Below are 50,623 nucleotides of genomic sequence, written 5' to 3' on the forward strand. Positions count from 1 at the left end.
TACGATATTTACCTAATTTGCCACACTTATAAGTAGTAACCCACCTCCGCAGCCATTTATTGGTGTGGTCTACAGAGGATTATGTCTTTTTAGAGGGGAAAATCCCTAGAACCCCATATTGAACGAGCAAAGCGCGTTCGCCAGGCAGCGCAAAACCTTGGAAAATACGTCGCCATTTTGGGCGATCTTCAAGGCCCTAAAATTCGCGTAGCCCGCTTTTCAGAAGGTCCTGTTCAACTAGCGGTGGGTGCAACCTTTATTCTTGACGCAGAACTAGGTAGAGATGAAGGCAACGCCGAGCAAGTGGGCATTGATTATAAAGCCCTACCCGACGATGTATCTGCTGGCGATATTTTGCTTCTAGACGATGGACGCATTCAGCTTAAAGTGACCGGTGTTGAAGGGCGTAAAGTTATTACTGAAGTAACCGTTGGTGGCAAACTTTCCAACAACAAAGGAATTAACCGCCAAGGTGGTGGTCTGTCTGCTGATGCCTTAACTGAGAAAGACAAAGAAGACATTAAGACGGCGGCTAAAATTGGCGTTGACTACCTTGCGGTATCTTTCCCGCGCAGTGGCGCAGATCTGAACTACGCGCGAGAGCTTGCTGAAGCAGCAGGTTGCTATGCAAAAATTTGCGCCAAAGTTGAACGCGCTGAGACTGTAGCAAGTGATGAAGCGATGGACGACATCATCAGAGCGTCAGATGCGGTAATGGTTGCCCGTGGCGATCTTGGTGTTGAAATTGGTGATGCAGAGCTTGTGGGTGTGCAGAAAAAGCTGATTTCTCGCTCTCGCCAGTTAAACAAAGTGGTGATCACTGCAACGCAAATGATGGAGTCGATGATTGACAGCCCGATGCCTACTCGTGCAGAGGTCATGGACGTAGCCAATGCGGTACTAGACGGTACTGACGCGGTAATGTTATCGGCTGAAACTGCTGCAGGTAACTACCCTATTGAGACCGTTGCAGCTATGGCTCGAGTTTGTGAAGGTGCAGAAACCCACCCAAGTGTTAAGCTTTCAAAACACCGCATGGACGAACAATTCTCTTCAACAAGTGAATCTATTGCCCTATCAGCTGTTTATGCCGCTAACCACTTACCAAGCGTAAAAGCCATTGTCGGTTTAACAGAAAGCGGCAGCACGCCAACACTTATGTCTCGCATTACAACTTCATTGCCAATAATTGCCATGTCACGTCACGAGTCTACACTAAATACGATGGCGCTTTGTCGTGGTGTTAAGCCAGTTTTCTTCGACTCATCTAACAGTGAACCAGGCCGTTTGAAATACGACGTTATTGCATCGTTAAAAGAAAAAGGGCTAGTCAAAAGTGGTGACAGCATCATCTTAACTTACGGTGATGAAATGGAAAAAGTGGGTGCAACCAATACATTGAAAATTGTTGACGTAGAGTAAGCGCCAAGCTTGTTGAATACTCATAGCCTGTTCGGGATACCAACCAGCGACGGGTTGATTATTGCGGTCTTGGCGAGTAACTGCGGCATGTAAGCCGTAGAATGGATTGGCCAACTCAACCGGAAAGTCTGAACCTAGTGGCATTGGAATACCACTGTTCAATAATGTTTTCCATGCATAGGCACCTTCCATCCGAGCTTTACCCAAGCGATCTTCCGCCATATTCATGTCGCTGGTGGCATGAGTAGGTTGCATCGACGGCAATACTTTCAACTCGGCAAAGCGAGGCAAATCTTCAACCGCAATGATTTGCGCGTGTTCAATTCGGTTACGCAGGGCTTGGCCACCCAGTAGCTCAAAGGTACGCTCAAATTCATCAAGTACTAACTGATTGGCTTTATCCCCAATGGCATGAAAGTTCAACTGGAAACCCGCGCCTAACACTTGCTGTACTACTTTGGGAAAATCTTCAGGTTGCGTTAGTAATAACCCATGCTGATGAGGTGCATCTGAATATGGCTTGATTAACGCAGCACCTCGGCTACCCAATGCTCCGTCGCCATAAGCTTTTACGCTGCGCACATGTAAAAAGTCGTCTTGGCTGCGAATAATGCCAACATCTAGCATCTCTGGTAGCAGCGGATCTGTCGCACTTAGCATGGCATAAACACGCACGGGCAGTTCACCCTGAGCGGCTCGCGCCAAGTAAAAGTCGTAGACATGATGGCCAATACCCGCATCGTGCATGGCGGTTATGCCAACCGAATGCAAATGCTCGCCTGCAGCGTTGAGTTGTGCTGCATAGAGTGACGCTGAATCTTTTGGCATTATCGCTGACACTAAATCCATGGCATGGTCAATCAACACACCTGTTGCCTTGCCATCAGCATCGCGCAAAATTTGGCCTCCAGCGGGGTCAGGCGTACTGTCATTGATACCCGCCATCTGTAACGCTTTACTATTCACCCAAGCGGCATGGCCATCGACTCGCGTCAACCAGACGGGTTTATTTTTCAGTTTAGCATCGAGTACAGCGGCTGTTGGGAATGAGCGATCACTCCATAACTCCTGATTCCATCCGCGGCCTTTTATCCACTCTTGGTCAGCATGCATCATGGCATAGTCAGCTACCCATTGGGCTGCCTGTTGCATTGAGGAACTCTCGCGTAAATCGACTTCCATTAAGTTACCGCCCAAACCGAGCAAATGCCCGTGAGCATCAATCAACCCCGGCAGTAATACTTTATTGTTGCCGTCAATCACTGTTGCATCAGCTGGCATTTCGGTGGGATTAAGTTGCACTACTTTACCTTCATCAAACACTATTGTGTTGAAGGTTACCATTTCACCCTGCGGGTTTAGCGTATACCCAGTCACGTTGGTCACTACTGTAGACGCATAGCCGGCGAAGCTTGCAGACATTGAAACAGCGAGCGTGGTAGCTAATCCAGAAAGTAATCTCGTCAGTCTTTTTTGCATGATATTTTCTCGTCGTCGTTATTACTCATGTTTCTGAGTATCGGTGTTTGAATACACATACTACGCCATTTTCTTGGTCCAATTACACTACTTTTCCAAGTAGAGGAGCTGTCACACCCGCACTAAAGCCACCCAAGTTGTACTTGCTAATCGGCTACCGCTCTCGCAAAATAGCATCAATTTCGAATGACTCATTGAGCTAGGTATGTCGCTTCACTACAGTCACAGTGTTTCTGTGCACTTTGCCAATGCGGTGTTAGACGCAGCGCGCCAACTCGGTTTGAATTTGGAGCCGATTCTACAAAGTGCTCGACTTAACCAGCCTCTGCTCGACAATCCGCAAAGTCGTATAACCTCTCAACAATTTAGTCAACTTATGCGCTCGGTATGGGAGCAAAGTGACGATGAATTTTTAGGCTTAACCACGCAGCCCAGTAAGTATGGCGTGTTCCGTTTATTCGCCGATGGGGCGATTCAAGAGCAAAATTTACATCGGGTTTATAAACACCTGTGCCGTTTTTACAGTTTGGTTAACCAGTCAATTTCACTGTCATTGTATATAAGTAAAGGACAGGTTGAATTGCGCATGCGTCAAGTCCAACCTGAAATCGACCGTAACTTACTGTTTCGAGATTTCTTTTTGCTGCTTTGGCACCGTTTTCCGGGTTGGTTAATTGGTAAAAGTATTCCTCTGCAACAAGTTAAGATGCGTGGTGCAGAACCCGCTCATGCCGCCGAGTATCGTTTTATGTTTCCCTGCCCCATCACCTACGGCCATGACTACGATGCCTTCGTTTTTAGTGAAGAAGAACTAGTAAACCCTGTCACCCAGCGCGCGGAGAACCTGCGCGAACACTTCAAGCAAGCCCCACTCAACTGGTTTACACGTCAAGAATTCACACCAGTTTATACCCGCCGAGTGATGGATTATTTGGCCGAGTACCGCGAGCACGAAGCTAGCATGCAAGATATTGCTGATAGCGTGAATGTGTCTGAACGCACGCTACGTCGGAAATTGACCGAAGAAGGTACCAGCTTTCAAGAAATCAAAGATAAATTACGCAAAAATATGGCGATTTATTACCTCAGCCAACCCGATATTCCGATTTCCACCATTACGAATAAATTAGGTTTTTCTGAACCAGCAGCCTTCACGCGCGCCTTTAAACAATGGACTGGACAGACGCCTACCTTATATCGCGAGAACACACTTATCTAGCACCAAAACATCAGCCCAAACTAATATAAATGCAGATTGAGATAGTTTGATGAAGTGAGCAAACGAGTGTCCGAATATGTCAAGCAATAGACTTTTTTGGTAATTGAACAAATTAAGCGCAAATTGCAGACTAGTGCCTATACTATTTGGATAATCCAACAACGTTAATCACTAGGATAGGTTCTGAAATGAGTCAATATCAACCCCCTGTACTTGATGCTAAATTTGTACTTGACCAGTTAATCGGTTTCGATGGTTTGTGTGAAAAACTTCAATTAGAAGATATTAATATTGACCTAGCAGATGCGGTCTTAGAAGAAGCCGGTAAACTGAGCTCAGAAGTATTTGCTCCGTTGAACTGGGACACCGACCAAAATCCTGCGCAGTGGGCTGATAATGCCGTCACTGAATCTCCTGGATTAAAAGAAGCCTATCAACAGTTTGTGGATAACGGTTGGTCTACATTAACAGCACCAGAAGAGTTTGGTGGACAAAATCTTCCTCAGGTTTTAGGCACTGCAGTCAGCGAAATGTGGCAAGCATCAAATATGGCGTTTGCACTTTGCCCGTTATTGAGCATCGGCTCTGTAGAGGCATTACTTGCTCATGGTAGCGACGAACTAAAAGCCCTTTACCTACCCCGCTTAATCGCTGGTGAGTGGACTGGCACCATGAACCTGACCGAGCCAGGCGCTGGTTCAGATCTCGCGGCAGTATCAACAACTGCAACACCAGATGGCGATCACTATCGCATTAAAGGCCAGAAAATTTTCATCACTTGGGGCGATCACCAAATGACCCCCAATATTGTGCATTTGGTACTTGCACGCTTACCCGACGCACCTCCGGGCGTAAAAGGTATTTCACTGTTCATCGTACCTAAGTTCGTACTCGACGAAAACGGCGAACCAGGCGAACGCAACGATGTATACCCCATCTCAATTGAACACAAGCTCGGTATCCACGGCTCGCCAACGTGTACTATGGCATTTGGTGATAACGAGGGCGCGATTGGTTATTTAGTTGGCGAACCGCACAAAGGCTTGCCGTATATGTTCACCATGATGAATCACGCCCGCCAAGGCGTAGGTGTACAAGGTTTGGGTATTTCAGACCGCGCTTACCAACAAGCGGTGCAGTATGCACGTGAGCGAGTTCAAGGTAAAAACAGAGATGGTAGTAAAAAGCCTATCATCGAGTACCCTGACGTTCGCCGTATGCTATTAACCATGCGTTCTGGGGTTGAAGCGATGCGCGCTTTAGCGCTAGAAGCGTCTGCCGCGCTAGACTTTGCTCACGCCGACAATAACAGTAAAGAAAAATACGCGCGTCTTGAACTGTTTACACCTATTGTAAAGGGTTGGATGACGGAGTTTGCACAAGAGCTCACTTCGCTTAACATACAAGTTCATGGCGGTATGGGTTATGTTGAAGAAACAGGTGCAGCGCAGCATTTCCGCGATGCACGTATCTTACCTATTTATGAAGGCACAACGGCGATTCAGGCGCTCGACCTTATTGGTCGTAAAGTATTAATGGACGGTGGTGTAGCACTGGAAAGTCTATTAAACGACATGACGGCTACCGCCACTGAATTGAGCGCTTCTAGCAACGCCGACGCGCAAGCCTTTGGTGCAGCATTCGCCCAAGCCGTGGACAAAGCGCGTGCGGCAAAAGAATGGCTACTGACTAACGCACCGAGCGAAAAAGAGTTATCACAAGCAGTTTGTTTCGATATGCTAATGGCAATGGGCTATTTGTGTGGTGGTTGGATGCAAGGCCGTACCTTACTCGCCGTTATCGCCTTAACTGACGCGAACGACGACGTGTACGGTGAAGAGTTCCTTGCTAAGAAGCGTATTTCAGCGATGTACTACAGCCAGTGCTTGTTGCCACGTGCACTACATCATTTTGGTGTAATGGTACAAAACCCCCAAGCACTGTATGAATTTGCTGTTGATCAATTTTAATTAGAATTAGAAGGTTTACTATGAAAATCCTTGTTCCGGTAAAACGGGTTATCGATTACAACGTAAAAGTACGTATTAAACAGGACGGCTCAGACGTCGATTTGAGCAACACCAAAATGTCTATCAACCCGTTTTGTGAAATAGCGGTTGAAGAAGCACTACGCCTAAGAGAAGCGGGCACAGCAAGTGAAGTTATCGCTGTTTGTATTGGTCCCAAAATCGTTAAAGAGCAGATCCTAGCTGCCCTTGCGATGGGTGCTGACCGTGCCATTCGTATTGATGTAGAAGAGCAACCAGAGCCATTAGTTATTGCCCGTTTACTAGCGAAAGTAGCCGAGCAAGAAGACGCGGGCCTGATCATGATGGGTAAGCAAGCTATCGACAGCGACAACAACCAAGTGGGTCAAATGCTTGCAGGTATTATGGGTCGCCCACAAGGAACTTTTGCCTCAGTGGTTAAAATTGAAGGTGACGAAGCGCTAGTTACACGCGAAGTCGACGGTGGTCTACAAACTGTAGCTCTGAAGCTTCCCGCTATCGTGACGGCTGACCTACGTTTGAATGAACCGCGTTTTACCAAACTACCTGATATCATGAAAGCGAAACGCAAACCTATCGCAGAGACAACTGCCGCAGATTTAGGTGTTGAAGTTACGTCAACGCAACAACAACTTTCTGTTGCTGCTCCTGCTACACGTCAGGCAGGTATCAAAGTTGCGTCGGTAGACGAGCTAGTCGATAAACTGAAAAATGAAGCGAAGGTGATTTAATGAAAACCTTAGTAATTGCATCACACAATAACGCCACACTCAGCCCTGTTACCTTAGCAGCCGTGTCGGCAGCACTTAAAATTGGTGCCTCTTTTGATATTTTTGTGGCCGGTAAAGGGTGTGCAGCCGTTGCCGAAGAAGCGGCAAAAGTCGATGGCGTTAGCGCAGTACTGGTTGCTGACCACGATGCACTAGCGTATCAAGGTGCAGAAAACCTAGCAGCAACATTACAAGCTAATGCAGAAGGCTACAGCCACATTGTTGCACCGGCGACGAGTGTAATGAAAGATGCACTGCCACGCCTAGCCGCACTACTCGGCGTAGGTCAAATTTCAGATATTACCGGTGTTAATGGTGAAGCTGAATTCGTGCGCCCCATTTACGCGGGTAATGCCATTGCAACCGTTACTTCTAGCGATGCTGTGAAAGTTATCACTGTGCGTACATCTGCTTTTGATGCTGCGCCAACAGGAGCTGGCACTGGCGCTATCACTGCGGTAGATAATGCTGTTGACTGTGGCTTGTCGCGTGTAGTTAGCGAAGAAATTGCCCAAAGTGAACGCCCTGAACTCGCTTCTGCAAGTATTGTAGTTTCGGGTGGCCGCGGTGTAGGTAGTGAAGAGAATTTCGCACTTATCGAAAAACTAGCAGACCGTTTGAATGCAGCCCTCGGTGCATCGCGTGCAGCAGTTGACGCAGGCTTTATTGGTAACGACCACCAAGTTGGTCAAACCGGTAAAATTGTTGCACCTGACTTGTATGTAGCGGTAGGTATCTCTGGTGCCATTCAGCATTTAGCAGGTATGCAAGGCTCTAAAGTTATCGTAGCGATTAACAAAGATCCAGACGCACCAATTTACGAAGTGGCGGACTACGGTTTAGTCGGTGATTTACACGACCTAGTACCGGAATTAGAAGCCAAATTAGCTAGCGTACTTTAAATTAAGTGCCATAAAGAGGAACGTCATGGATACTCCAGAACGCGAATCCATCGAATTTGATGTTGTTATTGTTGGCGCTGGCCCTTCTGGCCTGTCGGCAGCTTGTCAGATTAAGAAGCAAGCTGCTGAACAAGGCAAAGAAGTCAACGTCTGTGTGCTTGAGAAGGGCGCTGAAGTAGGTGCTCACATTTTCTCTGGCGCAGTCATTGAAACCAAAGCATTGGACGAACTCTTCCCTACTTGGAAAGAAGACGGCTTTGCCCTAGGTCAGCCTGTAGCTAAAGACGAAGTGTATTTACTTCGCGACGAGTCTAGAGCCACTGAGTTACCTCATTGGGCGGTGCCACCTTCAATGCACAATGACAACAATTACATTGTGAGTGTGGCGAATTTATGTCGCTGGCTCGCAGAGCAAGCAGAAGAGCTTGGGGTAGAAATATTCCCTGGTTTCACTGCCGCTGATGTGATTTTCGACGACAATGGTAAAGTGTGTGGAGTAGCCACAGGCGACATGGGCGTAGGCGCAGATGGCGAACCAGGCCCAGGCTATACCCCTGGTATGGATATCCTTGCTAAGTACACTATTCTTGGTGAAGGCTGCCGTGGTCACATTGGTAAAGGCATTATCAAGAAGTTCGCGCTTGATTCTGACGCTGATCCTCAACATTACGGCATTGGCTTTAAAGAAATCTGGCAAGTGCCTGAGTCGCAACACAAACCGGGGTTGGTTGTGCATGGTTCAGGTTGGCCACTAAGTAAAGGCATGGGTGGCGGATTCTTCCTCTATCACGCCGAAAATCAGCAAGTATTCGTTGGGTTAATCATTGACTTGAATTATGCCAATCCGCATATCAGCCCGTTCGATGAGTTCCAACGCCTTAAGCATCATCCGATTATTGCTGAAACACTCAGCGGTGGCGAACGTATCACCTATGGTGCGCGTGCAATTACCAAAGGTGGGTTGAATGCACTACCCAAGCTGAGTTTCCCCGGTGGTATGTTGGTTGGCTGTGACGCTGGTACACTAAATTTTAGTAAAATCAAAGGCGTTCACACTGCGATGAAGTCAGGCATGATTGCCGCTGATGCGATCCTTGAAGCGCTCGGTACCGATGCTGAAGAAAAGGGTACAACCAATTTCCAACAACTATTCGAACAGAGCTGGGCGTATCAAGAGTTATATAACTCGCGTAACTTCGGTCCTGCCTTGCATAAGTTTGGCCCTATCGTTGGTGGCGGCTACAACTGGATGGAGCAGAAGATTTTTGGTGGTAAGCCACTGTTAAAACTACGCGATTCGAAAGAAGACTACGCGTGTATGGAACCGGCTAGTGCGCACATTAAAATCGACTACCCGAAACCAGACGGTAAACTTAGCTTCGATAAACTTTCTTCGGTTTATATTTCAAATACCTACCACGAAGAAGATCAGCCGTGTCATCTGAAATTAACCGATACGTCTATCCCTATTAAGCAGAACTTGCCTCGCTTCGATGAACCCGCGCAACGTTACTGCCCGGCAGGCGTTTATGAGGTGGTGGAAAGCGACGGTGAAATGCAGTTCCAAATTAATGGACAAAACTGCATTCACTGTAAAACCTGTGACATAAAAGACCCAGCACAGAACATTACATGGCGTCCACCCGAGGGTGGTGGTGGTCCAACGTACCCCAATACCTAAAAAAATTTATCTAAGTAATATAAAGCCAGCTAGAATAGTGTTTGACGATTGTAGAACACTCTTTTAACTGGCTTTTTCATTTTACGAAAGGTTTTCTTTCAGCCTCTTATCGTCATCTGGTTGTTTTGAACGTTCACTTTCGTTCTATCTTCCGAATTTACGCAAGGAGCTATCATCATGTTCACGTTATCTGAGCAATATCACGCAAATTTCGTGTTTGCACTGATTGCCGCCGCGGCGTTACTCATGGCGAGTAACCGTGTGCGTTACGACATGATTGCAATATGTGTGGTTTTGGCCCTAATACTGACCAACATACTGCCCGTTAACGCAGCATTGGCAGGCTTTGGCAATTCAGTTGTCATTCTCATTGCCGGCTTACTCGTGGTTGGCGAGATGCTAGACAGAACCGGTGTAGCGAGATTTGTCGGTAATTGGATCAGCCAAAATAGTAGTAGCTCAACGACCAAAATGCTGATTATGCTGATGTTAGCGAGCGCCATACTTAGCGCCGTAATGAGTTCGACCGCCGTTGTTGCTATCTTTATTCCTATTGTGCTGCGCATTGCTAAATATTCCAACAATAGCCCAAGTAAACTGCTCCTTCCCATGTCCTACGCGGCTTTGGTTAGTGGTATGTTGACCTTAATTGCTACTCCACCAAACTTAGTGGTAAGTGCGGGTTTAAAGAGTCAAGGTTTTGAACCACTCAGCTTTTTTTCTTTCACGTTACCTGGCTTAATTGTGCTAGCCGGTTTGGTGTTATACATGGTCAGCTACGGAGTTTAAGACAAATTAACGCTATTTACTATCCTCTGTGACAGCTGGCTTTAAGGCTTGTTTCATGCGATTTAGGTCCAAAAACAGGAAGCAATTACGAAGTAAGTGTAGTCAAGATAAGAAAATAGGCTGATCATTGGGACTGAAAAATTCTCTCGATATGTGCAACATGATGCCTCAACACATGAGTGTTCAAGCTATATTGGCGGTGGAGCCCTTAAGCGCCAAAGTTGAAATCTCTCTGAATAACGTAATCGTCAGTTGTTATTTGTTTTGACTCAATCAGTGGCGGCGCTCTGCAAGAATTAGCGGTAATTGGTGAATCTTGCTTATCCAAATGCCAGAGTATCTTTTGGATGACGGCAGGCTCTGTAATGCATGCGATGATTTTGACATTCGCCTTTGTGCAAGCTTCGCAAATGGTAATGTCAATGTTGAATACACGTTTTAACCTCTGTGCCCATGACATGCTGCGCGCCTGGTAGGGCTTATCTGAATCTTTCAGATGCTCTGCTAAACGAGGGCTGTTCTTGCCGCGTTGTGAAGCAGTTACTTCTGCTCGTACATTGGCATTTGGCGCAAACACGCCATAAAACCGCGTCAGATTCAGTCTAGGCGGTGGTACCAAGGCAGCTAGCTTACTAATGAAGTCAATCGGCGAGAAGAATACGTGAGTCGTACCATTGCTGTAGGGTGTCTTGAGTTCGTATCTGACATTACCTGTCGTTGTGAGGCTTAAGCGTTTTTCGCTTATTGCAGGTCTTGCGATGTAACGACACAATCTTTCTAGTTTTTCTGGTTGATCTGCATCTGCGAAGACCCCTGCATGTAGGCTAAATCCAGCTATCTTTGCGAGTTGTCCTAAGTGATCAGGATCTTTTGCTTGCATGGTTTGCAAAGTAAACACTTTTTTACCAGTATCTGCACCAACTGCGATCCGGTAGCTGACCGAAGCAGCTTGCAGTGGTAACAAGCTGTCTTCATCGTTAATTGGCAAGTCCAGATAGGTATTGTCAATGTCGCGTTGAATTAGCCCTGCTTTTTCGAGATATTGTGCGATGCGCTGGCTGATGGTGTTTACCAACGCCTCCATATTGGAATGACTCGGCGCTTTGACTCGCTTAAATGTCATTTTTCCATGCTCTTGTGTGATGACACCTTCAAGGAACAGCATATGGAAATGTATATTTAAGTTAAGCGCACTACCAAAACGCTGAATGTAGGTGACTGCCCCTGTCTTAGCCTGCTTCTTCAAGTAGCCTGAACGATGGATGATGTCTGTGGAAATTGCGCGGTGAACGATTTGCAGGACGTTGCTGAGTTCTTTGGGGTATCTGGCGAGTAATAACCTTAGGGGAATAGGTAAGCTTAACACCCATTGCCTAACAGGGTAACCCTGCAATACATCATCAACCAGTAGTTTCGCACTCTCAGCCATCCTTCGAGCTCCGCAACTCGGGCAGAAACCTCTTCGCTTGCAACTGAAAGCTACAAGCTTCTCATGTTTGCAGTCATCACAGACTATGCGCAGAAATCCATGCTCAAGTCGACCACACTTAAGAAACTCTTCAAACTCTTTGATCACATGGTATGGTAATGCCTTTCCCTGAGATTGCATCATCTCGGCGAAGGCAGGGTAATGTTTCTCAACAAGTTGATAGAGCAATGTTTGCTCTGGACGATGGCGTTGATAGGTGTATTGCTCTGCAGCTAACATCAGCATCCTTGCTAATGTAAAAGTCTGTAGTGTACCTTGTTGGGCTGGTAAGTAAACTGACCAGAGTGACAGAAATTGGCAGTGGTTCGTGGTTATCTGAACGACCGGTATACGATCAGATAGCTAGTCTACAACGGAGGCTCCTCTAACGTCTGCTATTCGCTCATAGCTGCCATTAGAACCTCAATGCCTCAACGACCGCTTTACGTACATTTGAGCCGCACAGTATGTGTTTTTTTGTTAAACAACACATACTAATTATGAACATAAAAAAACCTGCATAAAGCAGGTTTTTTCTCTTTAAGCTAATGACTAAAGCGTGCTTATTGATTTGCACCAGCAACCGCTTCTTTAGCCAATTGCGTAATACGTGCCCAATCACCCGCTTCAATGGCATCATCTGGTGCTAACCAAGAACCACCCACACACTTCACGTTATTCAGTGCAAGATAGTCATTGTAATTGTTAGGGCCAATGCCACCCGTTGGGCAGAATGTTACATCAGGGAATGGGCCACTAATTGACTTAATTGCTTTAACACCACCTGAAGCTTCCGCTGGGAAGAATTTCATATGGGTGTAACCTGCATCTTTCCCTTTCATTAGGTCGGAGGTAGACGAGATACCAGGAATAAGTGGAATTTCTGCGTCCATACCGGCTTTAAGCAAATCTGCGGTCATACCAGGGCTGATGGCAAATTTTGCGCCCGCTTCCACAACCGCCTTAAGTTGTTGTGCGTTCGTTACCGTACCTGCGCCAATAAGCGAATCGGGAACTTCTTCAGCAATACGTTTAATAACGTCAATAGCTGCAGGGGTGCGCAGAGTCACTTCTAATACTTTAATTCCACCTTCCATGAGCGCTTTAGCCAGAGGCACAGCCTTTTCCACATCATTGATCACCAATACTGGGACCACTGGACCGGCCGCAAAAATTTCCTCTGGTGAGTATTTCCATTTCGTTGTCATAATTTAGCTCGCTGTATTTTGATTTAGATAAGCAGCTGCGCCAAGAAGGCCATGGTCAGGTTCTGCTATCAAATAGGTGGGAATGTCTTTTACGTAGTGCTTCATTTGGCCTTTAGCTTCGAAACGGGCTCTGAAGTCACTATTTTTTATAAACTCAGGAAAACGATTAGCGATACCCCTTTTGCGCGCGCTTCTTCACGCATCGCTTCCACTTCTTCAGGCGTACAATAACAACGGTAAGCATTACCCGATTCTATTAACTGAGCAATAACTTCTTTATAGCGATCAAAACGTTTAGTTTGAAAAAACGGCCCTTGTGTCCACTCTAAATTTAACCAATTCATGCCATCCATAATCGCGTCAACAGACTCTTGCGTTGAACGCTCTAAATCTGTGTCTTCTATTCGTAGAATAAATTCACCATTATTTTTCTTTGCATATAACCAGCTATAAAGCGCTGTACGAGCACCGCCTACATGTAGATACCCTGTTGGGCTTGGCGCAAATCGCGTTGTTAGACTCATAAAGTAATCACCGTACACTATTAAATTAGCGTTTTATTTCGCTAATATTTTAGTTGAATAAAAAATTGGCGCTATTCTATCAGGCAACGTTTGATAAAACACTATTTACCCCTGAAGATTCCGCTAAAAAGTTCACTAAATAAACAGGGTGTTGAAAATTAGAGCAATCAATTAAAATATGCTGAAAAAACATGAAAAAAAGCACTTGTTTTTGTTGACAGTTTTAATCATCCACCTATAATACGCCACCACAGAGACGGACGATTAGCTCAGTTGGGAGAGCACCGCCCTTACAAGGCGGGGGTCACTGGTTAAAGCCCAGTATCGTCCACCACTTTGTTTTAAGTGTTAGGTAGACAAAAGACTTGCGTAGCTAAAGAAAATAAGGGAAAACACCTTCTGCTCTTTACAAGCCCGCACCAAGTCACTGGATAAAGCCCAGTATCGTCCACCACTTCTGCTTTTAGCAAAATGTCTCTGAAAATGATTGGACGATTAGCTCAGTTGGGAGAGCACCGCCCTTACAAGGCGGGGGTCACTGGTTCAAGCCCAGTATCGTCCACCACTTACTTTTATTTTTATCTATTTTATCCATAGTTATTTGCTGTACGCAGTTAAAAGCGGTGCGAGCACCTTCTACTCTTTACAACCCGCACCAAGTCACTTGTTCAAGCTCAGTATCGTCCACCACTTTATTGTTTTCGCGTAATATTTAATAAAAACTAAAGACAAACTGTTCAATTCAGCTAACTGTCATTCCCGAATGTTTTTATCGGGAATCTCCCGAAAAGTACGTTAAAAGCATCATTACGTTCAGGAGATACGGCAACAAGTGCGGTATGACAATACCTATATTTTCTTGAATACGACAAGCTGAACTAGAGTAAACTCTTATTAGAAGGTAAAAAGCTATTGCTCGAAAGTTATAGCTTATTCTTATGTACTAATTAAAAACTATTTATACCTTTAGCGATTTGAATACCTAATAAACTGAATCAACTGCTGTACTTGCTGATTATTAGGTACTAATTGATTAAGCTGATAAGCGTAATGTAACGCTTCATCAAACGATTTAAGCGAAATTAAAACACTCACTAACCCGTAAAGATAATCTGGATTGTTAGGCACTATTTGATGTGCTAAACCATAATCAGCTTTAGCTGCTTGAAGTTGCTGGTTTTCTTGTAATAAAACGGCCCTAGTATATAAATATCTAGGATTTCTAGCCTCATTAGCTACCGCTTTATCAAACAATGGTAAAGCTGCTTGTTTATTCTTTTGGCGCACTTTAGAAAGCGCTAACTGAAAATATAAATCTGCGGCTTTATTATTAACTTCTAGCCCTTGTTTTAGTATTTTTTCTACTTTGAATTCATCGCCTTGTTGTCGATAAACTTCAGCTAAATAAACATAAGCAGGCATAAAAATATCTTCTACTTTTATCGCAGTTAATAAAGCTTCTTCAGCTTGTTTAAAGTCTCTTTTCAAAGCATACACTTGTCCAATATTTACGTGGGCGGTCGCTCTATCAGCTTGATACAATTGTCCTTCAATGTATTCTGCAACCGCTTTTTCTAACTGTTGCCGTTTTTCTCCAACAAATGTCGGATCAGCCAGGTTTTCCACCAACTGGCGCCCTGCCGCCATTCTGACAGGCTTTTCTTGATGTGTAAGTAAAGGGATAAGCTTTAGTGAGCGATTGATTAAACTTAATTGCCCTGATGCTCTAATCGCAGCGAGTACCAACATAATATCGCTACTATTAAGCTGCTTACTAATAAAGCCAATAAGTTCTCTATTATTTCTAGCACCAAATATACGTGAAACAGCCGAAGCCCTAATAAGTTCAGGGTTTGTCGGGACATTGGCAATAGCCATTAATGCAGGTATAGCGGTAAAGTCGCCGCTATCAGCTAAAGCAAAGGCATGAGCGTAGCCTTTTTCTTTCTGATATGTTGAATTAGGAAACCACTTTGTTAACTGTTTGGCATGTTGGTCATTGGCTATATCACTATGACAAGACTGGCAAGCATTTGGCACACCAAGCGTGACACTTAAATCAGGACGCGGAACTTTAAACGAATGGTCACGACGATCATCAACTTCCATATAAGTGGTTTCAGGCATATGGCAATTAACACATTGTGAACCAGCTGAATTAGCAAGGTGTTGGTGATGTGATCTAATATCGTACTGCTCTGCACTATGACATTGGGTACAGGTGGCGTTACCTTCATGTTTAAGCTTTAAAGTATGCGGATCATGGCAATTAGTACAAGTAACACCATTTTGATACATTTTACTTTGCTTGAACGAACCATATACATATACTTCATCAAAAATTTGCCCGTCAGGGTAATATAAAGGCGTATTTACTAATGACGATTGATATTGCTGATGATATGGCACTGATTCAGTGTGATCTGACAGTTGTGATCTTCGGCTATGACACTGAGCACATACTTCCACTTGCTGTGTTTTTTTCACTCGCGTTGTTGGAAATAGCTTACCTAAGTCATTAGTAGCAAATGCGGGTACTTTTGTTGAAATATCTTGGCTAAAGCCAAATTTATTTTTATTACTGTCAGGATTTTTTATTTTACTATCAGGATTTTTTACCCACGTTAAATGTTGCTCACTTCCCTGATGACAAGCGGAACAACTAACATTAATGATGTCATAACTCGACTGATATGAAAGTGTTTCTAAATCAAAGCCTTTCTTAAAGTTTGTACTGTGGCAATCGGCGCAGTTTTGATTCCAGTTTTGCCCCATTTGCGTCCAATGAAATTCATCTTCAGCATTAAGTTCAGGATAAAGGTTAAACCACCTTTGTCCACCTTCAGCTTTTGAGCGACTGTCCCAAGCGTAAGGAATAAATTGATACTTTCCTGCTCCATCACTAAACATATATTGTTGTAGCGGGTAATAACCAAAAGTATAAAGTAACTCTTTAGTTACTGGGCTTCCATCTACTCCAGGCATAGTTATTAAATACTTGTCGTCTTGAATCAGTAGCTTTATTTCTTCATCGTTTAGCTTAACCTTGCCTAAAGTAAAATCTCCCAAATTAGAGTCCGATGATACTTCAGCCATAGAGTGAAAATGGTGTGAGCTTTTCCAAGCTAGTGTTTGAGTTTGATGACAAGAAGCACAGCTTAAGTCTTTGTTAGCTTCACTTTTAAAACTAACAAATAATGAAAAGACAAAGAAACACCAAATTAAAACCATTGATGTTTTAAACCGAATTAGCAAAGTTATCCCTTAAAATTAATAAATTAAAACAAAACTTAAAGAAGCTTTTTAGCTATTACGCAAGATAAAATAAATTTATTGCCCAGTGCTCTTAAACACCCGATACACAAATAATGTGATTAACTACATGGTTGTAATGCTAACCATATACAAAGCAAAGCTTATCAATCTATAAATTATTAATTCTACACAACTTAGCCTAAGCTTGTTGGAATAACTTTACACCTTGCTCATTAAGAGTCACTTTTAAGCGACCCGCTTTAACCAATATTTGCAAACTAGCTAATGCTTCACCAAATGCAAATAAGTCATTACCTGAGTCAACTTCACAGTTAAATAACACTTGATAAGTTTCATTAACTTGTTTGGGTTCTTTACAATGCAGATAAAGCTGTTCAAGCTTTTCTTTATGCCCATAAACTATTTTATTTAATCGGCTAACACCACCATAAAAAGCTAAACCATGTGCTGGCAAAATCAAGGTTTCATCTGTAATCACTGTTGATATGTGCTGTGCTGAATCAAAATATAATTGCATAGGGTTAGCATCAGGCGCGTCAGGCCAAATACTGATATTTGGCGTGATACTCGGTAATATTTGATCACCAGCAATAAGAATATCTAATTCCTGACAATAAAAACATGCATGCTCAGACGCATGGCCATAGCCCATCACTATTCGCCATTGATGATTACCTAAAGTAACTATTTGCTCATCTTGTAATACCTGACAAGGTGAGTCTACAGGGTAAATAATACTGCGAAAGGTATCAATATTCCTAAAATAAGCCTTTACTTGTTTTTGTCCTTCACCGTATCCAGTATAAAACTCATTGAGCTGATCTCTTGGTACACTTGGCTCACAAGAAAATAACATTTGATAATATTTGTAATCAGGCATTGAAATACTAAAACTAGGCTTGTGCTCTAGCTCTTCAAGTAGCCAGCCCACTAAGCCAATATGATCAGGGTGACCATGAGTACAAATAATGCGAGTGATTGGTTTACCTTTTAACTGGTTATTTATTACCGCAAGCCACTGCTCTTTGGCTTTTGATGTATTCGGGCCAGTATCAATTACCACCCAACCATCAGCTTCTTCTATTAGCCAAATATTTATATGATCAAGTGCAAATGGCATACTAATGCGCAGCCAATATAAGTTATTACCTACATGCAACAGGTGTTGAGGTTCAGGGGCTTTTTCTTTGAAATTCTTTAACATTTTATACTTACCAAAAATAGACGAGCGAAAAAAAGGCGATAGTAAGGTAACAATGTCACCTTACTTTCGCCTTAACTTGCGAGCAGTTATTCGAGTTTAATTTAGAAGTTAAAACCTACTTCAAAGTTAATACGACGTTTACTTTGATGAACACCATTAGAATATGCACCTGCAATTAATGGGATCTTAGTTAGGTAAACTTCATAGTCTTCATCTAACAAGTTGTTTACAGTAAATGCAGCATGCCAATTACTGTCTGCTGGTGTTAGTGTGACGCGATAGTCAACTAAAGCGTAGCCATCCTGAGTAAGGTTTACTTCATTACTTGAGTCGACCGTATGTTTAGACTTATAGCTAACACTTAACATATTAACTAATTCATAATCACCAAACACTTCTGCAATATGCTCCGCAGCTACAACCGCAGTAAACTCAGGTACCCAAGCAAGGCTATCACCTGACCAGTCACACTTACCATCTGCGCCCTGCTCACCTCTATAAACTTCAGTTAAGCTACACGCTGCACCTTGGAATTCATCGTAGTAAAAATCTAAGTATTCCGCATTTGCAGTAATTTTTAGATCATCTGTTGCTTGCCAGATAAACTCTACGTCAACACCTTTTTGAATTGATTTACCTGCATTACCTACGTTAAATCCAATAGAACCATTAAAAATCGACGTTTGTAGGTTGTCGTAAACACCATAAAAGGCTGCAACATTCAAGCGAACTGTTTCCCAGTCTGACTTAAAGCCTACTTCCCACGCTGATACACTTTCATCTTCAAATTCAGTATCTTCTGGCGTACCCGCTGAAGGTCCAGGTGATGTGCCAAGAGGGCTCGCTGTAACTGGGCCTTCATAAAGCGTATCAAAACCACCCGCTTTAGCACCATCGGCGTAATTTACATAACCCATAAAGTCATCAGAGAAATGATAACTAGCACTTGCTTGTAACATTAAGTGATCTTCTTCGCGTACCATATCTTGAAATTCATGCGGAGCACCCACAGACTTTAAAACCCCCCAATAACTAAACAATGCAGGCGTTAAACCAGCAAATGGGTGACCTTCAGGGTATGGCGCTTCATCGTACGTAGAACCATCAATATCAAGTAATCTTAAACCTTGTGTTGCAGTTTTAGTAATATCGGTATAACGAACACCAAGCGTTAAACTCAATTTATCTGTTGGATTGTAGTCAAATTGCGTAAATATCGCTTGCTGTTCAGTATTCTGCCTTAAATAGTTTGAACGAGAAAATGAACCAAACTCTAATGGGCTACCAATTAAATTACTTACATGCGGCATATAAAAATCAACATCAAAACCTGTATTAAAATCTGCATCTTGATAATAAAGGCCTGCCATAATGTTTAATTGGTCGTTTATTTCAGTATCTAAACGCAATTCTTGAGAAAACTGACTGTAATCTTCAGGTGTATTTGATGACATAAAGTTTGCCGGTGTCATATCAATATCAAGCGTATGATAATAATCATAATTACTGTCAGCAGTAATTGACGTTAGTGTCATATCATCATTGATACTCCACACAACTTCCAACATGGTTTCATCACTGTCGTTATAGTTACCTGACGGGCCATTGTTAAAAATACTATCGTCATTACCCGTATTTAAATCACCTGTGCCAATACCAAACGGAGCTAATGGCGAATTAGGGTTTGGTGTAAAATCAGGGTTTACATGCGCATAAATAGCTAACGTTTCACCATGTTTTTCAAAATCTGCTTGTTCATGACGAAGGTAAATACTCCATTCATCACTCGGCTCCCATACCGCACTGACACGAAATGCAGAGTCTTCATAAGAATTTTCTACTTCACCTGTATAACGGTTATATGCAGCGCCACCACTTTGGTCACGCCATTTACCCGCAACGCGAACAGCAAATTCGTCTGTTACTGGTATATTTACACCGCCTAAAATTTGTGACTCTTCATATTCTGTTTCATATTTAACGGTAAAGTTACCATTTAGTTCATCACCAATTTCAGGTCGTTTAGTTGCCATGCTTAATGCACCACCAACTGAACTGTTACCGTAAAGTGACACTTGTGGGCCCTTTAACACTTCCACACGCTCCATATCGAAGAAACCTGAACGCTGTTGATTCATACGACCACGGTATACACCGTCTACATATGTTCCTACAGACTGTTCAAATGACTGGTTATCACCTGATGAAACACCACGAAGTGATAAACGTGAATGGTTAGCTAGTTGTGGCTGTTCAAGACCTGGAACAAACTTAGTAAGGTCGTTAACACTGTGTACGCCCATGCCTTCCATATGTTCGCCTGTTACCGCGTTAACACTTGAAGGTACTGTTTGAACTGACTCTACTCTTTTACGAGCTGTTACTTGGATGACTTCTAAGCCAGATTTCTCTTTGGCTTTTTCAGCCTGCTCACCAGCAGCTTCTTCTGCGTACAAGCTGCCTGAAAATAAGAATGAAACCCCGATAGCCGCCGCTAAGCGACTTTTTACAAAAACATTGTTGGTTCTCATAACTTTCCCCGATTGTTAATTTCACTTAAATTTATTGTTATCTTTTATCAATAGTAGAGTCCTTTATGCGAAATTCAGGTCATATTCTGCTATTTAATTGTCTTAAATATAGCTAACGTTTTAAAATTTGATAGAAAAGTAACTAAGTTTTGTAGGCTCATATCCAAAACGACATTCAAGCTAGACCGTTATACATTTGGGGCTTTGATAAGTTTCTTTAGAATCGTTCAATGCTTTATCAAGTAGGTAAAAAGACGTCAAATTAAGCAAAAATAAATTTATAATAAACCAAGTTCTCGTGCTTTTGAGGTAGCTTGATTTCTTCTTTTAACCCCTAATTTTGAAAATAAATTGCTTAAATGCCACTTAACTGTACTTTCTGACAAGCTTAGTAACGCACTAATTTTGCTATTAGTATGGCCTTTATTAATGAGGTGCAATAACTCTTCTTCTCGCTTGGTAAGTGGTTCAATTAGCCTATTATTTACTTCTTCGTATTGCGCCGCGTTAGCTTCAATACCAAAAGCGGCTAATAAAGATGCTATATAAAGTGCTAGTTTAGAGTTATAGTCATCTAAGGTTTGGTATAACTCTTTTAATAGCTCGCTAATCACTTCGCCTTCATCAACAAACGTCCGAACAAACCCTTCATTTTGGCCTTGAGCTACTAATTTAGTTAGCAGCCTTAATGCTTGTCTATGTTCATTGCTCTGCTTTAACGCAACTACTTTTAAAACTTCTAATTTTAATATGCGATAATGGCGATTAGGTTGCGACTGCTCGATTGCATCAGCTATTTGCTTTAACGCTTTCTTGTATTGCTGGTTTGCTAACAAAAGTCGAATGCTGGTAATAGTATCAGCCTCATTGTCTGCAGCGATTGAGCACTGCGCTTTTTTAACCACTAAATTTTCGCTACTAATACGTTCAGCAATGTCGTTTGCTAATATGACCTCACCATTATTAAGGTGGATCCTCACCAGCTCCCACCGCGCAATAGCCGAAAGTCGAGGTAAATGATCGGAATAACCTATCTGTTCAAGTGTCTCAATTACTTTAATAGCATCATTAGTATTATTTTTTGCCAAATGAATTCGCGCCAAGCATAAATAACTTACTGCTAACCATTCTGGTAACGCAAACTGCCTAATTAACGAGAGGTTTCTTGTAAGAATAGTTTCGCAGTCATCTAACTTATTCGTTTCATATAGTAAACTTGTATACGCTGGAAGTACGCCATAAGCATTTGCTGACTCAATAAAGTCTTGCTGATAAAAATCTCTAAGCCCTTGCTCAGCTACTGCGAGTGCTCTTTTAAGTTTTCCTTGCAATAATAGAGCAAAAGCTTGAACGGCATGAGCATAAGTTACGGTAAAAAAAACATTATCTGATGATTTGTTTTTACCCATAAATTGCGTTAACGCCAACGCATTCATACCATCAATTCTTGCATCTTCAAATTTTGCTTGGCTTAAATGGATGTACGCTTGAATATTATAAAAACCAATTCTAACCAATGAATGGTTACTAGGTTGATTATCAGCCAACAATGCTTGTACTACGTTTAGCGTCTCATCATTATTGTCAGACATTATGCTAAACGATATTTTTAAAGACGTAAAAATACGCTGCTGCTCTTTAGTTAACTTATTAGCCTTTTGCCACTCACTAATTTGAGAAATATCCTTCTCAACCAATAATGTGCGTTTATAAAATAAATCAGCCCATGTTTTTGCTAAATACAAATTAATATGTTGATTTAATAACTCAGAAGAAATGCTATTTGTCCAATCAGCTAATGTATTAAACTGCGCTTTTCTTAACATAGGTAGAGCAAAGTCATCCATCATTTGAGCGGCAAGTTCATTGGCATTACCAGCTATAGCATGCTCTATTGCTAATCTTGGCCTGTTATTTTCTTTAAACCACTTTGCCGCTTTAACGTGCAATGGCTCTACCTGTTCTGCATAATCTCGTTTTAATAGTTTAATTAAAAAGCTTGCAAACAATTGGTGATAACTTAACCAAGATTGTTGTTGATTGGTTGACTCAATCAATATCGACTCTTCAAGATCTTCATTTAGCATTGTCGCTGCTCTTCCAGCGGAAAAAGTGTCAGCTAATAAATGCTGGCAAAGTGGCAAATTAAACTCTGACAGAATTGATGTCTTTACTAAAAACTCTTGTTGTTCAGCAGATTTGTGGTTAAAAATGTTTTCAATTAAATAATCATCAAACAGCTCACTGGTAACTTTTCCGTCTACCGTCAGTTGACTAAGTTGCTCTGGTTGTTTGATCAAAAAAGTAGACAGCTTTAATGCTGCAGGCCAGCCATCGGTTAATTCATATAATTTGCATATTTGTTCTTCATTTAGTTGAATATCACCAAAACGAGAAAAATATACTTTAGTTTGCTCAAAGCTAAATTTTAGCTCCGATGTTGAAACCTCTATTAAGTTATCTGCTATTTTCAATTTTGACAAAGCAAGCTTTGGCGCAGTGCGAGAAGCAATAATAATTTGCTGATGACTTTTTAAATGATTAAGGGCGTCACTTAAAATACTTAACGTTGACGGTTCTGTTATTACGTCAAAATTATCAAGAAAAAGATAAAAAGGCTGTTCATTATCAGCAATAGCCGACAACAATACATTTAAGTCGTCAGTATTATGTGGGTTTTCTTTTGTAGCTACTTTACTCGAGCCCGATACTGATGCATTACTAGCTTCACTAACCACTTGCAATAAACGTGATATATCATTGTCAGCTTTTTCTAAATTAATCCAAATTGTGCGGGCTTTTTTTGCTTGTAACCAAGCAAGGTATTGTAAAAGTAAGGTTGTTTTACCATAACCAGCAAGCCCTTGCACTATCGCTACATTACGTAACGGTTTTGCAGTTAAATGCTGAACTAATTCTGTCTGCTCTATTAAATGTTTGGTAATTACTTTAGGAGTAAATTTAGCTGCAGAAATTTGCACAAAGCGCCCTATTATTCATAATTAGTAATGTAGATGCGTCAAAGTAATACGCATATGCTAGCCCTACATTATTGATATTATTATACATTGTAGTTCTTTTTTTAATGAACAGAAACATAGTATAAAGTAATTTTCTAACGAGTATTTTATGTTTACTAGATATAGCCCGCACAGACCATTTTTTTGCTTGTTAAAACCAGCATGCCCTAATCAAAACATCTATAGTTAAAAACTAGGATAGTTTTAATCGGCTATTAATACGCTTTTTAGCTTGATAGAAATATTATAAATGTAGTTTAAATAAAATTCATAAAAACAAGCATATTCAAACTATTGAATAAACTTTTGCTCTATTAACGGACAGGGCAAGATCATACTCTGACTTGCGTTAACTAGCGCATCTGTGATCAAATCTAGCTTTTTAGGCTAGCACAGATGTCATTTATTACCCATTTTGAGTCACTTGAAGATAAACGCTCTCATATCAATAAGAAGCATGACCTACTTGATGTGATTTTTCTCACCGTGGTGGCCATTCTTTCTGGTGCTGAAGGATGGAAAGACATTAAGCAATTTGGGGACAGCAAACTGGATTGGTTGCGTAAGTTCAGGGCCTTTAAAGAGGGTGTACCCGTCGACGATACTATTGCCCGTATTATCAGCTCGCTAGAGCCCAACGCCTTGCTAACGTGCTTCATTAGCTGGGTGAATGAAATCCGTGAAGACCAAGGGCAGCCCGTGATTGCGTTTGATGGTAAAACGCTTCGCCATTCATTCGATGGTGATAGGAAAACCGCCCTTCACAGCGTGTCGGCCTACGCGGTGGAACAAGGTTTAGTCCTCGCACAATGTAAATCGAAGGGTAAGAAAAATGAAGTGTCGACGGTACTGGAATTGATTGAATTACTGGAGTTAAAAGGCAGTATTGTCACTGCCGATGCCATGCATTGTCTGAAGAAGGTCGCTAAAGCCATTAATGCAAAAGGCGGCGACTATGTTCTGCAAGTCAAGAATAACCAAGGTAAACTTGCAACGGAAATAGCGGCTTACTTCCACAAGACACGGCGTGATACTCCACAAGATATCAAGACAAACAGTTTAACCTTAACCAATGATGGTCATGGACGCATCGAGGAGCGTACCTACGTTCAGCTCCCCATTACGCCTTGGTTGACGCAAAGCCAAGGCTGGACGAATATTAAGTCGGTCATTGAAGTCACCCGAAAACGCTACCTTAAAGATAAGGAAACGAGTGAGACCGCTTATTACATCAGTTCCTTGGAGGTTAACTTACCTCAAATTGCAAAAGCCATTCGCAGCCATTGGTCGATAGAAAATGCATCACATTGGGTACTGGATATGACGTATCGAGAGGACGACTCCCGAATCAGACGCGGCGATGCGCCCGAAAATATGGCAACCTTCCGCCGCTTTGCAATGAATTTAGCACGCTTGAGTCCTATTAAAGACAGTATGAAAGGTAAGCTGAAGCAGGCGGCGTGGTCTGATGAAGTCAGGGAAAAACTCTTGTTTGCTTAAATTTCATTCAAGTATGATTTTGCCCTGTATTAACGGACAATTATTTTGAAAATTATTACATCATTAAAAATACTTGCTAGCAGTGCTTTGTTACTCTGTTTAACGACTCCTGTACATGCAACAGAAGATCCTTCACGCCCTAATGTATTAGCGATATGGGGAGATGATATAGGCATGGATAACTTAAGCGCCTATACCATGGGACAAGCAGGTCACTGGACACCAAATATTGACCGTATTGCTAAAGAAGGCGCAATATTTACTGATTACTACGCAGAAAACTCTTGTACTGCTGGTCGCTCTGCATTTATTCATGGCCAACATCCAATGCGTACAGGCTTAACCAAAGTTGGCTTACCTGGTGCTAAAGAAGGCGCTCGTGAAGATGATGTTACATTAGCAGGTTTATTAAAGCCTCTAGGTTACATGACCGCCCAGTTTGGTAAAAATCATTTTGGCGATCAAGACAGTCATTTACCTACAAACCATGGTTTTGACGAATTTTATGGCAACCTGTATCACTTAAATGCCGAAGAAGAGCCTGAACATGAAGACTATAACCGATTCATGACTGCGGAAATGAAGAAGCGTTTTAGCCCTCGCGGCGTTATTCATTCATTTGCTGATGGACGTATTGAAGACTCAGGTCCATTAACCAAAAAGCGTATGGAAACAGCCGACGAAGAGTTTTTAGCAGCCACCATAAAGTTTATGGAAAAAGCGCACAAAGCTAAAAAGCCATTTTTTGCATGGTTTAATGCAACTCGAATGCATATTTGGACACATTTAAAAGATGATGTTAAAGGTATCTCTAAACGTGGCGGCCTATATGGCGACGGCTTGGTAGAGCATGATCGTCACGTAGGACAATTACTCGATAAGCTCGATGAGCTAGGCATCAGTGGCAATACAATCGTTATTTACACAACGGATAATGGCGCAGAAAAGTTTTCTTGGCCTGATGGGGGCACAGTGCGCTTCCGTGGCGAAAAAAATACCACTTGGGAAGGTGGCTTTAGAGCACCTGCCATGGTTCGTTGGCCAAATAAAATAAAATCAGGTCAGATAGTTAACGAACTAACCGCTCATAATGACTGGTTACCAACGGTTATGGCTGCGGTAGGTAATACAAATATTAAAGAACAGTTAAAGAAAGGGGCAATATTTAACGGTCGTCAATATAAAATTCATTTAGACGGTTACAACATATTGCCACAACTAATTGAAGGTAAAAATACTACTGCTGACGATAATACAAACTGGCCTCGTAAAAACTTTATTTATGCAACCGATGGCGGCAAAGTTGCTGCAATTAGAATGGGCGACTGGAAATTATTATTCTTAGAGCAAAAATGTAAGGGTTGGGAAGTATGGGCTTGTCCTTTAGTGGCACGCCGTCTACCTTTAATTTTAAATTTACGCCAAGATCCATATGAAGAAGCACCAATAAATGCGGGAGGCTATGATAGATGGTCGGTAGATCACTTATTTACTGTTGCTCCTGCGGCAACAGAAGTAATAAAATTCTTACAAACATTTAAAGAATTCCCGCCATCACAAGCACCAGCCGACTTTACCTTTTCAACGGTTGTTGAAAAAATGAAAATTTGGGAAAACGTGACATATAAATAAAAATCACAAAAAAAAAAGCAAGAGTTAATACAGCTCTTGCTTTTTCGTTCTACACTAAAATAAAAGCTTAGTTATGTAATTCATTAAAAACCATGTATTTATACACACTTTTGGCATTACAAATAAACTAATAACACCATTACCAATAAAGAATAAATATGGCCGAAAACATATTAGCTCAAATTAAAGCGCTTCAGTCAGAAGTAAACCAGTCAATTTTAGGGCAAGAAAAGCTCGTTAATGCCTTAATAATTGCATTGCTGACCAACGGCAACGTACTGCTTGAAGGATTACCTGGTACCGCTAAAACCCGCTCTATTCGCACCTTGGCTAAAGTGCTTGAAGCTAAGTTGGGGCGTATTCAATTTACGCCCGACTTGTTACCATCAGACGTTACAGGCACAGAAATGTTCCAAGATATCGATGGTAAAACTGATCTCTCCTTTAAAGAAGGGCCTATATTCAATCAATTAGTTCTAGCCGACGAAATCAATAGAGCTCCTGCAAAAGTACAAGCGGCATTGCTTGAAGCAATGGAAGAAAGACAAGTTACTGTGATGGGGAAAAGCTATCAATTACCTGATCTATTTATGGTATTGGCCACACAGAATCCAATAGAGCAAGAAGGTACCTACCCTCTTCCTGAAGCACAAATCGATCGTTTCGCGCTAAAAATTCAAATCGACTACCCTGATGATGAACAAGAATTATCAATAATTCGTTTAGTGCGCTCAGAAGAAGGTAACAAACAACAAGCGCCTATCAAAATACAACAAAGTGTTGTTTTTGATGCTCGTCAACAAGTATTAAACATACACATGAGTGAAGCGGTAGAAAAGTACATTGTCGCAATAGTGATGGCGACTCGTAAACCAGAACGCTACCCAAATAGCAATTTAAAAAACTGGATAGCAGTTGGCGCTAGTCCTCGCGCTAGTATCATTTTAGACAGGTGTTCACGAGCACAAGCATTCTTAAATGAAAAAGACTATGTAGATCCCGATGATGTTAGACAAGTAGTTTGTGACGTCCTCAGACATCGAATAAACCTAAGTTATGAAGCGCAAGCTGACGGAATAACTTCTGACGATGTTATTAACGAAATAATTAAGCAAGTCGCTGTCGTATAAACCAAGCCAATGAAAACAGTTAAAGCAATTGATGAACGCATACAAATAACGCTAAAACAACTTATGCGTTTAAAACACGACGCTCATGGCTTTAGCTTTTTATCTAATCAACCATTAAAAAGTAAATTAATGGGTCGTAAACGCTCTACCATTAGGGGAAGAGGTTTGGACTTCTCCGAGTTAAGAGATTATCGCCCAGGAGACGATATAAGAAATGTTGACTGGCGTGTCACTAATCGTATGGGCAAGCCCTATGTGCGCCTTTATTGTGAAGAAAAAGACCGACCTGTCATGATCATTGTCGATCAACGTTCAAATATGCACTTTGGCAGCCAATGGAAAATGAAGTCAGTTTTAGCAGCTGAACTTAGTGCGTTAATTGCATGGAAGGCATTAGATGAAGGTGATCGTGTTGGCTTTATTATATTGTCAGATCAACGTTACATTGAATGTGAACCAACTAGAAGTCATACAAAGTTTCAACAGTATTTAGCATTAATAGTTAAGTTTAATCAAATAATAAACAGTAACAGTGCCCAAACCAACAAGCCCATTTCAATGGCTGGCTTACTCAAAAAAGCTGAAAAGTTTATTACTCACGATTACTTGCTAATAGTTATTTCAGATTTTATTGACCCGCAGGCATCAATAATACCGAGCCTTGCAAAACTAACTCAGCACAACGACATTATCGCCTGTTACGTTTATGACCAACTAGAGCATGATATTCGCCCGCTAGAAAACCTAGTGTTAGGAGATGGCGAATACCAATTACAACTGTCAGCTAATAAAAAAGGTCTAACAGAAAAGTTTAATCACTATACCGAACAGAAGTTGTCTAACATGCAAACAACGTTTGCTAAACACAATATTCCATTATTGTCTTTTTCAACAGAATTTAACGTTGCTGGACAAGTTCGTAAACACCTAGGGGCAGCTTAATGTTAGATGCCTCATCAACAATCAATCAAAGTTTTGGCAATTTAGCATTGACCAACTTTAATGAGGCTCCAATGCCAGAAACCTTACCAATTTTACCTTTTGCCCCAGGGTGGAGCTACCTTGCAATAATATTTATTACTTGGTTAATAATCTTTATTATTCAAAAATTAATTTATCAAATTAATAACCACTATCGAAAAAGTGCACTATTGGCTTTAGCTGAACTAGCAAACTCTTCGTTAACCGAACAAGCGCGACTATATCAACTAGCAGAGCTAATAAAAGGAACTGCTCTTTATATTTTCCCTCGTGAAATTATTGCGCGACAAACAGGAAAAGATTGGTTTAATTTTTTAAATACTCATAATAAAAAACAAGTATTTGATAGTAATGCCCACCAACTATTAGGTGATAACCTATACCAAGTACCAAAAGAAGCGTGCACAGAGAAACAGTGGCACTCATTAATAGAACAAACCAAACTTTGGATCCAGCAGCATCCTTACGAAGGAGTGAATCCCGTCATAAAACCTTTTAGCTTATTAAACTTAGTTAAGAGCAAGTAACCTAATGCTTGAATTTGTATTCCCTTGGCTATTTCTTCTTCTACCGTTACCTCTGTTGCTACGCTTTCTTCCAGAATACCTACAACAAAATCAAATGGTTAAAGTACCATTTTTCAATAAGCTCATCGAAATATCAGGTGATAAAGCCAAGCTAGGGGCAAAAACACAACAGCCAAGCCGGTTACAAAAGTCTGTTTTGATCATTTCTTGGTTGCTTTTTGTATTAGCTGCTGCAAAACCTCAATGGTTGCAAGATCCAATAGTACAAACAAAATCAGCAAGAGATCTAATGGTTGCTGTTGATGCTTCAGGGTCAATGGCAACAACTGACTTTAAAGTGGCAAGTGATAATACAGTTGACCGACTAACCATGGTTAAGTCAGTGCTAAAATCTCTTGCTATGGAGCGTAAAAACGATCGTTTAGGTTTAATTGTATTTGGCTCTGCAGCCTACCTTCAAATGCCTTTTAGTGAAGACCATGCAACTTGGTTAACTTTACTCAATGAAACTGAAATTGCAATGGCGGGCCAAAGTACGGTAATTGGTGACGCCATAGGTATTGCAATTAAGCACTTTGAAGAAAGTGAAACAAAAAACCGAGTACTTATTTTACTGACCGATGGTAATGATGCAGGCAGCAAAGTACCACCAATAGACGCTGCAAAAATAGCTGCTAGCTACGGCGTTAAAATATATACAATTGCGCTTGGCGACCCAGCAACGATTGGCGAGCGAAAACTCGATAGTAAAACCTTAAAGCGCATCGCTGAGCTAACTGGTGGAAATTTTTATCATGCGATGGACACCAGCCAACTTAGTCAAGCTTACCTAAATATTGCCCAACTTGAACCGCAAACATATGACTCTATATCATTTCGCCCTAAACAAAGTATGCATCATATCCCTTTGATTACCTTAGTTATTATGAATTTATGTATGGTAGTGTATATACGTTCAAGAATAAAAGTTAAGGTGCCCTATGATCAGTGACCTGGCTTACTCGCAACTACTACAAAACTTTCACTTTTTAAGGCCATGGTGGGCATTGTTGATCCCGATACTCTGGTTATTGTTATCGAACAAAAACTCGAAGAAAAATGAAGACCAGCAAGCTAAAAAGGTTTTTGCTCAGCACATTTATCAAGAACTAACAGCAGAAGCTGGAAGTATCAGAAAAATATCTCCCTCAATTGTTGCATGGGTTGTAATGCTGCTAATTACCGTGATTTTAATGGGCCCAAGTTGGCAACGCCAGCCTTCTCCTTTTCTACAAGACAGCTCTGCTCTATTCATATTGCTTGATACCAGTAACTCCATGAATAGTGTTGACATTCAGCCTTCTAGACTTGAGCGAGCTAAACAAAAAGTATCAGATCTTCTCGCTGAACGCCCTGAAGGTTATACCAGCTTAATTGTCTATTCAGGCAGTGCTCACTCAATATTACCGTTAACAAACGATCACAATATATTAAGAAACTACTTGTCAGCTGTTACAACCAAAATAATGCCTCAGCAAGGAAAGTCTGTAGCTAATGCGTTAACTTTAATAAAACAAGCAACCATCAGCGACGATACACCCGTTACCGTTTTACTTATAACCGATGACATCACCGAACAAAGCCAACAGGCATTAACACGCTTTTCTGAACAACACCGCTATCAAATGTTAATTTACGGCATCGGCTCTACGAATGAAGAGCTTAGCGCAAAAGGTTTAACGCTTCCTTCATTAAACAATCAAAAGCTTAGTCGCATTTCAGATGAAATAGACGGTTTTTATCTGTCGGCAACAATTAATAAACAAGACATTCACCAACTAGTCAGTAGAATCAAAAGCTTTTATAACCCAATAAATGACAAACATATCCCTTGGGTTGATAGCGGTTATTGGCTTGTTTTTCCCGCAATGTTACTTTATTTACTGTGGTTTAGACGAGGCTGGACGATTCGCTGGTCAAGTTTTATTGTTGTACTTTGCTTATCACTACCAAGTACTCAAGGCCAAGCTGCTGAAAACAGCTTTGCTAATTTTTGGTTAACTCCTAACCAACAAGGACAACTATATTTTTATTTGAAAGATTATAAAACCGCTGCTGAGCGATTCGAAAATACGATGTGGAAGGCCACCTCTTATTACCTAAACGAAGACTTTGACCTCGCAATAGAATACTTTTCAAGAATAGATAGCAATGATGCCAAATTACGTTTAGCAAACGCCTACGCTCATGCAGAAAAATACTATGCTGCTGAGTCTATTTATCAATCGTTACTTGCCGTTTTCCCTAATAACCAAGCAATCATTGAAAACTTAGCGGCTGTGCAAAAAATAATTAAAGCTCGAGAGTCGTTATCTGAACATCAAAAACAAGAGCAAAATGAACGTTCAGATGATGAAACAAGTGATCAATTTAAACAGGCAAAAGGTAAACAAATAAAAACGAATCAACGTAAGCAAGAAGTTCAGCAATACAGTGCAGAACAAATACTAAAGAATGAGCAACTTGCCAAAATGTGGATGGAAAATCTACAAAAAAATCCGAGTAAATTTTTAGCAAACAAACTGCAAATACAAGTGAATAAGCAAAAACTATTAGGGAGTAGCAATGAGTAAAGCTAAATTACTTGCTCTTTTTTTGCTACTGCTACCTTATTCATTAGCACATGCAGCAACAACTATTGACGATTTAATCAGACAAAATGAGCTACAAGTATCTATTGAAGTTGTAAACGATAGACCTGTGATAGTTGGTCAAGAAGTAACGATAAAACTGCGAATTGCAACATCCACTTGGTTTAAAGGGTCGGTAACATTCACTTTGCCAGAAATTGATAACGCCATTGTTATCCAGCGCAGTAATTTTGGCCTAAATAGTAGCGAACACCTCAATGGTAAACGGTGGACGGTGCATGAAAAAGAGTTTTCGATATTTCCGCAACAAGCAACTAACTATATGGTTCCTGAATTTGAAGTTAGCATGAAAATTCATGTTATTGGTCAAGGTGATATTGAAGGAATCATACTAACTAACCCTATAGTCTTCAGCGCCTTAGTACCAAAGCAATTGCAAAATAGTCTTGATGAAAACAGCCAATGGTGGGCAGCTAATCACTTGGCTATTAAACAAGCTTGGGATAAAGATTTAACACAGTTATTGCCTGGTGATGCTGTCACTCGCACTATCACCATTGAAGCAGACGGCTTACTTGCCATGATGCTACCTGAAATAAACCACAATACCATTCATGGTTTACCTCATTACTTATCGACACCAGAGCTTATCGACAACAACAACCGAGGCAACAAGCTTGCAACGCGCATTCAAAAGTTCACTTATATCGTTGAGCAGCAAGGAAAAGTGGTTATTCCAAAAATCAAACTTGCTTGGTGGGACAATAACGCTCAAACCCTTAAACATGCACAACTTGATTCACAACCAATAGCCATCGGCTCACTTACTGTTGGGCAACAGTTTCAGTTGTATATAACTAAAAACCTAACCATATTTTTTTACCTATTATGTGCTCTATGCTTACTTATTGGTTATTTAGTTTTTATTAGAAAAAGAACTAATAATTCAAATCAAGATAAACACCGAACAAAAAAGATCAAAGCTCAGCTAAAACAAGCGATAAAAAGCAATGACCACAAAAGCTTTATAAAATGGGCTTATATTTACTTAGACACTGTTACTAAGTCTAACAACATAAATCTATTAACTAAGGAACTCAGCAGAGAAGAAAATTCGGCAACTAGTTCATTATTTGAAAGCGTTTTTTCGCCAGTATCTTCAGATAAACAAACTGATCGGCTCTCAAAAAGCTATCTCAAGGCGTTAAATAAAAATAGTAAAGTAATAACAAAACCTAAAACACCAAACATTAACCCTAAGGGTTGATCTATCTACTGAAGTAATAAAGATCATGAACATAACAACGCAATACATCGATTTAAATAGCGGCAAAGTTTTCGTAAAAATATGGACACCAGAATCTATAGAAAATAAAGCGCCTATTGTGCTATTACACGATTCACTTGGTTCAGTAAATCAATGGAAAGACTTCCCTCTTCAACTAGCAACTAAATTATCTAGACAGGTTATTGCCTACGACAGACTTGGTTTTGGGAGTTCAGACGCTAGAGAGCAATTACCATCTCTTAACTTTATAGAAGAAGAAGGCTTAGTTTACTTTCCTCAAATCAAGGCTAAATTAGGTTTAACAGAATATTTAGTACTTGGTCATAGTGTTGGTGGTGCAATGGCTATTAACATTGCCGCACAAGATAAGGAATGTTTATCAATTATAACCATTGCCGCACAAGCATTTGTTGAAGATCTTACAATTAGCGGTATTGAGCAGGCAAAATCTGTCTTTCAACAACCTCAGCATTTCGAGAAACTAGTTAAGTGGCATGGTGATAAAACGCGATGGGTAATAGATGCATGGACAGAAGTTTGGCTAAACCCTGAGTTTCGCACTTGGCAACTAACAGTAGCAAGCAAAATTACTTGTCCAGTACTAGCATTACATGGTGAAAAAGATGAATATGGCTCTGTCGCTTTTCCAAGCTATATAGTTGAACAATCCACAGGTCAAGCTCAACTGAATATTATTCAAAGCTGTGGTCATATGCCCCATAAGACCCACACGAAACAAGTACTATTAGCAATAGATGATTTTATTAATGATCTTTCTTAACTCAAGAAGACGAAGACATTAAAACGAACTCAATATAAAAGCCCTATAGCTCATTAAAGTAACTATAGGGCTTTCTCAATCAGCTGGTTCAAGCAAACTCACGGTTTTAAGCGTTATCTTCTAAAATCATATCTGCTGCTTTTTCACCGATCATAATAGTAGGTGCGTTGGTATTACCTGAGGTTACCGTCGGCATAACAGACGCATCAACAACACGAATACCTTCTAAACCGTGTACACGTAATCGCTCATCAACAACAGCCATATCATCATTACCCATTTTGCATGAGCCAACAGGGTGATAGGCGTGAGAAGCTTCTCTTCTTAGGTATTCTTCAATTTCTTGATCTGTATTGAGCGGTACATCAGGCTTTAATAAACAATCACGATGCTCGTTAAAGCCGTCACTATTAAGTATATCAAGCAAACGCTTCACCCCTTCTCTTAAGTCTTTCATATCATCAGGATGTGATAACAAATTTAACTTAATGTTAGGAGGAGTCATCGGGTTACTGTCTTTTAATGTTAACTCGCCACGACTTTTAGGATTTGATGTATTAATAATTACACTATACCCCCATTTGGTCATGATTTTATAATCACGACAATGATCACGGTAAGCTAACGGCACAACGTGTAATTGCGCATCTGGACGTTCTTTTTCTGGTGAAGTTTTAATAAAGCCACCTGCCGCAGTTGGTGGACTAGCTAACCACCCTTTACCTGCTAACGCATATTTAAACAGAGCGATGGTTGATTTAATTGTTCCCACGAGATTAAGTGCTATACCTGACTTCTTCTTACTTTTCACCACTAAAATAACGTCAGGATGATCATGTAAATTTTTGCCAACACCTGGTAAGTCATGAATAACTTCGATGCCTTTTTCTTCCAGTTCTGCTTTAGGACCTATGCCTGATAGCATCAACATTTGCGGAGAATTAAAAGTACCGCCACAAACTAATACTTCTTTTGCAGCTTTTACGGTAACCAATTTACCGTCTTGCATATATTCAACACCGACCGCTCGTTTGCCTTCAAATAATATACGTTGAACCTGAGCACCTGTTTCAACGGTTAAGTTACTGCGCTCCATTGCAGGATCTATATAACAAGCTTTAACGCCAGCGCGTTTGCCATCTTTCACCGTAAATTGATAATAGCCAATACCTTCTTGATAATCGCCATTAAAGTCTTCATTCATTTTATAGCCTTTTTCAAGGCCTGACTTTATAAAGCCATTATAAACATCAAAACTTTCATCACCATTACTAACTTCTAGCGGACCACCAACACCGTGGTACTTATTTTCACCACGTTCATTGTTTTCTGCTTTTTTAAAGTAAGGTAGTACATCATCATAAGCCCAGCCTTTGTTGCCCAGGCTTTCCCAATGATCGTAATCTTCCTTACAACCACGAATGTACACCATGCCGTTAATACCACTAGAGCCACCTAGCATTTTGCCGCGTGGTTGGTATTGTGTGCGATTATTCATCGACTTATCCGCCAATGTATTATAACGCCAGTTGATGGTATTTATTTTAAAGTCTTGAATAAGTGCAGCAAAAGCACCTGGCGTTGAAACCAACTTATTGTTACCAGCACCACCAGCTTCTAACAAACATACTTTATTGTTCGGATCGGTTGATAAGCGATGTGCTAACACGCCCCCAGCTGAACCGCCACCAATAACAATATAATCAAACATCTTTAATTCCTGTTGTAATAGTGTTGATGATTTACTGACGAAGTAACCATTTTAAAATAGGACGCAAAAAGCCTTTATCGTACGGCGGCGCAGTGAATTTTCCAGGATAAAATTTGCCACGTTTCAGCACTGTTTTCGCCTTGCTCATCGCTTTAAAACCTTCATGACCGTGATAGTGACCAATACCAGAATCACCAACACCGCCAAAAGGTACATCGTCACAAAGTGCATGTGAGACAACTTCATTAATACTCACACCACCCGAATGTGTATGATTTAAAATGTAGTCTTGTGTAGTTTTATCAAAGCTCATGATATAAAGACCAAGCGGACGACCACCTTGATTAATATAACTAACAGCTTCTTCTACTGATTTATAGCCTTTAATTGGTAAAATTGGACCAAAAATTTCTTCCTGCATCACAATCATATCTTCAGTAGCATTCAACACTAAATGCGTCGGCATCATACGAGTTTTTGGATCTGGTTCCTGACCGTTAGCAGATATTACTGTTGCTCCTTTGGCTTTGGCATCAGATAGTATTTCTTGTAAACGTTGAAAATGACGTTCAGAGTGAACACTTGAATGATCTGTTGTAGAGCTAAACGCAGGAAACATCTCTTTGAAACGCTTACAGTATGCATCTACTACAGCTTGCTCTTTACCTTCAGGACATAATATATAATCTGGTGATAAACAAATTTGACCTGAATTAGCACATTTACCATAGATAAATCGACTTACAGCATCGTCAATGTCCATATCTGGACAAACAATCACTGGACACTTACCACCTAACTCTAAAGTTACCGGTACTAAGTTTGCAGAAGCTGCGCGCATAACATGGCGACCTACTGCTGTTGAGCCAGTAAACATTAAATGGTTAAACGGTAATGCAGAAAAGCGAGCAGATGCCTCTGCTTCTCCATCAAAAATTGACACTAGTGAATCATCAAACGCTTCGGCAATAATTTTCTTAGCGACTTTGTTAGTTTCAGGGTTGAACTCAGACATTTTTATCATGGCAGAGTTGCCGGCAGCAAGCGCGGTAACCAAGGGACCAAAAGTAACAATTATAGGGCCATTCCACGCACCAATAATGCCAACTACACCAACTGGTTGATACATTAATTCAACCTTTGCAGGTCGCACTAATAAGTCCGTATGGCGAGTTTCAGTTTTCATCCACTTTTTAAGGCGCTTAACGCAGTAATCAATGTTATTAATGTTAGGTAAAACATCTAACAACAAAGTTTCTTCAGGGCTTCGGCGACCAAAGTCTTTATTTAGTGACTCAATCAACTCATCTTGGTGGGCTAATAAAGACTTCCTTAAACGCTTTAATCGTGCAATACGCTCATCTGCTGAAGGCATAGGATTTGCTAAATAAGCTTGCTGCTGTTTTTTCAGCTGCAATGCAAATTCACAAGCTTGATCTTCAACTACCACTTGCTCTTGGGCTGACATAATATCTCTCCCCTAAACCTTAGCCAACGGCTCTGTCTGAGTTTTCCCAATACTTTTTACGTACATCTTTCCTTAACACCTTACCAACGACAGTAAGTGGTAATTGGTCAACAATTACTATTGATTTTGGTGACTTATAACTACCTAATGACTCTTTAACAAAAGCAATTAGCTCTTGCTCTGACACCTGTTCACCTTCTCTTAGCATAACCTCGGCATGAACAGCCTCACCCCATTCTTCATGAGGAATGCCAACAACTGCTGACATAAAAATTGCGTTATGAGCATTAATTGCCGCTTCAACTTCAGTGGCATAAATATTGAAGCCACCAGAAATGATCATATCTTTTTTACGATCTACTAAGTAAATATAGCCATTTTCATCTTTATAGCCCATATCACCTGATTTCCAATAGCCGTCATAAAACTCTTCTGCTGTTTTTTCAGGGTTGTCTAAGTAGCCTAAACAAACACCACGAGAGCGTAGCCAAAACTCACCTATTTCTCCTCTTTTTACGGGCTCGCCATCATCGTCCATAATTTCAACTTCAACACCAGCAGTTACACGACCTGCTGAAGACAAGTGCTTATCGTCACCATTTTCACATAAATGATCAGATTTACTTAATGAAAGCGCGATAGCAAAATGCTCAGTTGAGCCATAAGCCTGAATAAAAATATTACCGAATTTTTTCTGTAACAGTTTTAGTTTTGCAGGGCTCATCGGCGCAGCGCCATAATACATATTTTGCATGGTTGAAAAGTCAACATCTTGCACTTCTGGGATCTCAAGCATACGATAAAGTATAGTTGGTACAAGAAAAGCGTGAGTTGATTTTTCTGTCTCAATGGTTTGACAATATTTCACCAAATCAGGTTCATTTAAAGTAATGTTACAACCACCACTAAAGAATGTAGGCACTAAGAACATACCACTACCATGACTAATTGGCGCAATATGTTGCATTCTAGTATTGGTATCAAAGCAAGCTTCATCTAACGCATACAAAGTATCGCGTAAACCTAGCCAATTATCAGCACAATACACCGCTGGCTTACCTTTACCTGTCGTACCACCTGTAAAACGAATGATAGATTGATGCTCTCTATCATCAATCTCCATATTTGGATTTTCATCAGATACCTGCGCTAACAGATCCCATAAATAAAACAGGTTGTCATTACCTTCAAACTCAGAAGGAATTGGATCCATACAAACCACTTTAATGCCATGCCCAATTAGCATTTCTAAGTGCGTTGCTAAGTGCATATTCTCTATAAATACAACTTTAGGTTTAGAATATTCTATTTGCCATTCATGCTCAGCAATAGCATCGCGTGAGTTAGTAAAAGCCCCAGTAAAATGTGATTTAAAAATAGTAGGGAAATGAAATAACGCCATGTTGTCGTTATCTAAAATATTAACAAAGCGATCATTTCTTTCCATGCCAAACGTCGTCGAAAGCATGTTCACTATTTTATTAGTTACTAAATGAAATTCTCGATAAGTAAAACGGCGGTCACGTTCTACGTTAACTATTGCTTCCAAGTCTCCCCATTTATCAACAATACTTTGGAATTGGCTGCTAAAATTAACTTTCATCTCTAACTCTCTTAATAATTATAATGTTCTAATTTCATGACTATAAGTAAACTGTCTTTGAGCTCAATTATCAGGTCAAAATTGGCAAACATGCAGTTAAGTATTTACTCTAAAGTAGGCATCTTTTAATACAAAAGAACAAATACAAGAAGATGTAGAATTTTAAAAGGAATAAAAAGAGGCTAAAAGCGAGGACATTCCAAGTCAATTAGCCTACAGAGGAGAAATGCACTTACCAGTGCGAGGTTAAGTATTCGTATTTACTTGTTCAGCGAATTTAAAATTTCTGCTGTATGTTGCCCAACGTTAGGAATTTCACCAATACAAGGCTGGCTAACACTAAACTTAGGCGCAGGTGTTGGCTGTAAATATTGACCTTCACCTGTATAACAGCCACGCGCCTTAATATGCTCATGCTCAGCTGCTTCTGGAATAGATAAAACAGGTGCATAACAAGCATCAGTTCCTTCTAAAATATCGTTGCATTGTGCTTGAGTTTTACTTGCAAAAAATGCCGCCATTTTTGCTCTTGCTTGAGGCCACAACTTTTTATTGTTCTGCTGAGCAAAGTCATCATCATCAGCAAAGCCACACAATGTAACTAATTCTTTATAAAAATTAGGCTCTAACGCTTGAACTGAAACATATTTCCCGTCAGCACATTGATAAGTATTGCACCAATGAGATCCTGCGCCGAAAAAGTCTTGCCCTTTTTCTTCACGTAGCAACCCCTGCGCCCTAATACTGGTTAACAACCCCATGCTATAAATGGTGCCGTCACAAATAGCTGCATCAATCACCTGCCCTTGGCCAGTGTTTTGTGCATATAAAAGCGCTGAAGTTATACCAATGACCAATGGTAAGGTGCCACCACCAATATCGCCCACTAAGGTTGGTGTTGGATATGGTGCATCGTCAGGTAAACCGCCATAATGCAAGGCTCCAGTAATTGATACATAGTTGATGTCATGGCCAGCATTTTTTGCTAAAGGTCCTGTTTGCCCCCAACCAGTCATACGACCATATACGAGTTTTGGGTTGCGCTGATGACAAACCTCCGGTCCAAGCCCCAACTTTTCAGTAATGCCTGGGCGAAACCCTTCAATTAACACGTCTGATTGCTCAACAAGCTTCAATACTGTTTCAACATCATCAGGATTTTTTAAGTCTAGTGCAATCGACTTTTTACCACGCTTAAAAAATGAAGCATCTTTATTGCTATCTAAATCAATACCAGCGTTAGGGTTAGCCGTTTTACGTTCAATTAAAATAACCTCAGCCCCAAAGTCAGCTAGTATCATACCAGCTGCCGGACATGGCCCTAAGCCAGCCAACTCAACAACTTTTATACCGTTTAGTGGTCCCATTTCATTTTCTCCACGTTATAATACCAATTAAATTAAATATTTGATCATTCAGCGAGAGTTAAAAGGCTTAGAGGCAAGGCATTGGTTGCAGGTAATGGTTATTCCCTTATCAAAATCAATAACGCAAGCATATAAGCCTTTTAAACTCGCCCTTCGGGAGCTTGTCAGGAGAGTAATAACTTTACAAATTGCTTTAGTGGAGAATGCTACACCTGCATCAATTTGCTTTGTTCTAACTCCCCTGACACAGCTCTGAACTGACTAAATATTTAATGCAATTGGTATAAAAGCACCTTAAAGGTGCTTTAATAACTTATTAAGAACTTACTTAGCTTGCATCACTGTAGCGCCATCTAATCGGACAATACGACCATTCATATAGCCATTTTCAAATAAGAAAGAACAAGTATGTGCAAACTCTTCCATTTCACCCATACGTTTAGGCGCTTCACACATTTCTACAAGTGAATTAACCACTTTTTCACCTAGCGACTTAACCATAGGCGTACCAAATAAACCTGGTGCAATTGAATTTACACGAATACCGTAACGGGCTAATTCTCGTGCAGCTGGAATATTCATACCATTAACTCCGGCTTTTGAACCTGAATATGCACTTTGACCAATTTGCCCTTCAAAAGCTGCCCCCGATGAAATGTTTATAATCACTCCTCGTTCACCTTTTTCGTCTGGCTCATTCTTTGCCATTTGTTCAGCACATTTAGCCATCACATTAAATACACCACATAAATTAACGTTAATTACCGTAGCGTATTTTTTTAGGCTTGAAGCAATACCTTCTTTATCTAAAATTTTACACGGTAGTGGAATACCAGCCGCATTAACGTCACCGTGAATTGCACCGAACTTATCCATTACAGCAGCAATCGCAGCATCTATACTTTCTTCACTTGTTACATCAGTTTGGCAAAAGATAGCCTTATCTTCCCCAAGCTCAGCCACGGTCGCATTGCCTGCGTCTTCATTTAGGTCAAACAAGGCAACTTTAGCGCCCTTTTCTGCTACTAAATATTCTGCTGTCGCTTTACCTAAGCCAGAAGCGCCACCTGTTATAACAACAACTTTATCTTGCAAATTCATGAACTTTCTCTCAAATTTTTATACACATGCTGGTTAACTTGCAGTAACCAACGATAGAATTATTTAAATGCTTGAATACCTGTTAACAAGCGAGCAATTAACAACTGCTGAATTTCTGTAGTCCCATCAGGAATTGGTCCAACAATCGCTTCACGAGCTAAACGTTCAACAATAAATTCTTTAGTAACACCATTACCACCGTGTATTTGCACAGCATCACGACAAGCAGTAACCGCTATTTCAGTACCGTACCATTTCGCCATTGAGCACTCTTTGTCACAACGAATACCATTATCAATCATGTCAGCAGCACGTAAAGTTAATAGTCGAGCCGCATCAATTTCAGTTGCCATTTTAGCAATTTTAAGTGCAATTAGCTGGTGACCCGCAATCTGTTTGCCATGCTGTGTACGCTCTTGACTATATTTAACAGATTCTTCCAGCGCACGACGAGCAATTGAATAACCCCAAGCCGCCATATGACAACGAGCACGTTCAAACGTTACCAATGTATTTTTTAATCCATCACCTTCTTTGCCAACCGTATTCGCTACAGGCACACGAACATCAGCAAGGAAAATTTGAGAAGTTGACTGGCTGTTTAACGCCATTTTTTCAATTCCCTTAACTTCTAAACCTGGTGTGTCGGCAGGAATAGCAATATGCGTTAATTCACCTTCGCCTGTTTTACAGGTACAAACGAATATATCCATATGTTCGCCATTTGAAATCCAAGTTTTTTCGCCATTAATAACCCACTCATCGCCATCTTTTACCGCACGAGTTTTAACAGCAGCTACATCTGAACCCACATCTGGTTCAGAAATACCAATAGAAATAAACTTCTCACCCGAAATTAAACCTGGTACATACTCATCAATGATATGTTGAGGAGCATTATTAATTAACAAATCAATACCTGCTACGTTAATTAACCCAGTAAGCGCGAGATCTAATGAACCTACCGCAACTTCTTCCCAAATTAAAAGATGCGTTTTCCAGTCCATTCCATAGCCACCACTTTCTTCTGGGTGTGGAGCACTGATATAGCCAAATTCAGATAATTTACTGCTCCACTTTACCAATTGTTCTTTGCTAAAGTGGCTTTCACCGTGAGCTCTAATTTCTGGTTCAATCTCGTTTTGTACGAATTTACGAACCGACTCAACGGCCATTTCTTGTTCTTCAGTCATTTGGAAGTTCATTATTTATTCCTCATTACATTAATCTTTTACAAGGTCGATACTAGCCACTTAATAAAATTAAGCTTTTGCTAAAATGTTAATTGACACAGCGCCTTCTTCAATACCTACTAACCCACCGCTGTTTTCATGTACCGCATGTTTAGCACCAACAACCTGACGAGCACCGGCTTCACCACGAAGTTGAACAACAAGCTCATGAATTTGACCAAGCCCTGTCGCACCTAGCGGATGACCTTTAGACTCTAAGCCACCTGATGGGTTAATTGGAATGCGGCCTCCAATTGTAAAGTCACCATTTTCTGCAGCTGGTCCAGCTTCACCAAAACCAACTAAACCAAGGTTTTCAGCATGTAAAATTTCACCCATTGCTGTTGCATCATGAACTTCAGCCACGTCCATATCTTGTGGACCAACACCCGCTATTTCATAGGCTTCTTTTGCCGCTAAATGCTCACAGTGCTGATCCCACTGATCAGCTGGTCGGCTAGTAGCGCTGCGAATAACAGCAGCAAGTACTCGAACAGCGCGCTTTTCGGCATTTAATTTTTTCAGCCCTTCTTCATTACAAACCACAACCGCTGCCGCACCGTCTGAAATAGGTGCACACATAGGTAAAGTTAAAGGGTAAGTAATTGGTGGAGCTGCCATTACTTCATCAATCGTATAAGGGTCTCTAAATTGCGACAATTCATTATGAACTGAGTGCTGGTGGTTCTTAGCGCTCACTGCCGCTATTTGTCTTTGAGTTGTACCAAATGTTTTCATATGGTTACGACAAAAAGCTGCATATACATCCATAAACACACTATAAGGGCGCTCTGAGGTTGTACCTGGTGGCACTTCAAAACCTTCAGCAGGCTTTAATAAAGTTTTAAGGTTTTGCTCTGGATTGCTCACATCCCATGCACCATCAAATACAGAGAACATCTTAGCTTTGTCGGCTACATTCATCTTCTCTGCGCCAACAACTAGTGCAATATCACATGCACCTGATTTAAGCATTTGGTTGGCTAGATAAAAACCTGAACTACCTGAAGCACAAGCATTCTCAACATTAAAGATAGGGATACCTTCAATACCATTTTTACTTAAGTAAACTTGTCCGGGTACCATACCCTGACCATGTAAATGGCCTTGAGTACAGCCAGTGAAAAATGCCGTTCCAATTTCGTCTTTATCACAACCAGCATCAGCAAGTGCTTTTTCAATTGCTTCGCCAGTCAAACTTTCTAATGTACGTTCGATGTGTCGACCAAACTTAGTCATGCCAACACCTGCGATATAAATATTACTCATGTTCTTGGTTCCTATTATTAGCTTAATTAAGCAACTCTTGCTATTTGCCGATAAATTGCGGTTTACGTTTTTCAGAAAACGCAGTTAAGCCTTCGGTAAAGTCGTATGAACGCATATGCTTTCTTAACAATACTTGCTCATGCTCTAATGCTGCATCTCTCGATTTATCTAAAGCTTGATTAGCCACTTCTTTCATACGACGAAGTGCAATTGGGCTTTTTGAGGCAATTTTGAGTGCAAGTTTTTGTGTTTTATCTTGTAGCTCATCATCATTTGTAACTACGTTAACAAAGCCATATGTTTTCATTTCTTGTGCAGATAAAGTTTCACCAGTAAACAATAAATACTTAGCTACATTGTGAGGGATAATTCGAGGTAATAAGGCTGCCCCTCCAGCGCCAGGGTATACGCCAAAGTTCGCGTGAGCATCACCAATGACTGCACTTTCAGCAGCCACCACTATATCTGCACACATAGCTGTTTCTAGACCGCCCGCCATAGTAATACCATTTAACGCTGCAATTACTGGCTTTGGAAAGTCACGTAGTGGATTAAATACGTTTTCACATAATCGATCTAAAAAGTCTTTCTCTCCAGGAGGTAGCTTTTGTGATGCCAATACTTCTTTTAAGTCTGCCCCTGCACAAAAAGCAGCACCAGTGCCAGTAATAACAACGGCTCTAATTTCATCATTATTAGCTATTTCAGGAATATACTTTTCATAAAGTTCAATGATTTCACCATTGATTGCATTCATTCCTTTCGGGCGGTTTAATGTTAACCAGGCAATACCATCTCGGTTTTCAAAAAGTAAGTTTGCTTCACTCATCACTAATTCCTAATTTTTATTTTGTTAGCCATAAACACGCTAAGTCTTGAGATGGTTCTACTCTAAAAAATAAAAACGCAAAAAAAACCAGCCAAAAGTATGGGTTTAGGAAAAAAGTATGGGAATAGTTAGGAAGGTATATTTAGAAAAACAATAAACAGTTTAAAATTCAATATATTAGAGTGAGATTTTAAAATAAACAAGTTTAGAAAATTGGAAGTTTAAGTATGGGCTCCAAACGAAAGCCCATACTATATTTGTTTAATTTTCAGCTTTAGCTTTTCGATATTCACTTGGTGAGTGCCCCGTCCAACGACGAAATGCACGAGAAAAGTTACTAGTATCAGTAAAGCCTAGTTGATAGGTAATTTGACTAATACTCATTGAGTCTTGCTCAATATATTGAATTGCTAATTGTGAGCGTAAGTCGTCTAAAATTTCTTGGTAACTAGTATCGCGTTGTTCTAGTTTGCCATGCATATTCCTCGGGCTCATATTTAATAATGAAGCAATACGCTCTTTATTACATTCCCCAGTAGGCAATAGCTCAATAATTTTAGTTTCAACTTGGCGTACAATATCAGAGCGATCTAAACGTGCTAAATGCTGAATAACAATTTCATCGTTCACTCGCGCCAATTCAGAACTTGCTGCAGGCAGTTGAACAAACATATCTTCTTTAGCAAAATGTATCGCGTTTAATTTGGAAGAAAACTCAACAGGGCATTTAAATGACTGCTCAAATAACTCTGCCCCAATTTCTGGTTTTTCCCTTACGAGTTGAACTTTTAAAGGGTTAAAGTTAGGGCGGAAAATATGTCGACACATTTGAACAATAGCCATTAACCAGCCTTCAATAGTTTCATCACAAGTTACTGTATTGATAATTTCAATATCCAACACATAATCATCTTTTGTTTCAGTTAACGTATGAATGCCGTTATCACTAAGTAAGCGGAAATAGCGTACTATGCGTTGGCAAAAGTCATTTAAATTGTTACTCGCATATAACGAATAACCAAACGCGTGAAAGCTGCCAGGATGAAAGTTTTTACCAGCTAACAACCCAAAACCTGTTATGCCCGTTGCTTCTACTGCCAGCCTAAAAATTTCCGTAATTTTAACGGTTTCAATACGGTAACTTGGCTCTGATGACGTAACTAAATCAACGCCAGCTTTTTTAAACAAAGCTTGGCTGTCTATCCCTTCAGACTCTAATGCTAACGCAATGGCACTCGCCCAACTGAATATAGTTTTAGGTTCATTATTAGTTGATGTTGTCATAGAAAGTATTAACTCACTAATTTTATTATTATCATTTTTCTATCATAATGATACACGAATAAAACAATGATAGAACCTTTAAATAATTATCATCAAAATGCGTTTAACTAATTTAAAAGTATAATAAAAATTACATTTATCAAGTAACTAAATAGTGACTAAATTTGATATTTATATAGGCCAACACGCAATTTTAATAGAACTGCTGTAATAACAATAGGTTGAGCCAATTTCTAAATGTAATTGGCTTTATGTTGAAGAAGTGAAGAAAAGGAGCTCTAGCTTAAAGAAGGTTGGGTTAATGTAATAGCTAATATCTATAGCCAATACTAAGCATTGGGTATGAGCCGTCATTGTACACATTAAATGTAGCACCAAACGTGTTCTGCGCAACTAAATCAGGACACTTTTCTTAAGGAACTTTGCTCATATTCTATTGGCGACAGATCACCATTAGCGGTATGAAGTCGCTCTAAGTTGTAATAGCGCATATACGCAGTTACATCATTTCTCATATGTTCACGAGTTGGTTGTGGTATTTTCAATAGCCAATCATGTTTTAAGCTGCCGAAGAACCTTTCAACTACCGCATTATCCCAACAAGCACCAACATCACCCATGCTCGCTCTTATACCGAAATTGGCTAGCAATTTACGATAATGCTTACTGGTGTATTGTGAGCCTCTATCCGAGTGAAACACTAAGCCTTTAGGCGGTTGGCGCAAGTTATAAGCCTTCATCATAGCTTTGCTTACTAAGTCAGTCGTCATTCGTTTGTCGATATGCCAACCAACGATGCGGCGTGAATATAAGTCCATAACAATGGCTAAGTACATCCAGCCTTCACCTGTTCTTAAGTAAGTCACATCACCAGCCCAGACCTGATTTGGTGCAACAGGGTTAAAGTTCTGGTTCAACAGGTTATCAGCAACAGCATCACTGTGTTTGCGTTTGGTTGTCACCTTGTATGCCACTCGTTGAGTCACAACTAAGCCAAGTGTTGCCATTAACTTCTGAACGCCATAATCACTGACGTTAAAGCCCTCTCTGCGTAACTTCTTTCTAAGCTCCCGATAACCTAAGCTATTTCTGCTTTTCTCGAAGAAGTGCTTTGCCATTCGATATAAGTTCAGTTGCTCTGCTGTGATGATTTTGACTGGCCGTTTGAGCCAAGCGTAATAAGCACTACGGCTTACTTTCATCACTTTACAGAGCTTAACTACGGGAAATGCCGAAGATAACTGCTTAATCGTTTTAAACGTTACTTGGTTTCCTTTAGCAGGAGGGCGCTGGCCTTTTTTAAAATCTCTTTTTCCATCCTTAGCTCTTTATTTTCCTTACGTAGTTTTAGCAGCTCTGCTCGTTCATCCGCATTTAAACTGGCTCCAGATTGCTCAGCCTCGAATTTAGCTTTCCAGTGATAAAGTAACTTATCTGTGATACCTAAAGACGCTGCTGCTTTTGGTACGCTGTAGCCTTGCTCGGTTACCAATTTGACAGCTTCTTGTTTAAATTCAGCCGTGTAACTTCTGTTTGTTCGTTTTGTCATTTAACACCTCAATAATTGGATTATATTCCATTATTAAAGTGTCCTGTTTGATTAAAGCAGATCAGTTATCTGAACGACCGGTATACGATCAGATAGCTAGTCTACAACGGAGGCTCCTCTAACGTCTGCTATTCGCTCAAAGCGGTCTCAGAAATCGCTTGTCTATATTGCGTTGCACCATCAGATTTATAGCGATGAATTCTTTTTAGCTTAGGCTGGTCGTGGTTACTGAATAGGAGAAAACCATGATTATTGGGTATCAAGTTTTTGAATCATCTGGCCATATCTGGGAACAATATCAGGAGAATTCGGTGTTGAGTGAGGGCCTGGCACTCAAAGTTCATGGGATTGCCAAACAGAGCGAACCCGGGAAGGATTTTTATATCAAGGCTGTACTTCAAGATGAGGTGTCTGATCCTCACTTTTTGCCGAATAGTGATACACCAATTAATTCAGAGAGCGAATTGGGCGCATTGGCCTCAGAGTTCGATGGCGAGGTGATGCTATCTAATCCAACCGATATAGCAACGATGCCGGCAATAGCCGCTGCTCGGCGTCTTACTCAACGCTCTCATTCTACACATACCATAATTGTTCCCGATAATGTTGAGTCTATTTGGTCTGGGGATGGCGCTGGTGAGTGGCTACCGGCCTTGGTATATATCCCTAATATGGAAATTAATCAGCAAGAATTGTGATGTTCGTGAATAATGGGGCAAATGAAAGACTGCCCCGTTATCGAAGGTCCACTAAGGTTGCTATATCAGTTAAAGAGCCAATATATATTTTCCGCTCCTGTTCAGAAAATTGTTTCTCATTACAAATGACAAAGCGATATTCTTGTTGATATTGAAATTTATAGTCTTTGCAAAAAGGCAGATGCTCGCTCTCGATAAGGGTTTTTCCATCAAAATACGGATCGATGTACCTCACGCTCCCTCGCTTTAGTAAGGTATGGTTCGATTGGAATTGCTTTGTGCACACTCGCAATCGGTTATAAAACTCATCTGGTTCATGAATTATGACGACTGCTTCAGCATTCCAATCTGCGATCATTCTATAATTGATGGCATCAGTGAAACAAAGCGTTAAAAAGTCTGGTGACGACACTGTGTATTTGAAACATTTAGCCCCCGATATTTCCGCCTGTTCCTTTTCGCTCAAATAATGAATGAACTGTAGTTGAAGTTCGTCGTCTTTCACAGATAGGTTATCAGAGTGCTTATAGTTTGAAGCACTTTGAAAGAATATGCCGCCGTCTTGGTGAAGCTCATGCATGAATTGGTAGCTACCGAACCGGAACAACTTGTTATCACAATTTTCCTTGAGACAACGATGTATTTTCTGGGCTTTGTATTTCACCGTTTCACTTGGCGCCAACATCGCCGTTGTAGCCTTATCTAGGGGGTATTTAGCTTGGAAATAACCTATTCCCCCTGGGCGAAGTGACATCTCCGCGAGCACATGGCTCAATCTTGCATGCGGATTTAGATCCTCGTTACGAGGTACTACCATACTGACGCTATCAAGCTCGAACGTGTTGTTTAGTAATTGCCATTGACGTTCTGCAAGTTGCTTGTCTGGCACTCCAGACAGATATCTCTTCTTTCGTGAAAGGTAAATCCCTATCACGTCCATCAATGAATTATTGTGTATCAATTCGATGTCCAACTAACGTTTGATGGTGAAGTCTCTCATGCCCAGAGGGCGGCTGTCTCTGCGCTTGATGACGGGTTCTTCTTCAATCAGAGTAAGTAGCCTCTCATGATTGGGATCAGACTTAAACTTGTCGTCATTAATATAACTGTCCAGTTCAGCTTGGGTCGAAAATCGCTCATAATCACAATTATCGCACCTCACATATAGCTCATCTAAATACAGCACGCCGGCATCAGAACAATTCGGACATGCACTGCCAATTTTTGGCATTCTTATCTCCAGCCACGATGGTTCAGATGTTTTCCTCAACAGACTTGCTTGAATGACTGGCTTTCTTAGATTCCATTGCCTCGATTACTCTGACCAAATTTTGATGGCCGGCTGAGCAATAGCTGGCCAGGTATTCTTTCCCTTCAATAATTTTTATTTCAGAGAGACCGATAGGCTGCCTACAGATTCTCCGTGAGGCTGGGAATTTATGTGTACAGATTTGTACTTTTTTCATCTTAGCGCTGCTTCTAGCATAAAAGTATGACCCAACAGTTGCTAAAGTACTGACGCCAGTCATTACTGCCAAAACCGTTTCTACCGGACTGACGCCGGCTGCAACCCATGCTGTTCTTCGAGACCCTGGAGGGGTTACCTCTAATTCCACTCCAGCATATTGACGTTTGGTTAAAGTGCTAAATGAATTGGTTTTATCTTGAATCGAGTTTTTGGGATTTCTAAATGCCTTACGTCGACCGGCTCGATTTATGGCCAACGTTTCATCAAGTGGAAGAAATCCATCTTTTATTTTATACATTTTCAGTTACCATCCCTTAACTTCCCACGTTAATTAACCTTATAAGAATAAATTCTTAGGGTCCAATAAATATCCAACTGTGACAAAAGACGAGAACGATTTACCCGAAGAAAATTGCCAGGTCGTGCTGTATAGCAAATCGCCTACAGCAAGGCTGGACGCGGTATTCAGCAATGGCGTTTTTAAAATTATAGGGCACTGGGCCATAAAAGAATTAAGGCCTGAAGATGTGGAAATATGGGACTACAAAGGACAGGTTGATTAAAAGTTTAGTAATATAAAAGCACTTCAGAAGCAGGACGTCTGGCTTTAGAGGATATCGTCCTGCTCACTTTGAAACGAATTACACGTTTCGCGCTCTTGTATGTGGCCTTTAGTGTTTTGCAATAATGGTTGGACACAAGCACATGGCTAAAATGCGGCCTAATTGAGCTGGAGAGTCTATCAATCTCCATATGTCTTTCTGTTTTAAAGCCTTCAGCTGTATATTGTGTGAAAGTTTGTCCTTGCCCATCTAACGGCAAGTACGGTGGATCTAAATAGCACGACTTCACTCCTGAATACTGAGGTAATTTCATTGTGACCTGTTGGATAAAGTCGACAAAGTCCAATGAGTAAAATTCAGCACTAGCAAACTTTTCTGCGAAATACGTGATTTCAGCAATGGGGAAATACGGATTTTTATAACGTCCCATAGGGGGGTTCTAGGGATTTTCCCCTCTAAAAAGACATAATCCTCTGTAGACCACACCAATAAATGGCTGCGGAGGTGGTT

Annotated in this window: 37 protein-coding genes, 2 tRNA genes and 3 pseudogenes; 20 read left to right on the forward strand and 22 right to left on the reverse strand. The window is 40.8% G+C overall.

Annotation, left to right across the window (positions count from 1 at the left end; translation table 11 throughout):
- Positions 1 to 81: 81 nt before the first annotated feature.
- A pseudogene (gene pyk / locus J5X92_RS19180) lies at positions 82 to 1,422 on the forward strand (pyruvate kinase); the annotation flags it as partial.
- Here pyk and J5X92_RS19185 read toward each other — a convergent pair.
- Positions 1,354 to 2,901, reverse strand: a complete 1,548-nt coding sequence (locus tag J5X92_RS19185; RefSeq protein WP_015067460.1) for an amidohydrolase — start codon at positions 2,899 to 2,901, stop codon at positions 1,354 to 1,356. The pseudogene pyk and the gene J5X92_RS19185 sit on opposite strands and share 69 nt — an antisense overlap.
- Positions 2,902 to 3,106: 205 nt before the next feature.
- On the opposite strand from J5X92_RS19185, the gene J5X92_RS19190 reads away from it, so the two are divergent.
- The 6 genes from J5X92_RS19190 (at position 3,107) to J5X92_RS19215 (ending at position 10,271) form a co-directional block, all read left to right on the forward strand.
- Entirely contained in the window at positions 3,107 to 4,120 is a 1,014-nt protein-coding gene (locus J5X92_RS19190; protein ID WP_008305465.1) for an AraC family transcriptional regulator, read from the forward strand.
- A gap of 188 nt (positions 4,121 to 4,308) precedes the next feature.
- Positions 4,309 to 6,090, forward strand: coding sequence for an acyl-CoA dehydrogenase (locus J5X92_RS19195; protein WP_008305468.1), 1,782 nt, complete (start codon positions 4,309 to 4,311; stop codon positions 6,088 to 6,090).
- Between the two features lie 20 nt (positions 6,091 to 6,110).
- A complete protein-coding gene (locus J5X92_RS19200) occupies positions 6,111 to 6,860 on the forward strand; it encodes an electron transfer flavoprotein subunit beta/FixA family protein (protein ID WP_008305469.1) in 750 nt (249 codons plus the stop codon).
- The gene (locus tag J5X92_RS19205) at positions 6,860 to 7,801 is read left to right on the forward strand and encodes an FAD-binding protein (RefSeq protein WP_008305470.1); all 942 of its coding nucleotides are present in this window, start codon (positions 6,860 to 6,862) and stop codon (positions 7,799 to 7,801) included. Before J5X92_RS19200 ends, J5X92_RS19205 begins: the two co-directional genes overlap by 1 nt.
- 25 nt (positions 7,802 to 7,826) lie before the next feature.
- Complete coding sequence (locus J5X92_RS19210) at positions 7,827 to 9,482, forward strand: electron transfer flavoprotein-ubiquinone oxidoreductase (protein ID WP_008305471.1); 1,656 nt, start codon at positions 7,827 to 7,829, stop codon at positions 9,480 to 9,482.
- A gap of 177 nt (positions 9,483 to 9,659) precedes the next feature.
- Complete coding sequence (locus tag J5X92_RS19215) at positions 9,660 to 10,271, forward strand: SLC13 family permease (protein WP_008305473.1); 612 nt, start codon at positions 9,660 to 9,662, stop codon at positions 10,269 to 10,271.
- Positions 10,272 to 10,479: 208 nt separating this feature from the next.
- Here the strand turns inward: J5X92_RS19215 and J5X92_RS19220 are convergent, their stop codons facing one another.
- The 4 genes and pseudogenes from J5X92_RS19220 to J5X92_RS19235 all read right to left on the reverse strand — a co-directional run.
- A complete protein-coding gene (locus J5X92_RS19220) occupies positions 10,480 to 11,979 on the reverse strand; it encodes an IS91 family transposase (RefSeq protein WP_015067461.1) in 1,500 nt (499 codons plus the stop codon).
- Between the two features lie 323 nt (positions 11,980 to 12,302).
- The gene (locus J5X92_RS19225; protein ID WP_015067462.1) at positions 12,303 to 12,947 is read right to left on the reverse strand and encodes a bifunctional 4-hydroxy-2-oxoglutarate aldolase/2-dehydro-3-deoxy-phosphogluconate aldolase; all 645 of its coding nucleotides are present in this window, start codon (positions 12,945 to 12,947) and stop codon (positions 12,303 to 12,305) included.
- A 3-nt stretch (positions 12,948 to 12,950) separates the two neighbouring features.
- Positions 12,951 to 13,124, reverse strand: a pseudogene (locus tag J5X92_RS19230) (glucokinase); the annotation flags it as partial.
- Positions 13,124 to 13,471: pseudogene (locus J5X92_RS19235) on the reverse strand (glutamate--tRNA ligase family protein); the annotation flags it as partial. The pseudogenes J5X92_RS19235 and J5X92_RS19230, both read right to left, overlap by 1 nt.
- A gap of 258 nt (positions 13,472 to 13,729) precedes the next feature.
- On the opposite strand from J5X92_RS19235, the gene J5X92_RS19240 reads away from it, so the two are divergent.
- Positions 13,730 to 13,805, forward strand: a tRNA-Val gene (locus J5X92_RS19240).
- A gap of 155 nt (positions 13,806 to 13,960) precedes the next feature.
- Positions 13,961 to 14,036: transfer RNA gene (locus tag J5X92_RS19245), tRNA-Val, on the forward strand.
- A gap of 401 nt (positions 14,037 to 14,437) precedes the next feature.
- Here the strand turns inward: J5X92_RS19245 and J5X92_RS19250 are convergent.
- The 4 genes from J5X92_RS19250 to J5X92_RS21470 all read right to left on the reverse strand — a co-directional run bounded on the left by J5X92_RS19250 (position 14,438) and on the right by J5X92_RS21470 (position 23,463).
- Complete coding sequence (locus J5X92_RS19250) at positions 14,438 to 16,726, reverse strand: multiheme c-type cytochrome (protein ID WP_148289003.1); 2,289 nt, start codon at positions 16,724 to 16,726, stop codon at positions 14,438 to 14,440.
- A gap of 199 nt (positions 16,727 to 16,925) precedes the next feature.
- Entirely contained in the window at positions 16,926 to 17,951 is a 1,026-nt protein-coding gene (locus J5X92_RS19255; RefSeq protein WP_024017274.1) for an MBL fold metallo-hydrolase, read from the reverse strand.
- 101 nt (positions 17,952 to 18,052) lie between these two features.
- The gene (locus J5X92_RS19260) at positions 18,053 to 20,482 is read right to left on the reverse strand and encodes a TonB-dependent receptor (RefSeq protein WP_208806325.1); all 2,430 of its coding nucleotides are present in this window, start codon (positions 20,480 to 20,482) and stop codon (positions 18,053 to 18,055) included.
- Positions 20,483 to 20,760: 278 nt separating this feature from the next.
- Entirely contained in the window at positions 20,761 to 23,463 is a 2,703-nt protein-coding gene (locus J5X92_RS21470; protein ID WP_024017276.1) for a LuxR C-terminal-related transcriptional regulator, read from the reverse strand.
- A 435-nt stretch (positions 23,464 to 23,898) separates the two neighbouring features.
- On the opposite strand from J5X92_RS21470, the gene J5X92_RS19270 reads away from it, so the two are divergent.
- The 9 genes from J5X92_RS19270 to J5X92_RS19310 all read left to right on the forward strand — a co-directional run bounded on the left by J5X92_RS19270 (position 23,899) and on the right by J5X92_RS19310 (position 33,971).
- Positions 23,899 to 25,002, forward strand: coding sequence for an ISAs1-like element ISAma3 family transposase (locus J5X92_RS19270; RefSeq protein ID WP_015068504.1), 1,104 nt, complete (start codon positions 23,899 to 23,901; stop codon positions 25,000 to 25,002).
- Between the two features lie 42 nt (positions 25,003 to 25,044).
- The gene (locus J5X92_RS19275; RefSeq protein WP_041702934.1) at positions 25,045 to 26,634 is read left to right on the forward strand and encodes an arylsulfatase; all 1,590 of its coding nucleotides are present in this window, start codon (positions 25,045 to 25,047) and stop codon (positions 26,632 to 26,634) included.
- 158 nt (positions 26,635 to 26,792) lie between these two features.
- Positions 26,793 to 27,764 carry a MoxR family ATPase gene (locus tag J5X92_RS19280; protein WP_008305436.1) on the forward strand — a complete coding sequence of 324 codons (972 nt, stop codon included), beginning with the start codon at positions 26,793 to 26,795 and terminating at the stop codon, positions 27,762 to 27,764.
- A gap of 9 nt (positions 27,765 to 27,773) precedes the next feature.
- On the forward strand, positions 27,774 to 28,706 hold the full coding sequence (locus J5X92_RS19285; protein WP_008305438.1) for a DUF58 domain-containing protein: 933 nt from the start codon (positions 27,774 to 27,776) through the stop codon (positions 28,704 to 28,706).
- Positions 28,706 to 29,272, forward strand: a complete 567-nt coding sequence (locus tag J5X92_RS19290) for a DUF4381 domain-containing protein (protein ID WP_008305440.1) — start codon at positions 28,706 to 28,708, stop codon at positions 29,270 to 29,272. Before J5X92_RS19285 ends, J5X92_RS19290 begins: the two co-directional genes overlap by 1 nt.
- Before the next feature lie 4 nt (positions 29,273 to 29,276).
- Positions 29,277 to 30,263: a VWA domain-containing protein gene (locus J5X92_RS19295; RefSeq protein ID WP_008305441.1), complete on the forward strand. Its 987-nt coding sequence runs from the start codon at positions 29,277 to 29,279 to the stop codon at positions 30,261 to 30,263.
- Positions 30,253 to 31,884, forward strand: coding sequence for a VWA domain-containing protein (locus tag J5X92_RS19300; protein ID WP_008305443.1), 1,632 nt, complete (start codon positions 30,253 to 30,255; stop codon positions 31,882 to 31,884). The genes J5X92_RS19295 and J5X92_RS19300 overlap by 11 nt, the downstream gene beginning before the upstream one ends.
- Entirely contained in the window at positions 31,877 to 33,169 is a 1,293-nt protein-coding gene (locus J5X92_RS19305; RefSeq protein ID WP_015068507.1) for a BatD family protein, read from the forward strand. The genes J5X92_RS19300 and J5X92_RS19305 overlap by 8 nt, the downstream gene beginning before the upstream one ends.
- Positions 33,170 to 33,194: 25 nt before the next feature.
- A complete protein-coding gene (locus J5X92_RS19310; protein WP_008305447.1) occupies positions 33,195 to 33,971 on the forward strand; it encodes an alpha/beta hydrolase in 777 nt (258 codons plus the stop codon).
- A gap of 106 nt (positions 33,972 to 34,077) precedes the next feature.
- Here J5X92_RS19310 and J5X92_RS19315 read toward each other — a convergent pair whose 3' ends face one another.
- The 10 genes from J5X92_RS19315 to J5X92_RS19360 form a co-directional block, all read right to left on the reverse strand.
- A complete protein-coding gene (locus tag J5X92_RS19315) occupies positions 34,078 to 35,682 on the reverse strand; it encodes a choline dehydrogenase (protein WP_008305448.1) in 1,605 nt (534 codons plus the stop codon).
- A 31-nt stretch (positions 35,683 to 35,713) separates the two neighbouring features.
- Positions 35,714 to 37,150 (reverse strand): coniferyl aldehyde dehydrogenase, encoded by a 1,437-nt coding sequence (locus J5X92_RS19320; protein WP_008305450.1) that lies wholly within the window; start codon positions 37,148 to 37,150, stop codon positions 35,714 to 35,716.
- 19 nt (positions 37,151 to 37,169) lie between these two features.
- Entirely contained in the window at positions 37,170 to 38,753 is a 1,584-nt protein-coding gene (locus tag J5X92_RS19325) for an AMP-binding protein (RefSeq protein WP_008305452.1), read from the reverse strand.
- 260 nt (positions 38,754 to 39,013) lie between these two features.
- Positions 39,014 to 40,120, reverse strand: a complete 1,107-nt coding sequence (locus J5X92_RS19330; RefSeq protein ID WP_008305453.1) for a CaiB/BaiF CoA-transferase family protein — start codon at positions 40,118 to 40,120, stop codon at positions 39,014 to 39,016.
- Between the two features lie 324 nt (positions 40,121 to 40,444).
- Positions 40,445 to 41,221 (reverse strand): SDR family NAD(P)-dependent oxidoreductase, encoded by a 777-nt coding sequence (locus J5X92_RS19335; protein ID WP_008305454.1) that lies wholly within the window; start codon positions 41,219 to 41,221, stop codon positions 40,445 to 40,447.
- 59 nt (positions 41,222 to 41,280) lie between these two features.
- Positions 41,281 to 42,426 carry an acyl-CoA dehydrogenase family protein gene (locus J5X92_RS19340; RefSeq protein WP_008305455.1) on the reverse strand — a complete coding sequence of 382 codons (1,146 nt, stop codon included), beginning with the start codon at positions 42,424 to 42,426 and terminating at the stop codon, positions 41,281 to 41,283.
- A gap of 57 nt (positions 42,427 to 42,483) precedes the next feature.
- A complete protein-coding gene (locus tag J5X92_RS19345) occupies positions 42,484 to 43,722 on the reverse strand; it encodes a beta-ketoacyl synthase N-terminal-like domain-containing protein (protein WP_008305456.1) in 1,239 nt (412 codons plus the stop codon).
- Positions 43,723 to 43,762: 40 nt separating this feature from the next.
- On the reverse strand, positions 43,763 to 44,551 hold the full coding sequence (locus J5X92_RS19350; RefSeq protein WP_008305457.1) for an enoyl-CoA hydratase/isomerase family protein: 789 nt from the start codon (positions 44,549 to 44,551) through the stop codon (positions 43,763 to 43,765).
- A gap of 261 nt (positions 44,552 to 44,812) precedes the next feature.
- Positions 44,813 to 45,835: an AraC family transcriptional regulator gene (locus J5X92_RS19355; protein WP_008305458.1), complete on the reverse strand. Its 1,023-nt coding sequence runs from the start codon at positions 45,833 to 45,835 to the stop codon at positions 44,813 to 44,815.
- A 398-nt stretch (positions 45,836 to 46,233) separates the two neighbouring features.
- Positions 46,234 to 47,384, reverse strand: a protein-coding gene (locus J5X92_RS19360) for an IS3 family transposase (protein WP_085929704.1) whose coding sequence is annotated in 2 segments (ribosomal slippage) — positions 46,234 to 47,108 and positions 47,108 to 47,384 — 1,152 coding nt in all. Because the reading frame shifts where the segments join, the coding sequence is not laid out codon by codon here.
- 311 nt (positions 47,385 to 47,695) lie between these two features.
- On the opposite strand from J5X92_RS19360, the gene J5X92_RS19365 reads away from it, so the two are divergent.
- Positions 47,696 to 48,082 (forward strand): hypothetical protein, encoded by a 387-nt coding sequence (locus tag J5X92_RS19365; RefSeq protein WP_187447673.1) that lies wholly within the window; start codon positions 47,696 to 47,698, stop codon positions 48,080 to 48,082.
- A gap of 37 nt (positions 48,083 to 48,119) precedes the next feature.
- Here the strand turns inward: J5X92_RS19365 and J5X92_RS19370 are convergent, their stop codons facing one another.
- The 3 genes from J5X92_RS19370 to J5X92_RS19380 are packed head-to-tail and all read right to left on the reverse strand — an operon-like array spanning position 48,120 to position 49,848.
- Positions 48,120 to 49,043 (reverse strand): hypothetical protein, encoded by a 924-nt coding sequence (locus tag J5X92_RS19370; protein ID WP_187447674.1) that lies wholly within the window; start codon positions 49,041 to 49,043, stop codon positions 48,120 to 48,122.
- Between the two features lie 12 nt (positions 49,044 to 49,055).
- Positions 49,056 to 49,352 carry a hypothetical protein gene (locus J5X92_RS19375; protein WP_208806326.1) on the reverse strand — a complete coding sequence of 99 codons (297 nt, stop codon included), beginning with the start codon at positions 49,350 to 49,352 and terminating at the stop codon, positions 49,056 to 49,058.
- Positions 49,336 to 49,848 (reverse strand): hypothetical protein, encoded by a 513-nt coding sequence (locus J5X92_RS19380; RefSeq protein WP_187447676.1) that lies wholly within the window; start codon positions 49,846 to 49,848, stop codon positions 49,336 to 49,338. Before J5X92_RS19380 ends, J5X92_RS19375 begins: the two co-directional genes overlap by 17 nt.
- Positions 49,849 to 49,927: 79 nt before the next feature.
- Here J5X92_RS19380 and J5X92_RS19385 point away from each other — a divergent pair, with 79 nt between their 5' ends.
- Positions 49,928 to 50,113 carry a hypothetical protein gene (locus J5X92_RS19385; RefSeq protein ID WP_187447677.1) on the forward strand — a complete coding sequence of 62 codons (186 nt, stop codon included), beginning with the start codon at positions 49,928 to 49,930 and terminating at the stop codon, positions 50,111 to 50,113.
- Positions 50,114 to 50,623 lie beyond the last annotated feature (510 nt).

This window comes from Alteromonas sp. K632G (assembly GCF_017653625.1).
GTDB lineage: Bacteria > Pseudomonadota > Gammaproteobacteria > Enterobacterales > Alteromonadaceae > Alteromonas > Alteromonas naphthalenivorans.

Bases quoted from the DNA above. Each gene is read 5' to 3' on its own strand.
- J5X92_RS19200 (WP_008305469.1), top strand. From the start codon at position 6,111: ATGAAAATCCTTGTTCCGGTAAAACGGGTTATCGATTACAACGTAAAA.
- J5X92_RS19225 (WP_015067462.1), bottom strand. From the start codon at position 12,947: ATGACAACGAAATGGAAATACTCACCAGAGGAAATTTTTGCGGCCGGT.
- J5X92_RS19270 (WP_015068504.1), top strand. From the start codon at position 23,899: ATGTCATTTATTACCCATTTTGAGTCACTTGAAGATAAACGCTCTCAT.
- J5X92_RS19345 (WP_008305456.1), bottom strand. From the start codon at position 43,722: ATGAGTAATATTTATATCGCAGGTGTTGGCATGACTAAGTTTGGTCGA.
- J5X92_RS19260 (WP_208806325.1), bottom strand. From the start codon at position 20,482: ATGAGAACCAACAATGTTTTTGTAAAAAGTCGCTTAGCGGCGGCTATC.
- J5X92_RS19300 (WP_008305443.1), top strand. From the start codon at position 30,253: ATGATCAGTGACCTGGCTTACTCGCAACTACTACAAAACTTTCACTTT.
- J5X92_RS19195 (WP_008305468.1), top strand. From the start codon at position 4,309: ATGAGTCAATATCAACCCCCTGTACTTGATGCTAAATTTGTACTTGAC.
- J5X92_RS19355 (WP_008305458.1), bottom strand. From the start codon at position 45,835: ATGACAACATCAACTAATAATGAACCTAAAACTATATTCAGTTGGGCG.
- J5X92_RS19255 (WP_024017274.1), bottom strand. From the start codon at position 17,951: ATGTTAAAGAATTTCAAAGAAAAAGCCCCTGAACCTCAACACCTGTTG.
- J5X92_RS19295 (WP_008305441.1), top strand. From the start codon at position 29,277: ATGCTTGAATTTGTATTCCCTTGGCTATTTCTTCTTCTACCGTTACCT.
- J5X92_RS19335 (WP_008305454.1), bottom strand. From the start codon at position 41,221: ATGAATTTGCAAGATAAAGTTGTTGTTATAACAGGTGGCGCTTCTGGC.
- J5X92_RS19320 (WP_008305450.1), bottom strand. From the start codon at position 37,150: ATGTCAGCCCAAGAGCAAGTGGTAGTTGAAGATCAAGCTTGTGAATTT.
- J5X92_RS19190 (WP_008305465.1), top strand. From the start codon at position 3,107: ATGTCGCTTCACTACAGTCACAGTGTTTCTGTGCACTTTGCCAATGCG.
- J5X92_RS19310 (WP_008305447.1), top strand. From the start codon at position 33,195: ATGAACATAACAACGCAATACATCGATTTAAATAGCGGCAAAGTTTTC.
- J5X92_RS19305 (WP_015068507.1), top strand. From the start codon at position 31,877: ATGAGTAAAGCTAAATTACTTGCTCTTTTTTTGCTACTGCTACCTTAT.
- J5X92_RS19185 (WP_015067460.1), bottom strand. From the start codon at position 2,901: ATGCAAAAAAGACTGACGAGATTACTTTCTGGATTAGCTACCACGCTC.
- J5X92_RS19330 (WP_008305453.1), bottom strand. From the start codon at position 40,120: ATGGGACCACTAAACGGTATAAAAGTTGTTGAGTTGGCTGGCTTAGGG.
- J5X92_RS19290 (WP_008305440.1), top strand. From the start codon at position 28,706: ATGTTAGATGCCTCATCAACAATCAATCAAAGTTTTGGCAATTTAGCA.
- J5X92_RS19315 (WP_008305448.1), bottom strand. From the start codon at position 35,682: ATGTTTGATTATATTGTTATTGGTGGCGGTTCAGCTGGGGGCGTGTTA.
- J5X92_RS19340 (WP_008305455.1), bottom strand. From the start codon at position 42,426: ATGAACTTCCAAATGACTGAAGAACAAGAAATGGCCGTTGAGTCGGTT.
- J5X92_RS19220 (WP_015067461.1), bottom strand. From the start codon at position 11,979: ATGTTAGCTGCAGAGCAATACACCTATCAACGCCATCGTCCAGAGCAA.
- J5X92_RS19350 (WP_008305457.1), bottom strand. From the start codon at position 44,551: ATGAGTGAAGCAAACTTACTTTTTGAAAACCGAGATGGTATTGCCTGG.
- J5X92_RS19280 (WP_008305436.1), top strand. From the start codon at position 26,793: ATGGCCGAAAACATATTAGCTCAAATTAAAGCGCTTCAGTCAGAAGTA.
- J5X92_RS19285 (WP_008305438.1), top strand. From the start codon at position 27,774: ATGAAAACAGTTAAAGCAATTGATGAACGCATACAAATAACGCTAAAA.
- J5X92_RS19380 (WP_187447676.1), bottom strand. From the start codon at position 49,848: ATGTATAAAATAAAAGATGGATTTCTTCCACTTGATGAAACGTTGGCC.
- J5X92_RS19325 (WP_008305452.1), bottom strand. From the start codon at position 38,753: ATGAAAGTTAATTTTAGCAGCCAATTCCAAAGTATTGTTGATAAATGG.
- J5X92_RS19215 (WP_008305473.1), top strand. From the start codon at position 9,660: ATGTTCACGTTATCTGAGCAATATCACGCAAATTTCGTGTTTGCACTG.
- J5X92_RS19205 (WP_008305470.1), top strand. From the start codon at position 6,860: ATGAAAACCTTAGTAATTGCATCACACAATAACGCCACACTCAGCCCT.
- J5X92_RS19210 (WP_008305471.1), top strand. From the start codon at position 7,827: ATGGATACTCCAGAACGCGAATCCATCGAATTTGATGTTGTTATTGTT.